Source organism: Allosediminivita pacifica, assembly GCF_003054175.1.
GTDB lineage: Bacteria > Pseudomonadota > Alphaproteobacteria > Rhodobacterales > Rhodobacteraceae > Allosediminivita > Allosediminivita pacifica.
Genome location: NZ_QBKN01000008.1, coordinates 1 through 55,321, shown reverse-complemented (window position 1 = coordinate 55,321; position 55,321 = coordinate 1). Strand labels below are relative to the sequence as shown.

Below are 55,321 nucleotides of genomic sequence, written 5' to 3'. Positions count from 1 at the left end.
GCCGTCGCGGGCGAAGATCTCGGGGATGCTCATGCTGGCGGCGCGCTCGATCTCCTGGTCCGAATCGCGGAAGCCCACGCCAAGCTGCGCGGCGAGCGTGCGGCCCACCGCGGTCTTGCCCGCCCCCATCATGCCGACCAGAACCACCGTCCGGCGAAGATTGCTGCCCTGTTGCCCTTGTCTCTCGGCCATCCGTTGCCCATTGATGTGATCATTGCGTGAATGACGTGAAGCCTCCAAAAAGGCTAGGTACAAAGCGAAAAATATCGGGGCAGGGAGTGAGCGCAACATGGGGCGCATCCTGAAGTGGTTGATCTATCTTGCGATTCTGGCGGCGATCGCGCTGGTGGCCTATGCGTATGTGGGGCCGTACTTCGGCGCCGACTTCGCCCCGCCCCAGACCGAGCGGCGCCTTCCGGTGGAGCTTGATGCGGACTAGATCCGCCGCCGCGGGGTCGCTCGTGGCCCTTCTCCTTGCCGCACCCTGCGCGATGGCGCAGCCCTTTCTCTCCGAGAGCGTCCAGAGCGGCCTGCCGCCGCAGGTCGAGGAGCGCTCGCTGGGCGATCCCGGACCCGGTGGCGTGGGCCTGCTGTCGCCGGCGGTGACAGGACTTCCCGCCGATCTCTGGGTCGGGTCGCGGGCCGATACGTTGGCCGACCTGGTGGCGGCAGTGGACCCGTCGGTGCCGGTGTTGCGGGCGCTTCTGGTGACGCTGATGCTGGCCGAGGCCGAACCGCCGCAGCCCGGGGGCGTGACCCTGCTGGCCGCGCGACTCGACCGGCTCGAGGCACAGGGCGCCGTCGAGGAGGCGCTGGCGCTCGTGGAACGGTCGGGGCATGCGGCACCGGAGCTTTTCACGCGGTGGGCCGAGTTGAGTCTGCTGATGGGGCGACCGCAGGGCCCCTGCAGGGAGATCGCCGCACGCCCCACCCTGACCGACGACCTCGGGCTGCGGATCTACTGCCTTGCGCGCGCGGGCCAGTGGGATCGCGCCGCGCTGAGCCATGGGGCGGCAGCTGCGATGGGGGCGCTGGCGCCCCGGGATGCCGCGTTGATCGCGCTCTTCCTCGATCCCGAGGCGGAACCGCAGCGCGCGCTGACGCCGCCGGTCCGGCCGACGCCGCTCGAAGTGCGGCTTTTCGAGGCCATCGGCGAGCCGCTGCCCACCGATCCGTTGCCCCTGCCCTTTGCCGTGCAGGACCTGAGCGGCGACAATGGCTGGCGGGCGCAGCTTCTGGCGGCAGAGCGGCTGGCGCGCGCGGGCAGCCTTCCGGCGAACCGGCTTTTGGGCCTCTATACGCAGCGGGAGGCCGCGGCCTCGGGCGGGGTCTGGGACCGGGTGGCGGCGCTGCAGGATTTCGAAGTGGCGCTCCGAAGCCGCAGGCCGGACCGGATCGCGCCGGCTCTGCGGGCGGTCTGGCCGCAGATGGCCAGCGCCGGGCTGCTTGTGCCGTTCTCGGAGCTCTTCGCGAGCGATCTTTCCAGGATCGACCTGACGGGGCGCGCGGCGGAGATCGCGCTGCGCGCCGCGGCGCTCTCGCCCGATTACGAGAGCCTGCTGCGTGGCGCAGAGGGGCCGGAGGGCGCCTTCCTCGCCGCGATCGCCGCGGGCGAGACATTGGCAGCGACGGAGCTGCCCGCCCTGCCCCATGCCGATGCCGTTGCGGCGGCTTTCGGGGATGCCGCCATGCCGATGCAACTTGAAGCGCAGCTTTCGGACGGGCGGCTTGGCGAGGTGATCCTGCGGGCCATCGCGCTTTTCTCGGCGGGGGCGGCCGGCAACGGTGACGACCTGACCGACGCGCTGGCCGCGATGCGGCAGATCGGGCTCGAGGATGCGGCGCGGCAGGCCGCCTTGCAGGTCATGCTGCTCGATGCGGAACGGGCGCGGCGATGAGCGGAGGCTGGGTTCCGCTCTTCCTCGAGGCGCTGGCGGCCGAGCGCGGCGCGGCGCGCAACACGCTCGAGAGCTACAGGCGGGACCTCGATCATGCCGAGGCCTGGCTCACTGATCAGGGCAAGGACCTGCAGCGCGCGCAGATGGCAGATCTAGAGGCCTATCTTGTGGACTGCGACGCGCGGGGGCTGTCGCGCGCCACGCGGGCCCGGCGGCTTTCGGCGCTGAAGCAGCTATATCGCTTTGCCTTCGAGGAAGGCCTGCGCGAGGACAATCCCGCGATCCGGATCGCGGGCCCCGGACGGGACAAGCGCCTGCCAAAGACACTCTCGCTGGAAGAGGTCGACCGGCTGCTCGAGGCGGCCGAGAGCCATGGCCGCAACGAGACAGACCGCGCGCGCGACCGATGCCTGATGCAGCTGCTCTATGCCACCGGTATGCGCGTGAGCGAACTTGTGGCGCTGCCGCTGAGCGCGGCGCGGGGTGATCCGCGGATGCTGCTGATCCGCGGAAAGGGCGGCAAGGAACGCATGGTGCCGCTCTCGCCGCCTGCCCGCGAGGCGCTCGCCACATGGGTGGCGCTGCGCGACGCACAGGAGGATGCCGCGCGGATGGCCGGCCACTCGGCCTCGGGCTTTCTCTTTCCCTCGCGCGGCAAGGCCGGGCACTTGACCCGGCACGCCTTTTACCTGCGGATCAAGGATCTTGCCGTTCGCGCGGGCGTGTCCCCCGAGAAGGTCACGCCGCACACGCTGCGCCACGCCTTCGCAACGCATCTGCTGGAAAACGGCGCCGACCTGCGGGCGATCCAGACGCTTCTGGGCCATGCCGACGTGGCAACGACCGAGATCTATACCCACGTTCTGGAAGAGCGGCTGCGCGCGCTCGTGCTGGAGCATCACCCCCTGTCGAAAGGCTAGGAACCTACTCGGCGACGCCCTGGATCCGGCGCAGTGAGTGCGGCAGGACGTCCTCGGATGGCCACCAGCCAGACAGCAGCGCGGTGTGGTAGCCTTGGGTCAGCCCCTTGGCGACCATGTGGTCATGCGCCGCCTGCGCGTCGTAGAGAAGCTCGCGCTGGTCGACATCGCCAGTGGGGTGGATGACCGCGAAGCGCGTCGCGGCCGTGCCATCGTGGGCCGGCATGCCGATGACGCCCGCGTTGATCCAGTCGACCCCTGCCACGCGCCGCCGGAAAGGCACGCCGCTGTGGCCCGCGATCACCGCGTCGATTGGGCCGCCAAGCACGTCCTCGAGCATGGCGACCTCCTGCGCGAAGGCCGAGACAGGGCTGTCGTGCCAGAGGAATTCCGCCACGGCGCTGGCACCACCGTGCAGTACAACGTACCGCCGGCCGCCCATGGTGAAGACCACCAGATCCGGGCAGGCCGCCATCCAGGTGCGCTCGACCTCGGTCAGGGTGTCGTTGGCATAGCCGTACCAGCCAGCCGAGAGGGCGTCGCAAAGCGACCCTGCCGTGAATCCGCAGCCGCAGCTGTCGGCGCCTGCCGCAAGCTGCAGCTCGCAGTTGCCGGCCACGCAGGTGATCCCCCACTTGCGCATCTCTGCGACGCATTCGCGCGGCTGACTGCCGTAGGCGACCACGTCCCCGGTGCAGATGACCGATTTCTTGTCGAAATTCTCGGCCCGGGCGAGCCCGCGCATGGCGCGCAGGGCATGAAGGTTGGAATAGGGTCCGCCAAAGGCCAGCATCGGGCCGTGGCGCGGGCCCAGATCAAAGACGCGCATTGCAACTCCCCTTGCAGGCCGCCGGGCCCCATCCCATAACCCCACTGTCCCCGACAACAAGGCCCGGATGATGGAAACCGATACGACCCTTCTCGACGCCGCATTCTGGATCACCTCCGCGGCAATTTTGTGCCTTATCATGCTGTCCGCCTTCTTCTCCGGTTCCGAGACCGCGTTGACGGCGGCCTCGCGCGGTAAGCTGCGCGCGGCCATCGACCGTGGCTCGAAGGGGGCGGAACGTGCGCTGAAGCTGACAGAGGACAGCGAGCGGCTGATCGGGTCGGTGCTGCTGGGCAACAACCTCGTCAATATCCTGGCCACGTCTCTGGCGACGGCGCTGTTCACCAACCTCTTCGGCGAAAGCGGCGTGGCGCTGGCGACCATCGTCATGACGCTGCTTGTGCTGATCTTCGCCGAGGTGCTGCCCAAGACCTATGCCATCACCAACCCCGAAAGCGCGGCCGCGGGCGTCGCGACGCCGATCTCGGTCGTGGTCAAGCTGTTCGCGCCCATGGTGTCGCTGGTGCGAATGCTGGTGCGCGGGGTTCTGCGGGTCTTCGGCGTGCGGACCGATCCCGACAGCCAGATCCTTGCCGTGCGCGAGGAAATCGCCGGCGCGCTGAACCTCGGCCATTCCGAAGGCGTGGTCGAGAAGGAAGACCGCGACCGGATTCTCGGCGCGCTCGACCTGGCCGAACGCACCGTGGAAGAGGTCATGCTGCACCGCTCGGGCATCGAGATGATCGATGCGGATTCCGAGCCTCAGGACATCCTGAACCAGTGTCTCGAGAGCCCGCACACCCGCCTGCCCGTCTTCCGCGAGGAGCAGGAGAACATCATCGGCGTGATCCACGCCAAGGACCTGCTGCGCGCCATGTACAAGTTGCTTGGCGAGGCCGGCGAAAAGGGCTTTGCCGCGCTCGAGACCTTTCGCATCGCGGACGTGGCGATGAAGCCCTACTTCGTGCCGAACACCACCTCGCTCGACGATCAGATGCGGCAGTTCCTGCGCCGCCGCACGCATTTTGCCCTCGTGGTGGACGAATACGGCAGCCTGCAGGGGATGATCACGCTCGAGGACATCCTCGAGGAGATCGTGGGCGAGATCACCGACGAGTTCGACCCCGACGGCGATTTCCCGATCCGCCGCGCCGAGGACGGGACCTACTGGGTCGAGGGCGGCATGACGATCCGCGACTTCAACCGCGCCACCGACTGGACCCTGCCGGACGAGGAAGCGAACACCGTCGCAGGCCTCGTGCTGCACGAGGCGCAGATGATCCCGACCGTTGGGCAGGTCTTCAGTTTTCATGGCTTCCGCTTCGAGGTCGTCGAACGGGAAGGCAACCGCATCACGCGGCTGAAAATTCGCCCGCTCTGACCTTCGGCTCCTCCAGATCCTCGTCGTCGCTCGTCATTTCAGGAAGATCGAGCGTCAGGCGATAGCCCTCCTCGTCCCCCCTGAGATCCAGTGCTCCGCCGATCTGCTCGGCGGCGGCCTCCATCAGCCGTGTGCCGATGCTGGCGATATCCGAATTGGCCGCCGCCGGCGCCACCGAGGTCACACCGATGCCGTCGTCGCTGCACGACAGGCGCAGCCCCTGCCCCGTCCGCCCGAGCGTGACGCGCACCTGCCCCTCGCGGCCGTCCGGAAAGGCGTGCTTAAAGGCATTGGCGACAAATTCGCTGACCACCATGGCCATGACGGCCGCGGTGCGCGAACTGCCCGTCAACTCACCCAGATCGGTCTCGACACGGACGCCGCGCGGCGCCTGATCCTGTAGTAGCCGTGCCACGCGGTCGAGGTAGGCGTGCAGCTCGACCCGGTCGAGATGGGTGCTGCGGGTGAGTTCGGCGTGAAGCTGCGCCACCGCCTGCACTCGGCGTTCCACCGCGGACATGGCGTCGCGCGCCTCTTCGCTGTTGAGCCGCCCCCCGTAGATGCGGATCACCGACAGCACGGTCTGGAGCGAGTTCTTGACCCGGTGGTCGATTTCCTTGCGCAGGACTTCCTCGTTGCGCAGGGCACGGCGCAGTTCGAGCTGACGCATAACCTGCCCGGCCAGCACCTTGAGCGTGTCGCGCTGCAGATCGGTCAGGTGGCGCGGCTTGTCGTCGAGAACGCAGAGCGTGCCGACCTTGTGGCCGTTCGATGCGACGAGCGGCGCGCCGGCGTAGAACCGCATCCGGTCGCGCGCGCCCGAACACAGCGGGTTCTCGGCGGTCCGCGTGTCCAGAGCCGTGTCCGGGATCTCGATGATGTCGTCCTCGGCGAGGATGGCATGCGAACAGATGGACTCGCCCAGGGGCGTCTCGTTGCGCTCCATCCCGACGGAGGCTTTGAACCACTGGCGGTCACGGTCGACGAAGCTGATGAGGGCCACCGGCACGTCGCAGATGCGCGCGGCGAGATCGACCACCTCGTCGAAGGCTTTCTCCCGCCCGCTGTCGAGAATCTCGAAGGACTCCAGCGTGGCAAGGCGCGCAGCGGAGCCTTCAGGTTTCCGTGCCAGCATCCCGGCATCCCCAAATCATGTGAACCACTGTCAGGTTAACCGGACAGTGCCCGACGTCAATACTTCAATGACAGCCTTTCGGCACCTTTCATTCTTTTATGAAGCTCGACGGATCAATGACTTAACCCCCGGCGGAGTGTCATTCGGCATAGCTCGCGCTGCGCGGGCAGCTACAATCAAAAGGTTAACAAGAACGGTCAGGAACTCGCTCTGAGTGCAGCATGCGTGCTCGTCGCTGCTGCCTCCCAAGTTTTGTGCAGGCGCGCCGGGCCGCGTGATCGCTTTTGGCCTTGGCGGGGTGAGCGGCCCGTCTGCGACACGGGATGTCGCTGAATGACAAGCCCGCGTCGCGCGCGCCGCGCCAGCAATGAACCAGGGGCAAGCGGAGACCAAGATGAAATCCAGCACACGGGCGGTCGTGATCGGCGGCGGGGTCGTCGGATGTTCGGTGGCCTATCACCTTACCAAGCTGGGCTGGTCCGACGTGGTCCTGCTCGAACGATCGGAGCTGACCTCGGGCTCCACGTGGCACGCGGCGGGCGGCTTCCACACGCTGAACGGCGATACCAACATGGCCGCGCTGCAGGGCTATACGATCCGGCTCTACAAGGAACTGGAGGAACTGACCGGCCTGAACTGCGGATTGCATCACGTGGGCGGGCTGACGCTGGCCGACAACGCCGACCGCTTCGACATGCTTCTCGCCGAGCGCGCCAAGCACCGCTACATGGGGCTCGACACGCATATCGTCGGCCCCGAGGAGATCGCCGAGCTTGCGCCGATCATCAACCTCGACGGCATCATCGGCGCGCTCTACGACCCGCTCGACGGGCACCTCGACCCTTCCGGCACGACACACGCCTATGCCCGTGCCGCGCGCCTCGCCGGGGCCGAGATCGAACTGCACACCAAGGTTCTCGAGACCAATCCCCGCGGCGACGGGACCTGGGAAGTCGTCACCGACAAGGGCACCATCCACGCCGAGCACGTGGTGAATGCCGCCGGGCTCTGGGCGCGCGAAGTCGGCGCCATGGCGGGCGTGTACCTGCCGCTTCACCCCATGGAGCACCAGTACATCGTCACCGACGAGACACCCGAGATCTACGAGCGCGACAGCGAGCACCCCCACGTCATGGACCCGGCAGGCGAAAGCTATCTGCGGCAGGAGGGACGCGGGCTCTGCATCGGGTTCTACGAACAGCCCTGCCGCCCCTGGGCCGTGGATGGCACGCCCTGGGATTTCGGGCACGAGCTTCTGCCCGACGATTTCGACAAGATCGAGGACAGCATCGAATTCGCCTATCGCCGCTTTCCCGTGCTGGAACGCGCCGGCGTGAAATCGGTGATCCACGGGCCCTTCACCTTTGCCCCCGACGGCAACCCGCTGGTGGGGCCGGTGCCGGGGATGCCCGGCTACTGGTCTGCCTGCGGCGTCATGGCGGGTTTCAGCCAGGGCGGCGGCGTGGGGCTCATGCTGGCGCAGTGGATGGTCGAGGGCGAATGCGAACGCGACACCGCCGCCATGGACGTGGCGCGCTACGGCGACTGGATCAGCCCGGGCTACACACGTCCCAAGGTGATCGAGAACTACCAGAAACGCTTTTCCGTGAGCTACCCGAACGAGGAACTGCCCGCCGCGCGCCCGAACCGCACCACGCCCATGTACGATCTCTTCGACACCATGGGCGCGGTCTGGGGCGCGCAATACGGGTTGGAGGTCGTGAACTACTTTGCCGAGGGCGACGAGCCGCGGCTCGAGACACCGAGCTTCCGCCGCTCCAACGCCTTCGATGCCACCGCGCGCGAGGTCGCGGCCGTCCGTAATGGCTGCGGTATCAACGAATTGCAGAACTTCGGAAAATACCGGGTGACGGGCGCGGGCGCGCGGGCCTGGCTGGACCGGATCATGGCGGGCCGGGTGCCTTTTCCGGGGCGCGTCGCGCTCACCCCGATGCTGTCCGAGGCGGGCCGGATCATCGGCGATTTCACCATTTCATGCATTGATGAAATGACCTTCCACCTCACCGCCAGCTACGGCGCGCAGGCCTATCATATGCGCTGGTTCCTCTCTCATCTCGAGGGCGACGTGCGGATCGAGAACGTGAGCGACCGCCTGACCGGCTTCCAGATCGCGGGCCCCAAGGCGCTCGAGGTGCTCGCCGCCTGCACGCGCGAGGATGTCTCGGACCTGCGGTTCATGGACGTGCGGCGGATAACGCTCGGCATGACCGACTGCCTTGTCCAGCGGCTGAGCTACACCGGCGACCTCGGCTACGAGATCTACTGCGATCCCATGGCGCAGAGGCAGCTTTGGTGGACCCTGACCGCGGCAGGCGCCGCGCATGGCATGCGGCCCTTCGGGATGCGGGCGATGATGTCGTTGCGGCTCGACCGGTTCTTCGGCGCCTGGGGCCGCGAGTACTCGCCCGACTACACCGCCGCGGAAACCGGGCTCGACCGGTTCATCGACTGGACCAAGGGTGCGCCCTTCCTCGGCCGCGAGGCCGCGGAGGCCGAACGCACCGAACCGCCCGAGCGGATGCTTGCCCCCCTCGAGGTCACGACGGAAGATGCCGACGTCCACGCCTACGAGCCGGTCTGGATCGACGGAAGCGTTCAGGGGTTCTGCACCTCGGGCGGCTATTCGCACCACGCTCGCAAATCGGTGGCGCTGGCGCTGGTCCCAAGGACGCTGGTCCGGTCCGGGCTGAAGGCCGAGATCGAAATCCTTGGCAAGATGTGTCCCGCGACCATGCTCTCCGAACCGCTTCTTGATCCCGGACGATCACGCATCTCGGATTAAGTATACGTCTTTTTGGCCCAATTTTGCGCAACGATCTTTCGCAAAACGAAATGTCGGTATAAGTTATGCGTATGGGAGCCATCGCAATACTGATTCCCGCCGCAGGTGCGAGTTCGCGCATGCGGGGGACGGACAAGCTCACCCAGCAGATCGCGGGTGAGCCCTTGCTGAGACGCCAGGCGCGCCGCGCCTGCGCCGTCGGGGCCCACGTCGTGGTGACCCTACCGGACCACCTTCATCCGCGCGCCAGGGCGCTCTCCGGTCTGCCGGTGCAGCCGGTCGCGATCCCGGATTCCGCCGAAGGCATGGCCGCCTCGTTGCGCCGCGCGGTGGGCATGATGCCCCGCGGCTTCGACGGGGTCATGATCCTGCCCGCCGACATGCCCGAGATCGACGAGGCCGACATGCAGGCATTGGTCGATTCCTTCTACCGAAGCCCGCACCCGATGGTGCAGCAGGGCACGGCCGAGGACGGCACACCGGGCCACCCGGTGCTGTTCCCGGCGGACTGCATCCCGGCGCTGCGGGGCCTGACCGGCGACGCCGGCGCGCGCGAGGTGCTGCACGCCAACAGCCATCGCCTGCGCCGCATCCCCCTGCCCGGCCGCCACGCGGTCACCGACCTCGACACGCCCGAGGCCTGGGAAGACTGGCGGCGCGAGACCGGAGAACCCTGCGCGGCAGAGTGATGCCGCGCAACCCCCCTGTCTCAGGCCTTCAGGCGCCGTTCCACCACGCTCGCGTAGATCGAGGCACCGACAGGCAGGATCGCATCGTCGAGCACGAAGCCCGGATTGTGCAACGGCACGTTGCCCGCGTGACCGACCCGGCAATAGGCGCCGGGCACGATCTTCAGCATGTCGGCAAAATCCTCTGACCCCGTCATCGGCTCGATGTTGAGCGAGGTGTTCTCCGCCCCAACCACATCGGCGGCCGCGGCGATGTACGCCTCGGAAAGGTCGGGATCGTTGCTGAGCACATCGAAAACGTTGCGCAGGTCCACGTCGATCTCCACCCCGTAGGCCTCGGCCATTCCGGCGCAGAGCTCGCGCATGCGCGCCTCGGCCGTGGCGATGACGTCATCGTGGAAGTAGCGGATCGTGCCGGTGATCGTCGCGCGGTCGGGCACCACGTTGTAGGCCGATCCCGCGTTGAAGGTGGTGACCGAGAGCACCACGGGCTTGAGCGGCGGCACGTTGCGGCTGATCACGCTTTGCAGCTGCTGGACCAGCGAGGTACCGATGACGATGGGGTCCTTAGACTGCTGTGGCATGGCCGCGTGGCTGCCGGTGCCGCGGATCGTGATGTCGAAGAAGCTCGCGCCCGCCATGCCCGGTCCGGGCGTGATGCCGACAAATCCGGGCTCGGCGGTCGGGTCGTTGTGCATCCCGTAAAGCTCGTCGCAGGGGAAACGGTCGAAGAGCCCCTCCGCGATCATCCGGCGCGCGCCGCCAAGGCCTTCCTCGGCGGGCTGGAAAATGAAGACCACCGTGCCGTCGAAAGCGCGGGTCTGCGCGAGGTAGCGCGCGGCACCGAGCAACATGGTGGTGTGGCCGTCGTGACCGCAGGCGTGCATGCGTCCCTCGTTCTGCGAGGCGTAGGGCACGCCCGAGTCCTCGGTGATCGGCAAGGCGTCCATGTCGGCGCGCAGACCGATGCAGCGGTTGCCGCCCCCGCCACCGCGCAGGACGCCGACAACGCCGGTGCCGCCGATGCCTTCGTGCACCTCGTCGATCCCGTACTCGCGCAGCTTGGACGCGACGATGCCGGCGGTGCGGGCCTCCTCGAACCCGAGCTCAGGGTTCGCGTGAAGATCGTGACGGATCTCGATGAGATCATTGGAGAATGCCTCGATGGCAGGGATAACGGTCATGCGGTCCTCTCCTTCGTGTTCATGTGCCTTGGCGGTCCAGCGCCGAGCTGCCGGTGATCTCGCGTTCGCGGACGTGGCAGGCCAGCCGGTGGCCCGGGCCCACCTCGATGGGCTGCGGGCGGATTTGGTCGCAGCCCTCTTCGCGGAGCGGACAGCGCGCGGCGAAGGGACAGCCCGGGGGCATGTCCATGGGGTTCGGCACGTCGCCCTGCAGCGGTCGCGCGGTCTTGGCGCGTTCGGCCACCGGATCTGGCAGCGGCACGGCCGCCAGCAGAGCCTCGGTGTAGGGATGCAGCGGCCGGCGGAACAGCTCGTCCGTCGGGGCCTCCTCGGCCACGGTACCGAGGTACATCACGGCGATGCGGTCGGCGATGTGGCGCACCACGCTCAGATCGTGGCTGATGAAGAGATAGGATAGCCCGAGGTCGCGCTGCAGACGAAGCAGCAGGTTCAGGACCTGGCTCTGGATCGACACGTCGAGCGCCGAAACCGCCTCGTCGCAGATCACGACCCGGGGCTCGAGCGCGAGCGCCCGGGCGATCACGACCCGCTGCCGCTGGCCGCCCGAAAGCTCGTTCGGGTAGCGGTCGCGCTGCGTGGCGCGCAGGCCCACCAGTTCCATCAGTTCGTCGACGCGGGCCTTGCGGGACGCACGGGCAACACCGTGGATCTCGAGCGGTTCGGCGATGGACTGGGCGATGGTGCGCTTGGGATCGAGCGCCGAGACCGGGTCCTGGAAAACCACCTGAAGGTCGCGCCAGAGCGCCTGCCGGTCACGTCCGGTCAGCCCGGCGACGTCGCGCCCGTCGAAAAGGATCTCGCCCTCGGTCACCGGCGCGAGGCCAAGGATGGCGTTGCCCGTGGTGGACTTGCCGCAGCCGCTTTCGCCGACGATGCCCAGCGTCTCGCCCTCGGCGAGGTCGAAATCCACGCCGTCGACGGCGCGCACCACGGGCTTTTCGGCAAAGAGGCGCCCCGTGGCGACGGGGAAATGCACCTTCAGGCCGCGGACGGAAAGAAGCGGTGCGCTCATGCCAGGTCCTCCACCTTGTCGGAATGCCAGCAGGCGGCGAGGTGGCCTTCCCCTGCGCCGGCCGCTTCCAGCGGAGGGCGGGTGGCGCAGCGATCGGTGGCCAGCGGACAGCGCGTGCGGAAGCGGCAGCCCTCGGGCCAGGATGCCACGTCGGGCACCATCCCGCTGATCGAGAAGAGCTCGGACTTCCGCTCGCCTGTCAGGCGCGGGATCGTCGCCAGCAGGAGCTTGGTATAGGGATGGCGCGGCGCACTGAATAGCTCGTGCACCTCGGCCTGCTCGACGATGCGGCCACCGTACATCACGCAGACACGGTCGGCGACCGAAGCGACCACGCCCATGTCGTGGGTAATGATGAGCACCGAGGTGTCGGTTTCGTCGCGCAGGCGGCGCATCAGATCGAGGATCTGCGCCTGGATCGTCACGTCGAGCGCAGTCGTCGGCTCGTCCGCGATCAGCAGACGCGGCTCGGCGATCAGCGCCGAGGCGATCATCACCCGCTGGCACATGCCGCCCGACAGTTCCGAGGGGAACTGACGTGCGCGCTGCTCGGGCGCGGGAATGCCGACCTCGCGCAGCATCTCGACCGCGCGGTCCCAGGCCTCGGCCCGGCTGGCGCGCCCGTGCACAACAAGGCTCTCGGAGACCTGCGCGCCGACGCTCAGGAGCGGGTTGAGCGAGGCCACGGGTTCCTGGAAGATCATCGACAGCGCAGTGCCGCGCAGCTTGCGCATCGCGTGGTCATTGTCGAGATCCAGCGCATTGCCCGCGAGCGTGGCGGTGCCGCCGGTCTGGCGCACAGAACCAGACAGCAGCCCCATGATCGACAGGGCGGTGAGGCTCTTGCCCGATCCGCTTTCGCCGACGAGGGCCACGATCTCACCCCGGCCGATGTCGAAATCGACCCCGTCGACGACGTTGTGCGGCCCGACCCCGATGCTGAGGTCGTGGATTTCCAGTGTCGGTTCAGCCATCACCGCCCCCTTCCGCCGCGCAGGCGGTCCACGGGTTGACCGGGTGCGCCATGCCGGAATTCACGCCGTCGCTGCGCGCCGCTGCCGATGGGATGGCAAAGAGCACGGGGTGCAGGCTGTTGGCGCGGATCTCGACCGGGTAGTGGCGGCTGACCGCCGCTGCCACGTCGGGCGCGGCTGCCTGGTCGACGATCACCGTGGGCGTCGAGGCGTCGAGGCGCGGCGCGTGGAAGGCCTCTTCGAGCGACATGCCGCGGTCGGTCACGTAGCTGATGAGCTGCGCGATGCAGGGAAAGATCTGCCGCCCGCCAGCCGCGCCAATGGCCATCGAAGGGCGCCCCTCGCGGCTGAGGATCGCCGGGCTCATGTTGGCGAGCGGACGGGCCGCCGGGGCGATGCCGTTGGGCACTCCCTCGCGCGGGTCAAACCACATCATGCCGTTGTTCATCAGGATCCCGGTGCCGGGCAGCGTGACCTTGGAGCCGAAGCGCGACAGAAGCGTGTTGGTGAGCGAGACCATGTTGCCCTCGGCATCCACGACCGAGACATGGCTGGTGCAGTCCCCATGCGCCCCCGCGTGACCCATGGTCTTGAGCCGCTCCTCGTAGGTGCTGCGGATGGACCGGGCGTAGATCGCCGCCGCCTCGGCCTCGGTCGCGCCGGGGTGCAGGTCCGTCTCGATCTTGCCCAGCGTCTCGAGCAGGCTCGGCCCGCCGCAGAGCCCCGGCACGACCGAGATGTCGGTGTCGCGGTAGCTGCCCTGTCGTGCCTCGGCCCAGCGGGGCGCGAAACCGGCCAGGTCCTCGGCGTCGATGACCGAGCCACCGGCCTGAAGATCCGCAAGCAGGCTTCGGGCGACCTCGCCCTCGTAGAAATCGCGCGCGCCCGCCTGCGCCAGCCTGCGCAGCATGGCCGCCTTTTCGGGCATCGGCAGATAGTCGACCTGCTGGCCGTTGGGCACGCGGCGCGGGCGCCCGTTGTCGAGGAAGAGCTTTGCCGAATGCTCGAATCGCGCCAGTCCCTGCGCGTCGACCGCCAGGCAGAGCGAGGTGAACCAGTCGATGCGCATGCCGCGCTCGGCCTTCTCGATGGCAGGCGCCAGCGCATCGGCCCAGGACAGCGTGCCGTGCTTTTCCAGCGCCGCGGCAAAGCCTGCGATCGCGCCCGGAATGCAGATCGACGAATAGCCGATCAGGTTGCGGTCGTCCTCGACCGAGGGCCAGTCGAACCAGTCGCCATCACGCCCGCCGGCCAGCGGGTACTGCGAGCGGTCCATGTTGCGGCTGGCGCGCACGTTGAAATCCAGCGTGTCGACCGTGCTGCCGTCGCCCGGTGCCCAGAGCATCAGCCCGCCACCGCCGACGCCGCTGAGCCATGGCTCGACCACTGAAAGGACAAGCGCGCTAACCACGGCGGCATCCATGGCGTTGCCGCCCTGCTCCAGCACCCGGGCGCCGGCCTCGGCGGCCTCGAAATGCTGGGTGGCGACGACGCCGCGGGTGGTTTCCACCTGCTTCTTCTGCACCGTCCAGGTTTCCCCGGTGCGCTGGGTCACTGCCTGGTCCATGCGGGGTGCTCCAGTAGGGTCGTGGGAATTTCCGGGGTGACGGCGTCGCGGTCGGCGGCATGGGCGCGATGGTGCGCGGCAAGCTCTCCGGCGGTGGCGAGCCAGACGTCCTCGGCCGCGATCACGCGTTCCATCAGGCGCTCCAGCATGACGGTGCGTGCGCCGCGTCCCGAGATCCAGTCGTGCACGGTCAGCATGAAGAGCGTGCCGTAGCGCTGGCTTGCCTCGAACTCGTCGACCCAGGCCTCCAGCACCGAGGCGGTGCTGCGCGGTGCGGGATCGCCGCCACCGAGGAACTTGAAGAAGATGGCGTCGTCCGTGGCCCAGTTCACCGGCACCTCGGTCACGCCATCGACCGAATGCGGCGTGTCGTAGCCCATGAGCGAGCTGTCGTAGAACCCGTGGCGCTTCACCTCGGCCAGCATGTGCGGCGTCATTTCCCAGGCGGGCGAGCGGAATCCGGCAGGCTTCTGGCCAAGCTGTCGCTCGAAGATCTCGATCGAGGACTCCAGCACCCGGCTGAATTCCTCATCCGACACCTGCTGCACCAGCTCGTGGAAATACCCGTGCAGGCCCACCTCGTGGCCCGCCTCGACCAGCGCGGGCAGCATCCAGGGGTGCGCCTCGGCGACCGCGCCGGGGACGTAGAAGCTGCCCTTGATGCCGAGCCGCTTCAGCATGTCGGCCACACGGCGGATCCCGATCCGCGGCCCGTAGTTGCGCTGTTCGAGATGCGACAGGAGTTGCGGCACCTCGTGCCGGTTGTTCCACATCCACGGCGAATGGGCGTCCACGTCCATGCTGAAGCAGAAGGCCGAGCTCTTGCCCTCGGGCCAGGGATAGGCGGGGGGAAGATCGAGCGCGCTCATAGCGGGGCCTTCTTGTCCTGGTAGACATCCATCGAGCCGATGGAGTTGCCGCCGTCCACGGTCAGCGTTGCGCCAGTCACGAAGGACGCGGCCTCGCTGGCGAGGTACATGGCGGCAGGCGCCACGTCGTCGGCGGTCGAGGCGCGGCCCAGCGGCATGGAGGCGGTCACGCGCTTCACGTGTTCCTCGGGCAGCGGGCTCGCCGTCGATCCCGCGGCAAAGCCGGGCTCCAGCGCGTTGACGCGGATCTTGTAGCGCGACAGCTCCAGCGCGTAGCCCTTGGTCAGCCGGTCCAGCGCCGTCTTCGACAGGCTGTAGGGCGCCGCCGTCAGGCGCATCTTGCGCGCCGCCCCGGACGAGATGTTGATGACGCTGCCGGTGCGCTCGGCCCCGATCATCTGCGTGGCGATACCGCGTGTCAGCAGGTGCACGGCCCGCAGGTTGATGTCGAGAATGCGGTCCCATTCCTCGGCGTCGGTGTCGAGCAGGAAGCCCGAGGGATAGACGCCCGCGTTGTTGATGAGCACGTCCGCCGCGCCCCAGCGCTTGCCAACCTCGGCCACCAACGCGTCGATCGAGCCCGCGTCGCGCAGGTCGCAGGCAAAGCCGAAGCTGCCCTCGGTGCCGATCTCGGCGGCCAGCGCATCCAGCGCCCCGCCCTCCATGTCGGTCACGCAGACCTTTGCGCCCGCCTTGCCGAAGGCCTCGGCCAGCCAGCGGCCGACCACGCCCAGCGCCCCGGTGACGATGACGCCCTTGCCTTGAAATTCCGTTCCGAAGTCCATGATCTACCGTGATTTTGGATTGAGATAGTCGCTCAGCCGGTCACCGATCAGGTTCACCGAGAGCACGAGAAGGAAGAGGCAGACGCCCGGGAAGGTCGCGATCCACCAGGCGTTCGAGACGTAGTTCCGTCCGACGCTCAGCATGGCGCCCCAGCTTGCCATGGGTGGCTGCACGCCGAGCCCGAGGAACGACAGCCCCGCCTCGAAAAGCACCATGAGCCCGAATTCCAGCGTGGCCACGACCGCGATGGGGGCGATGATGTTGGGCAGGATGTGCAGGAAGAGCATCCGTACCGGCCCCGCGCCCATGGCCTTGGCCAGCCGCACGTAGGGTTGTCCCGCGACCGAAAGCGTCTGGCCGTAGGCGACGCGCGCGTAGCGCGGCCAGCGCGTCAGCGCGAGCACCAGCACCACGTTCACGAAGCCCGGGCCCAGCACCGCCACCATGATGATCGCCAGCAGGATCGCGGGGATCGACAGGAAGATGTCCACGAGCCGCATCACGACGATGCCGACCCAGCCGCGGCGGTAGCCCGCCAGCATGCCCAGCGCCGTGCCGACACAGCCTGAGAGCAGCACTGACAGGATCGCCACCGAAAGCGAGATGCGCGCCCCGTAGATGACCCGGCTCAGCAGGTCGCGGCCCAGCTCGTCCGAACCCAGCAGGTAGTAGGTGCCGCGCGCCTCGGTCCCCGGCGCCTTGAGCCGGCCCAGAAGGTTCTGGGTGTTGGGATCGTAGGGTGCGATGAGCGGTGCGAAGATCGCCACGAGCACCAGCGCCGCGAAGATCGCTACGAAGATGCCCACGGGCACGCCCTTGCCCTCGCCGGGCACGAAGAGCCTGCGCCAGTTCGCCATGACCGCGCTCATGCCCCGTCTCCCTTCCGGATGCGCGGATCGACCACGCTGTAGAGGATATCGGCGATCAGGTTCACCCCGATGGTGACCAGCGCCCCCAGCAGGACGATCCCCTGCACGACGACGAAGTCGCGCGACTGCACCGACTGCACGGTGAGCTGCCCCAGCCCCGGCCAGGCAAAGACCGTCTCGACGATCACGGCGCCAGCGAGCAGCTGCGAGATTTCAAGCGCGCTGATCGAGATCACCGGGATCAGCGAGTTGCGCAGCAGGTGCTTGCCCACCAGCCGTCCGGTGCCAACGCCACGTGCACGGGCCGAGCGGACATAGTCCTTGGAAAGCTCGTCCAGGACCGAGCTGCGGGCGATGCGGGCGTAGGTCGCCATGGAAAGCAGGCCCAGCGCGATCGAGGGCATGATCAGGTGCGAGAGGCTTCCCGACCCCGAAGGCGGAAGCCAGCCAAGCCAGACGCCGAAGACCATGATCATGAGGATGCCGCTCCAGAAGGTCGGCATGCTCTGCGCGCCCAGCACGAAACCCATGAGCACGTTGGTGGAGCGGTGCTTGCGCCAGATCGCCAGCGCGAGCCCCACCGGAAGACCGATGACCAGCGCCACGAGAAGCGCGCCGCCGGCCAGTTGCAGGGTGTAAGGCAGACGCGAGGCGATAATCTCGGTCACCGCCACGTTCTGCACGAAGGACCGCCCCAGGTCGAAGCGCAGCATGTCCCCAAGGTAGTCGAGATACTGCATCAGGAGCGGCTGATCGAGGCCGAGCGTGCGCCGCATGGCCTCGATGTCCTCCTGCGTGGCGGTCTCGGGCACCAGGAGATAGGTGGGATCGCCGGTCAGGCGCTGGATGAAGAACACCAGCGTCATCACGCCGAAGATCGCCACCAGCGCCTGTCCCAGCCGTTGCAGAAGGAAAACCGACATGAGCTGTTATTCGCTCCAGGACATGCGGTTCAGGAACAGGCTCTCGTTCGCCGTCGGCGTCCACTCGAGTTCACCCGCCGCACCGTAGATCGCCACCGCCTGGTAGAGCGGCAGGATGTAGGCGTTGTCCTGCACGATGGACTGCACCTCGGTATAGGCCGCGAGGCGTTCCTCATCATCCAGCGACGACCGGCCGGTTTCGAGCAGCGCGTCCAGTTCCGGATCGTTCACGCGGCTCCAGCTCGACGAGGAATGCAGCAGCGGGAACTGTACGCCGTCCACGTCCTGGCAGGCGCAGGACCAGCGGCCGAAGCTGAAGTAGGGCCGTTCGGTCTGCTCGGGGGCGCGGGCCTTTTGCAGGTAGGTGCTCATGTCGGTCATCGAGATTTCGACGTCGAAACCCGCCTCGCTCAGCATCTGCTGGATCGCCTGAACGATGCGCTGGTCAAAGACCGGCGAGGTGGCGAACTGCATGGGCGTGTCGCCGGCGCCGGTCTCCTCGACGATCTCGGCCGCCGCCTCGGGATCGTAGGGAATGGGCTCGACGCCCTCGACATAGCCGAAGTGCGCTGGCGTCGCCATCTGGCCCACCTGTTGCTCGCCCCCGGCAAGGATGCCCGCCACGATGCCCTCGCGGTCCACCGCCATGGCCGCGGCGCGACGCACCTGCGGATCATCGAGCGGCGGGCGGGTGGTGTTCATCCCCATGAAGCCCACGCGCTCGGTCGGCGCGCGCAGCACCTGCACGCCTTGAGCGTTCTCGATCTGCATGGCGAGGTCGCTGTCGAGCGACACGATCAGGTCAGCGGTCCCTGCCCGCAGGTTCGCAACCCGGGTCGAGGCATCGGGCACGGCGAGAAACTCGGCGGTCTCGAAGGGCCCCGCCTCGCCCCAGTAGTCCTCGTTGCGCGACAGCGTCACCGCCACGCCGCGATCCCATTCCTCGAAGACATAGGGGCCAGAGCCCACGGGCGCCGCGTTGAAGGCCTCGTCGCCCACTTCCTCGACCACGTGCTGCGGCACCACCGACAGCTTCACCAGCTGCGCCAGAAGCACCGGGTAGGGCCCGTCGGTGGTCAGCGTGACCTCGTTCTCGCCGGTGACCTCGGCCCCGGTGATCGAGTTGAACTGGCCCAGCTGCGGCGAGCCGAAATCGGGGTTCGTGATCCGCTCCACCGAGAAGACGACGTCCTCGGGCGTCAGCGGCTCACCGTCGTGGAAGGTCACGTCGTCACGGATGGTCAGCACCATCTCGGTCTCCGAGACTTGCTCCCACGCCGTGGCGATCTGCGGGATGATCTCGCCCGCATCGTCGCGGGTCACCACGTTGTCGAAGACGTTGCGGTAGACGTAGTAGCTGTCGGGATTCCACTGCATGTGGGGATCGAGGCTCGAGGGCTCGTTCACCAGGTTCACGGTGAAATCCTGCGCCAGCGCACCGCCGGCGGCAAAAAGCGCGGCGAAGGCGACGCCGCATGCGAGGGTTGTTCTGGTCATTGTCCGGTCCTTGCAATTCTGGGAAAGCGGGGCCGCACCACCGGCACGACCCCGGGGCATGTCACTCGCTCCAGGACATGCGGTTCAGGAAGAGGCTCTCGTTCGAGGTCGGCTGCCATTCCAGCTCTTCGGCAGCGCCGTAGATGATCGCCGCCTGGTAGAGCGGGAGGATGTGAGCGCCCTCGAGCGCGAGGCGGTTCACCTGCGCATAGAGATCGGCACGCTTCTCCTGGTCCAGCTCGCTGCGCGCCTCGTCCAGCAGCGCGTCGATCTCGGGCACGTCCACGCGGCTCCAGTTCGAGGAGGAGTGCAGCAGCGGGTACATGATGCCGTCGGGATCCTGGCAGGCGCAGGACCAGCGCGAGAAGGTCAGCATCGGCGCCTGCTCCTGCGAGCTTTGCTGATCCTGCAGCCAGGTCGCCATGTCGGTGCTCTCGATCGACACGTTCAGCCCAACGTCGGTCAGCATCTGCTGGATCGCCTGCACGACGCGCTGATCGTAGACCGGCGCGGTGGCCAGCTCCATCTCGGTGTCCGCGCCCTCGACGCCGGCGATCAGCTCGCGGGCCTTCTCGGGATCGTAGTCGAAACCCTCGATGTCCTCGGCCCAGCCGAAGTGCGCGGGCGACAGCATCTGGTCCACCACCTGCGGGTAGCCGCCCAGAAGGCCGTCGACGATGGCCTGGCGGTCGATGGCGTAACCGATGGCCCGCCGCATGTCCGCTTGGTCGAGCGGCGGCTTGCTGGCGTTCATCGGGAAATAGGCGACGCGCTCGGTGTTCACCGTCAGCACCTTGCCCCGGCCCGAACCTTCGACTTGCATGGCAAGGTCGGTGTTCAGCGTCACGACAAGGTCGGCGTTGCCGGACTGAAGGTCCGCCACGCGGGTCGAGGCATCGGGCACGCCGCGAAAGACCACCGTCTCGAAAGGCCCTTCATCGCCCCAGTAGTCCTCGTTCTTCGACACGGTCACGGCGACGCCCCGGTCCCACTCCTCGAAGACATAGGGGCCCGACCCCACCGGTCCTTCGTTGAACTCGGCCGAAGACATGGTCGAGGCCACGTGCTCGGGCACGATCGACAGCTTCACCAGCTGCGCCAGCAGCGCCGGGTAGGCCCCGTCGGTGGTCAGCGTGACCTCGTTCTCGCCGGTCACCTCGGCATCGACGATCTTGTTGAACTGGCCCAGTTGCGGCGAGCCGAATTCCGGGTCGGTGATGCGCTCGACGGTATAGACCACGTCCTCGGGCGTCAGCGGCTCGCCATCGTGGAAGGTCACGTCGTCCCGGATGGTAAAGACCATCTCGGTGTCGCTCACGCGCTCCCACTCCGTCGCGATCTGCGGCACGATCTCGCCCGCGTCGTCGCGCGTTACCATGTTGTCGAAGATGTTGCGATAGACGTAGTAGCTGTCAGGGTTCCACTGCTGGTGCGGGTCGAGCGTCGCCGGTTCGTTCACCAGGTCGACCACCAGCTGGTCCTTCGCGGCGGCCGGAAGGGCTAAGCCGAGGGACAGTGCGATCGGCAGCACCAGTCGTGCCGCCTTCCTCTTGTTCATCATGTGTTGGCTCCTCTGTTGGACTTGACCCCTCGCAGCTCCTCACGTGGCTGGTCGGGGGATATGCCTGCGTCCGGCCTTTTGCGGCCGTTGTTGTTCGAGGCACTCGCGGCGTCGCCTTCGACGCCGAGTTCGGTTCGGTCGCGCATGAGACCCGCGACAGCGAAGTCGCGGAACTCCGCGATATCGGCCATGCGCAGCGCGACCAGTGTTTCGCCGGCCCCCGCCGCCGCGGCGGTCACGAGGGCGCGGGCATCGCAGGCCCGGCAGGACATTCCACCCTCGGGCTCGAGAAATCTCAGGATGCGGTCGGAGTGATCCCAGAGCCCGCCGAGGAAGTGCCCCATCAGGGCGTTGGTCGCGCCACCGGCGAGCGTATCCAGGAACTCGCGCTCGTAGTTGCGGCGGCTGGTCAGCGCCGCGGCATCCTCCTGACCTTCGAGCGCGTCGATCATTTCGGCCAGATCCTCGAGCCGCGCGAGGGTCCGATCGTCCGGCCGCGCCTCGGCCAAGGCGGGTTCGACCCGCTGCCGCGAGGCGATCACGTCGCCAATCAGCGCGCCCGTCACCGGAAGCGCCTTCCAGCCCGCCCGCGCGATCGGGTGCATCAGACCCATCGACGACAGCTTGGCCAGCGCCACGCGTACGGCCGCCCGCCCCAGTCCGAAACGTTCCGATATCTGCGCTTCGGTCGAGATCGACCCGGGCGCAATCTCGCAGAAGAGAACTGCAGCCTTCAGACGATCCTCCGCAAACGAGGTCTTCTGCGCCGGCTGCAGGGGGTCAGACTTGCCAAGGAAGGGAGAGGCGGGATCGAACATCTGGGCTCCGTCGTATCTTTTGAAGATGCTAGACGAGGCTTCGTGAAATCTTCAAGATTCGTTTACGAGATTTTCCACCTCTTGTTTGAAAATCTTCAAATGCCAAAATACTTGGCACTCTCCTTTGCCGGAAGGCGGGCGCCCTACGAGAGTTGTGATCACCAAGGCTTCGAGGAGACGGCCCAACATGATCGTCGGCGCCGCGCCGCGCATGGCGGCCCAGGATACCGGCGCATTCCTTCGCTTCCCGAATGGAAAGCCAAACAGTCAGAAGGCTCTTTGCCTAAAGCGGGTGTCCGCGTCGGTAACGACAGTGCCACCGAGATCGACCCACGCGCAGAGCCACCCGCGGGCGAGTCGCTACCGTTTCGTCCGTCCCGGCAGCCCTTCCTTGGCCCGCGATCAGGACACGCCCGTCAGGAAGGATTCCGGAAGCCAAGAGGACCCCGTAAAGTAGAAGGTCCACGCGGTCCGTGTCCCTGGAGTGATGTCCGGAGCCAGACCCGCGACGTGGAAGCTCTCCGAAAATGCGATGGCGTGCCCCCCAATCTCGTCCTGAAGCAGGTGGATCGCGACCCGATCGCCGGGGTGCCCGTCCGGCGGAGCAGAGAACACGATGTCCCCTTCCGCCTCTACGAAATATGAAGGGCCGTCCTGCATCGCCAGCCTGAGTTCACCGGAGGTCTTTCCGAACGTCTGATGATTGGAGCCGTTCGCGATGGACACGAGGTTCGGACCGGCTGTTGTGTCTGAAAAACCGATATTCCCGCGGTACCGCGCCGAGGCGAACAACCGCGCCCCATTGTCCGAGGTGTTTCGCAGGTGAAGGAACTTGAAGTCGGTGACGTCGCCCCTGCCCGTCGCAAGCCACTCGGGCGCATGGTTTCGGCCTAGCATGAAGCTCGACAACAGGTAGTTGGCGTAACCCTTGTTCTGGCGGTAGTCGGAATCATGGACCAGCAGACAGTTATCCATCCTTACGACCGCTCGCGGATCGACATAATCCCATTGGGCCGTACCATCGAGGATGCCCACGCCGGTGCCGGACGGGCCATATGCTGCCCCGGAGAGCCCAGACCTCGAACATTGATACACGTTGCCGTCGCGACCGCTCTGAACGAAGTCCCCCGCACGGTAAGCTGTCCATTCCGACCAGGTCTCGACCACCCATGCATTCTCGAAGTGGCACCCGAAGACGCCGCCATTCTGGGTCCCGATCTTCGGCCCGCGATACAGCTCGTTCCAGCTTTCGAGGAAAGTGGTTCCATAGAAGCGGACGTCTGCCGGCGCACGCTCGAAGACTGCATGCTGTCCGCCCCTGACCGTGCCACCAAGAACCGTGATCGAAGAAACGTTGCCGCCGGCAACCGTTCCCCTGTCCTTGCCATCCGGCGTCGGCGCGTCGAAATCGTCGTCGAACAGAATCGAATACCGCCCGGCCTGGCTGTTTTCCCCTGATAGAGCCGGGCTTGTCTGCGGGTGCAGGATCACCATTTCGAACGCGTTGTTTCTGATCCAGAGCGGGACCTTTCCTCCCGTGAGTTCCGGATGCATCAAGGTGCAGCGGTAGAGGTGCTGGCCCTCTGCGCCGGCGCCACCGTCAAGCTCCAGCAGGGTATCAACCTCGCTGCCTGCACCTTGCAGGCGGAAATAGTTGAGGTTCAGGTTCCGGACGATGGCGCGTGACGAGATGCGGAACAGAGATCCGGACGAAAGCGCCGACTTGATTTCACCGCCGCTCATGTCGATGACGCCCTGGGCGGTGATATTCTCGGTACAGTCAAGCACTAGCGGCTTTTCGACCGTATACTCTCCGATGATGCGGAGCCTGCAGGGAATCCCAGATTCCAGACGGGCCTTGAAGAGATCAAGTGCCGCCTGAAGGCCGGCGGAGGCATCGGCGCCGCCGGTCGCGGGCGCAAAGGCACGCGCGTCGATATCGAAGAGGTCAACAACCCTCATCCTGACAGGCGTCGAAGCCTGGTTCTCGATGTAACCGAGCGTTGCGGTGCTGTCCTCCACGTACCTTTGCCCATCGGCGGTCAGCCAGAGCGCACCATCGCCGCGCGTTTCCTCACGCGACGCGGCCAGCGATTTCGCATCCTCGTAGACGCGACTGACGACCTTCGAATAGTCACCGCGCGTCCAGTTTCCCCTGAAGATCGTGGTGCTGGCGCCGTCGATCAGCGGGACCAGCCAGTCACCGATGGCGAAGACCTGGCCGTCGACGGTTCCGGGAACCGTCACGAAATAGAAGCTGCCATGCAGCGCATCTTCAGGAAAGCGGCCCAGGCTCGCGTCGAAATGACCGACGGGCAGCAGGCCCGTGACGATGCCCCCGATCTCTTCGTAGAAGGAATCGATGACCGACTGCATGGCCGTTTCGAGCTCTTCCCGGATCGCTCGGCCGGCCGCTTCGTCCCCCACGGGCAGTCTGAAGCTTGGTGACGACATGACGTGCCTCTTCCTTGGAATTGAAACCGGGAACGCGGACGTGCCCTTTGACAGCGTGGGACGTCATTCGGTCAGTTTCAACGTCGCCTACGGCATCGCGATCAGCCACACGCGGGCTATTGCCGACGGCGCCGTGGGCCCCGTGTACGTGATAGGTTGGCTATTCTGGTGCGATACCTCAACTCGAGAACAGCGGTGCAGCCGTCAAGCGCCGGGCGATCAGCGATCCGCCGCCCACGGCGCTCGCCCCGCACCTTAGCAGACCGGCGCCGCGAAAAGTGGCGAGACTTGCTTCGCAAGTCCGGTCTGTTCTGGTGCCCAAGGTGGGACTCGAACCCACACGATATCGCTATCGGGGGATTTTGAATCCCCTGCGTCTACCATTCCGCCACTTGGGCCCGGACACCGATCTATCGCCGGCGCAGAGCGACGTAAAGCCCGCGCGTGCGCTTGACCATGCTGCGCCTGCATGGTCTCTGCCTCGAACCGACTGCATGGAGACCTTGGATGCTGCGCCGCCTCTACGACTGGACCATGGCCCAGGCCGAAAGCCCCTACGCCCTGTGGGTTCTCGCCGGTGTCGCCTTCATCGAAAGCTCGGTCTTCCCGATCCCGCCCGACGTGCTGATGATCCCGATGATCCTTGCCGCGCCCCGCCGCGCCTGGCTGATCGCGCTGGTGGCCACGGTGGCCTCGGTCGTGGGGGGCATGCTGGGCTACCTGATCGGTGCCTTCTTCTATGAAGGGATCGGCCAGCCGATCCTCGAGGCGCTCGGCAAGGCGGACTCCATGGCCGAATTCAACGCCCGCTTCAACGACGTGGGCTTCTGGGCGGTGCTGATCGCCGGTGTCACGCCCTTCCCCTACAAGGTCATCACCATCATGTCGGGCTGGACCGCCATGCCGCTCGGCACCTTCATCGTCACCTCGATCGTGGCGCGCTCTCTGCGCTTCTTCGTGGTAGCTGCCCTGTTACGGGCCTTCGGCGCACCGATACGTGATTTCATCGAGAAGCGGCTGGGGCTTGTCTTCACCGCCTTCGTGGCGTTGCTTCTGGGTGGTTTCCTGCTCGTGAGGTATCTCTGAGATGCGACGCACCCTGATGTTGCTTGCCGGCGCCGGCTCCGCAGCGCTCCTGCTGGCCGCCTTCGGCTTCCAGTTCCTGGGCGGCATGCCCCCCTGCAAGCTCTGCTACTGGCAACGCTACGGTCACGGGCTCGCCATCGCGGCGGGCGTGCTGGGCGCGCTCGTGCCACAGCGCTGGGTGGCGGGCTTCGGCGCGCTCGGCGCGGCGTTTTCCTCGGGGACAGGCATCTACCACACCGGCGTGGAACGCGGCTGGTGGGAAGGCCCGACAAGCTGCACCTCGGGTTCCATCAGCGGCCTCTCGACCGAAGAGCTCATGAACCAGGTCATGAACGCGCCGCTGGTCCGCTGCGACGAGGTGCCTTGGGAAATGCTCGGCCTCTCGATGGCAAGCTGGAACGCCGTGGCCTCGGCCGTGCTGGTCGCGCTCTGGATCGCGGCCATGCTCGCCCCGCGCCGCTAACCCGCCGACTTCCGCGTCGACAGCAGCAACGAAGTTTCCGAGGTCGCGACCCCGTCGAAGCGCCGCACGCGCGTCAGCACCGCATCCAGCGCCTCGAGCCCGTCTGCCCCGAGTTCCGCGATCACGTCCCAGCGCCCGTTGGTCGTGTGCAGCGCGCGCAGCTCGGGCAGGCCCTGAAGCTGGCGCAGGACCCGTTCGGTCCCCCTGCCCTCGATCCCGATCATCATGAGCGCGCGGACCGGGTCGCGCGCCACGTCGCTGCGCGTGACCACGGTGAAGCCGACGATCTCGCCCGAGGCACGCAGCTTTTCCAGCCGCGCCCGGACGGTCGCGCGCGAGAGCCCCAGCGCCAGCGCGAGATCGGACAGTGCCATGCGCGCGTCGCCGCGCAGGGTCGCGATCAACCTTCGGTCCGTTTCATCCAAGTTGCGCATCCCGATTGACCAATTCGTGCTAAACTTGCCCGGATCGCTCAATCTGTCCACTGGTTTCCGCCCCGCATCGGCGCATCCTGTCGGCAACACGCAATGACGGACAGGAGACTTGCGACATGAGCCGGAAAATCTTGCTGATCGGCGCCCCCGTGGACAGTGGCAAGCGGCGGCGCGGATGCCTGATGGGGCCCGACGCCTACCGCACCGCGCGCCTGCCCGGCGCGCTGGCCGACCTCGGCCACGAAGTGCGCGACTTGGGCAACCTTTCCCCCGTGTCGAACGACCTGAGCGACCGCGCGGGCCTGCACGAGCTGCCCGAAACCGTGGGCTGGACGCAGGCGATTTCCGACGCCGCCCGCGATGCCATGGCCGCGGGCCTGCCCATCTTCATGGGCGGCGACCATGCGTTGTCGCTGGGCTCGGTGCACGGCGTCGCAGCGCATGCGGCAAACGCCGGCCGCCCGCAATTCGTGCTCTGGCTCGACGCCCATTCCGACTTCCACTCGCTGACCACCACGACCTCGGGCAACCTCCACGGCACGCCGCTGGGCTACGTCACGGGCCGCGAGGGCTTTGACGGCTTTCCGCCCGTCGGCCACCCCGTGCCGATGGAGAACGTCTGCCTGCTGGGCCTGCGCTCGGTCGATCCCGAGGAACGCGCCGCCATGGACGGCACCGCCATCCGGCGTCACGATATGCGCGACGTGGACGAACACGGCATCAAGGCGCTGCTTCAGCCCTTCCTTGAAAAGGTGGCGCAGGCGAACGGCATGCTGCACGTCTCGCTCGACGTGGATTTCCTCGACCCTGCCGTGGCCCCCGCGGTCGGCACCACCGTCCCCGGCGGCGCCACCGTACGCGAGGCGCATCTGGTGATGGAGCTGCTCCACGACAGCGCGCTCATGACTTCGCTCGACCTCGTGGAGCTGAACCCCATGCTCGACGAACGCGGGCGCACCGCGCAGCTCATGGTCGATCTCGCCGCCTCGGCGCTTGGCCGCCAGGTCTTTGACCGCCCCACCCCCCGCATTCTCTGAGGTCCGCCATGCAACCTTCCGAAAAGGCCCTCGTCCCCTTCGTCTCGGTCGAGCACATGATGCAGCTTGTCCATCACGTGGGGCTCGACGCCATGCTCACCGGCATCGCCGAGGCCATCGAGCAGGATTTCGCCCGCTGGGATCGCTTCGACAAGACGCCCCGCGTGGCCGCCCACAGCGCGGTCGGAGTGATCGAGCTCATGCCCGCGGCGGACGATGCGCACTATGCCTTCAAGTACGTGAACGGCCATCCCAGGAACACGCGCGAGGGGCTGCAGACCGTCACCGCTTTCGGCGTGCTGGCGGACATGACCACCGGCTATCCGCTGCTGCTGTCCGAGATGACGCTGCTCACCGCCCTGCGCACCGCTGCCATGTCGGCGCTGGCCGCGAAACATCTCGCACCGAAGGGGGCCACCACCATGGCCATGATCGGCAACGGCGCGCAGTCGGAATTCCAGTGCCGCGCCATGCAGGCGCTCTGCGGCATCACCAAGGTGCGGCTTTTCGATACCGACCCGGCGGCGACCCGCAAGTGCATGGCCAACCTCAAGGACAGCGGGCTCGACATCACCGCCTGCGACAGCCCCGAGGAGGCCATCGAGGGCGCCCACATCCTGACCACCTGCACCGCCGACAAGCGCAACGCCACGATCCTGACCGACAACATGGTCGGCACCGGCGTGCACGTGAACGCCATCGGCGGTGACTGCCCCGGGAAGACCGAACTGGCCGCCGAGGTGCTGCACCGGTCGTCGGTCTTCGTGGAATACCCACCCCAGACCCGCATCGAGGGCGAGATCCAGCAGCTGCCCGAAGATCACGAAGTCACCGAGCTCTGGCAGGTCTTTGCCGGCACGGCCCCGGGTCGCACCAGCGACCGGCAGATCACGCTTTTCGACAGCGTGGGCTTCGCGATCGAGGATTTCTCGGCCCTTCGCTATGTTCATGAAAAGGTGAAAGAGACTGGCATGGCACTGCCGCTCGACCTGCTGGCCGATCCGGACGATCCCCGTGACCTTTTCGGGATGCTGACCCGTGCCGCGCCCTGAGCTCATCGCGCGCGCCTCGTGACACTCCGGCGCGGCTCTGGCATGGGAAGGGTCAACGGGGCCGCACGTCTGTCGATCTCCGGCAAAGCCCTCCGATCCCCCCGCCGGGGCCGCGCGCCCGAGACGGGGTGCAACCGGTGACGAGGCTGCTATGTTGACTTCGGAGACGTGATTTGCTCGTTAGCGATAACAGCCGCAACCCGGCGAGGAGAGGATTGTCATGACAGTTAAGGTCGCCATCAACGGATTTGGCCGCATCGGGCGCAACGTTCTGCGCGCCATCATCGAATCGGGACGCACCGACATCGAGGTCGTCGCGATCAACGATCTCGGCCCGGTCGAGACCAACGCACACCTCCTGCAGTTCGACAGCGTGCACGGCCGCTTTCCGGTCGAGGTGAAGACCGGCGAGGACAGCATCGACGTCGGCCGCGGCCCGATCCGCGTGACCGCGATGCGCAACCCGGCCGAACTGCCCTGGTCGGACGTCGACATCATCATGGAGTGTACCGGCATCTTCACCTCCAAGGAGAAGTGCCAGCCCCACCTCGAGACCGGCGCCAAGCGCGTGCTGATCTCGGCCCCGGGCTCGGACGTGGACAAGACCGTGGTCTACGGCGTCAACGACGACACGCTGACCGCCGAGGACATCATCGTGTCCAACGCGTCCTGCACCACCAACTGCCTCGCGCCCGTCGCGAAGGTCCTGCACGAGAACATCGGCATCGCGCGTGGCTTCATGACCACGATCCACTCCTACACGGGTGACCAGCCGACGCTCGATACCTTCCACAAGGACCTCTATCGCGCCCGCGCCGCGGCCACGAACATGATCCCGACCTCCACCGGCGCCGCACGTGCCGTCGGCCTCGTGCTGCCCGACCTCAACGGCAAGCTCGACGGCGTCGCGATCCGCGTCCCCACGCCCAACGTCTCGGTCGTCGACCTCACCTTCGAGGCCGCCCGCGGCACCTCCGCGGACGACGTCAACGCGGCGATCCGTTCGGCCGCCGACGCGGGCCCGCTCAAGGGCATCCTCGGCTACACCGACCGCAAGCTGGTGTCCTCGGACTTCAACCACGACGCGCACAGCTCGATCTTCGCTACCGACCAGACCAAGGTCATGGACGGCAACATGGTGCGCGTGCTGTCCTGGTACGACAACGAATGGGGCTTCTCGAACCGCATGGCCGATACGGCCGTCGCGATGGGCAAGCTGCTCTGAGCGTCTAACGCGTCGACACGGCGCCACGCGCCTTGCGATATCCTTGGGCCGCCTGCGACACCGCGGGCGGCCTTTTCTCATCTTCCCAGGCCTCGCGCAGCAGCCGTCCGCCAAGAGCCTGTGGCGGCGCCGGCGGATCGGCGGCATCGGTTTCCGTCGCCTCGCTCCGTTCCTCCACCGCGTGGGTCTGCTGCTGCTTCTTCGGGGTCCGCTTCTGCGGGCGTCCCGGCACGTTCGAGACCGGGGCCGTCTTGCCAGTCAACATGGGCATCTCCTCACGTCTGACACCGCAAGGTTAATGACGTTAGGTAAACAAAATCCTGACGCCCCTGCCCGCCATGCACACACTGCAGTCCCGCTTTCGCAAAGCATCGATTGTGCTGCGTTGCAGCATGACTATTTTCGGCAGTGAACGCAGAGCTTGAAGCAGCCGAAACACGCAGGTTTCGACCAAAGGAAAGGAGCCCGGAGATGAGCTACATGATGACCAATATCCGCGGGCGCATGGCCCGCCACGCCGCTTACCGTCGCACGCTGGCCGAACTCCGGTCGCTGCCCATGGACACGCGGCTCGATCTCGACATCGCCGGTGTCGAGGACCAGGTCGCCCGCCGCGCGATCTACGGCTGAAGGCCGAATTTCTCGTCCAGCGCCCGGTTCACGGGGGGCGTGACGAACTTCGACACGTCCCCGCCAAGCCGGGCGATCTCCTTGACGAGCTTCGAGGCGACGGCCTGGTGCCGCGCCTCGGCCATCAGGAAGACGGTCTCGACCGATGCGTCGAGCGACCGGTTCATCCCCACCATCTGGAACTCGTATTCGAAATCGGCCACGGCCCGCAGGCCGCGGATGATGAACTGCGCGCCAACGTCATGTGCGCAGTCGATCAGCAAGTTCTCGAAAGGATGCACCACGATCTCGGTGCCGGTACGCTCGCGCAGCGTGTTGATGTCCGTCTCGAGCATCGCGACCCGCTCCTCGAGGCTGAAGAGCGGCCCCTTGTCGCGATTGATCGCGACCCCGATCACGAGCCGGTCCACGAGCAGCGCGGCGCGCTCGATGATGTCGAGATGTCCGACAGTCACCGGATCGAAAGTACCGGGATAAAGGCCGATGCGCATGGCGGAGTGTCCTCCCCTGAAGCTCCACGCGCACGCAACAATATTGCTTCCCGGAATGCAAGCCCGGGTCGCAGATGTCGCAGGGCCTTGCCGGCCTAGTGGCCCATGATCATCCCTTCGAGGGCGCTGTTCTCCATGGCGAGTTCGGCCAGACGTGCCTTCACGACGTCGCCCAGCGTGATGATTCCCACCATGCGGCCGTCCTCGACCACGGGCATGTGCCGGAAACGGCCCTCGGTCATCCGGGTCAGGATGTCGTTCGCGTCGTCCTCGCGGGTGCAGGTGGACAGCCGCGAGGTCATGAATTCGTCCACCGGCAGTTCGAGGCAGGCGCCGCCGCGCACCGCCAGTTCCCTCACGATGTCACGCTCCGACAGAATACCCAGCGGTTTGACCCCGTCTTCCGAGACCACCACCGTGCCGATCCGTTTTTCCGCGAGCACCTTGGCCGCCTCGCCCACGAGGGTGCCGGGGCGCACGGTCTCGATCCCGTCGGACCCCTTGCTCTTGAGAACCTGAACAACCTGCATGCAGTACCTCCTCCAAGTCGCCGCCTGTGTCTCATCAGCGTCAGGTCGGTCCGGGTATTCTGTCAAGCGAGTCCTTCACGAACGGTTAACTCTGTGCGGATCCCGTCCATCAGGGCGGCAGCGAGGCGATTCATGCGCTCCAGGCGGCGATCGTCGGCATGGCGCACCAGGTAGAAGCTGCGCGTGAGGCTCACCTCTCCGGGCAGAACGCGACGCAAAGGCGGGTCACCGGGCAGCGCAAAATCATGCGCGATGCCGATCCCCGCACCAGTGCGCAGCCATTGCACCTGCACCGCGGCCGAGTTCGAGGCAAGCCGCACCCGCTCCACCCCGAGGTCCGACAGGTAGTCGAGCTCCTTGTCGTAGATCATGTCCGGGATGTAGCCGACCATGCGGTGCCCGCGCAGGTCGACGCCGCTGCGGATCGGCGCATGGGCATTCAGGTAGTCCTCGGTCGCCGCAAGGTGCAGGTGGTAGTCCGCCACCTTCTGCACCACCAGCCGCCCCGCCGTGGGGGCCGAAACCGCAACCGCCATGTCGGCCTCGCGCCGCGTCAGGTTCACCACGCGCGGCAACGCCAGGATCTGCAGGTCGAGGCCGGGGTTCTCGCTCGATATGCGGGCACAGACCTGCGGAAGCAGGAAGTTCGCACAGCCGTCCGGCGCGCCGATGCGCACCGTTCCCGTCAGCCCCTCGGCTCGGCCGCGCACCGCCTCGGCGCCCAGCCCCATGGCCTGTTCGGCTTCTTCGGCGTGCGCCACCAGCCGCGCGCCCGCATCGGTCAGCGCGTAGCCCTGGGGGCTCTTGGCGAAAAGCGGCGCACCCAGTGCCGCCTCGAGCCGGGCCACCCGGCGGCCCACCGTGGCGGCATCCATCCGCAACCCGCGCCCCGCCGCCGAGAGCGTTTCGCCCCGCGCGACTGCCAGAAAGATCCTCATGTCGTCCCAGTCCATGGCTCATCCTGCAATATTGCAAAGCGCTTTTGCCATATTTCCCCTTTTGCCAGCATTTTTGCAAGGCTAGACCAAGGGCAAATCCATCAGGAGGATCATCCGATGCAAGAGATCACGCATTACATCAACGGCGCCATGACCAAGGGCACCTCGGGCCGCTTCTCAGAGGTCTTCAACCCCGCCACCGGCGAGGTGCAGGCGCAGGTGCCGCTCGCCACGGTCGAGGAAGTGAACGCCGCCGTGGAAAAGGCCGCCGAGGCACAGGTCGCCTGGGGCGCCACCAACCCGCAGCGGCGCGCCCGTGTCATGATGAAGTTCGGCGCGCTCATCAACGAGCACATGGACGAACTCGCCGAGCTGGTCAGCCGCGAACACGGCAAGACCCTGCCCGATGCGCGCGGCGACGTGCAGCGCGGGCTCGAGGTGGTCGAGGTCTGCATGGGTGCGCCGCACATGCTCAAGGGCGAGTTCACCGACAACGGCGGCCCCGGCATCGACCTCTACTCCATGCGCCAGCCGCTGGGGGTCGTCGCGGGCATCACGCCTTTCAACTTCCCCGCCATGATCCCGCTGTGGAAGATGGCCCCGGCGCTCGCCTCCGGAAACGCCATGATCCTCAAGCCTTCCGAGCGCTGCCCCTCCACCGCCATGCGACTGGCCGAGCTGCTCAAGGAAGCCGGCCTGCCCGACGGTGTGCTGCAGGTCGTGCACGGCGACAAGGAAGCGGTCGACGCGATCCTCGACAACGAGACCGTGCAGGCCGTGGGCTTCGTCGGCTCCACCCCGATCGCCCAGTACATCTACGGCCGCGCCGCCAGCAACGGCAAGCGCGCGCAGTGCTTCGGCGGTGCCAAGAACCACATGATCATCATGCCCGACGCGGACCTCGACAAGGCCGCCGACGCGCTGGTGGGCGCGGGCTACGGCGCCGCGGGCGAACGCTGCATGGCGATTTCCGTGGCCGTCCCCGTGGGCGAGGAAACCGCCGACGCGCTGATCGAGAAGCTCACTCCCCGGGTCGAGAAGCTCAAGGTCGGCCCCTACACTGCGGGCGAGGACGTGGACTACGGCCCGGTCATCACCGCCGCCGCCAAGGAGCGCATCGAGCGACTGATCGCCAGCGGCGTCAGCGAGGGCGCGGACCTGCTCATCGACGGACGCGGCTTCGAGCTTCAGGGCTACGAGAACGGCTACTTCGTCGGCCCCTCGCTCTTCGACCGCGTGACGCCCGACATGGAGATCTACAAGGAGGAAATCTTCGGCCCCGTGCTCAGCACCGTGCGTGCGGGCAGCTACGAAGAAGCGCTGAAGATCACCATGGACAATCCCTACGGCAACGGCACGGCGATCTATACCGCCGACGGCGACACTGCCCGGGATTTCGCGCACCGCGTCAATGTCGGGATGGTCGGCATCAATTTCCCGATCCCGGTGCCGCTGAGCTATCACACCTTCGGCGGCTGGAAGAAATCGGCATTCGGCGATCTCAACCAGTACGGCCCCGACGCATTCCGCTTCTATACCAAGACCAAGACCGTCACGGCGCGCTGGTTCTCGGGAATCAAGGATGGCGGCGAATTCAATTTCAAGGCGATGGACTGATCGCCGTGCGACTGGGGCGTCCGAAAGGATGCCCCTTTTTCAATGACTTCTCGGCCCCTGTCGCTGCGGTACGTGAAAACGCCCTGAAGTTTACCAACCTCGCGTCACGTGCCCGTCGGGGGCTTTACCGGCCCATGAATTGATGTATTTTGCCTATATGAAGGTTCTGAGTGTTTTCTCCGGTGAGATCCTGGCCTGCGCAGCAAATGCCGATCAAATGCAAATTTTCTGATATTTGGTCCAGTATATCCACCCGGTTTCGTTGTTTTCCCATTATCCAGAAGCACTACGGAATACACCATGCCCTATGACTACCGGGTCTTTCCGGAACAGAACTTCGTCGTCGCCCGCTTCTTCGGAACCTACACGGCGAGCGAGGGGGTCGACTGGGTGCGGGACTACTTCGCCGATCCGGATTTCGCCCCCGATCAGCTGCAACTCTTCGACTGGCAGAACATTTCCGAATTCGACGCGACCTACACCTCGGTCGCGGGGCTCGTGCGCGCCATAAGCAGCGACTACGCTCGCGTGTGCGAGGGCACGCTTTGCGTGATGCACGCGCCGCATGATCTCGGTTTCGGTATGGCTCGCATGTACCAGCAGGTCGCGGACGACGTGCTGCCGACCCAGATCGAGGTTGCCCGTTCCGAGCACGAGGCCTTCGGCATCGCCGGGCTCGAAGCCCTCTCGTTCGAAGAGATCCTGCCGCTCGCCAGCTAGGGCTCAGCCCTTGCCTTGCGGATCTTCGTGCAGGTGCGCGCGGGAAGGATCGTAGTGGTCGCTCTGCCGCCCGCGCAGGTAGCCCACCCGCGCCGAAGCCTGCCCCATGACGCGCATCGCACGCGCCTTGCCGCGGCCGGCCGTGAACGGCGACTTGGCAAGGTAGAGCGCACTTCTCAGCAGCGCATAGAGGTAGACGGCATAGGCACCGAGGGCCGAGGGCTTCGCGTCCTTGCGCCCGAGCCGGGTCATTTCTTGGTCGCGGCAACGCTCATAGTAGTAGCGGTAGGTCAGCCGGGACAGCGGCCGCGTCTCGCAGACATAGGCACCCGGCGCCCAGCCGGTGCGCCCGCCCGCCTCGCGGAAATCCTTGTAAAACTTGGTGTCGGAACCGCCGGTAAAGCGCGCCGCCTCGTCGAAGCGGACGCCCAGCTCGCGCACCCGCGACAGGCGGGCGATCCAGTTGTTGGTGTAGACCGCCACGCGGTGCCCCTCGTGGGTCCGCGCGCGCTCGCTGCGTTTTGCGTGGTCCCGTCCCGACCGGCCCTGCACCACGTCCAGCACCGCCCGGTTCTCGCGGCTGAGCACGCTCCCCTGCGGCGGCTGGTAGCGCACCGGCCCGCCCACAAGATCCAGCTCCTCGCCGGAGATCGTGTCGTACAGCTGTACCAGCCAATCGCGGTCCACGGTCTCGTCATCATCGACGAAGGTCAGGAAATCGCAGCCGTCAGCCAGCGCCATGTCCAGCACGCGGTTGCGCGCCATGGGGATGCCTTGGCGCGTCTCGAGCTCGAGGTATGTCTCGGCCCCGGTCCGCTCGGCAAAACCCTCGACGATCCCGGTCATCGTGGTCTCGTCGTCGTTCTCGGCGAAAAGGTAGACCAGTTCCACGCCCTCGGGCACACGCATCCAGGCGAAACTGTCCAGAAGGTCCGAGAACATCTGCGGACGCCGCCGCGTGATGGCCCCGATTCCGATGCGCGTCTTGCCTGTCACGGCGTCCTCCGGAACTGCGATCCGTGTTCCTTGCCGCATCGCATCCCGATTTGCAACGGCGTGCATCACGGCCCTGCTCGGGCCCAGGTTGATCCACATCATATTCGGACCCTGAGATGTCAGTCTAAACTGAGTCCGGAACCAACCTTTGGGGGAAAACATGTTCGACAGGAATATGGGCCGTACCGACCGCATCATCCGCGCCATTCTCGGCCTGGCGCTTCTGATCGCCTTCCTTTCCATTGCAAGCGCATGGAAATGGCTGGCCCTCGTGGTGGCACTCGTGCTGCTCGCGACCGCGATCGCGGGCACCTGCCCGCCCTACAGCCTTCTGGGGATCCGCACCGACCGGCGGTAATCCGCCCCGGCCCGGCACCAAGCCGACTTGTGGGAACCGGCTGGCCGCTTCATCCCTTCGGTCCTGAAACCAAGGGAGAAGACCATGCAGATCGGAAAAGCCACGGCCACCATCGCGGTCGCAGCCATCACCGCATTCGCAACGCCCGCGCTGGCTCAGGGCAAGTCGGGCGGCTGCCCGCCGGGACTCGCCAAGAAGAACAACGGCTGCAACCCTCCGGGTCAGGCAGGGCGCGACACAGGCGATCGCCGTTATATCGACGGCGACTATGTGCTGATCCGCGATCCCGACCGCTACGGGCTGCGCGACGGGCGCACCTACTATCGCCTCGGGGACGACATCTACCGGGTGGATCGCGAAACGCGCGAAATCATCGATTTCGTGGGCGCCGCGGCGGCCCTTCTCGACTGAGCCGACCGAACCGCCAATACAAAAGGCCGGGGCATCGCGCCCCGGCCTTTTTTCATTCCGCCGCCACCTTGCGCGGCTTCAGCATCGGCTTGAGGTAACGCCCCGTATGGCTGCGCTCGACCTCGGCCACCTCCTCGGGGGTGCCCACGGCCACGATCTCGCCGCCGCCGTCGCCACCCTCGGGGCCGATGTCCACCAGCCAGTCGGCGGTCTTGATGACGTCGAGGTTGTGCTCGATCACCACCACCGTGTTCCCGGCATCGACCAGTTCGTGCAGCACCTCAAGCAGCTTCTTCACGTCCTCGAAATGCAGGCCCGTCGTCGGCTCGTCGAGGATATAGAGCGTGCGCCCCGTCGACCGCTTGGCCAGCTCCTTCGACAGCTTCACGCGCTGCGCCTCGCCGCCCGAAAGCGTCGTCGCCTGCTGGCCCACCTTCACGTAGCCCAGCCCCACGCGCACCAGCGCATCCATCTTCTCGCGGATCGAGGGCACCGCCTTGAAGAACTCCTGCGCGTCTTCGACCGTCATATCAAGAACGTCGGCTATGCTCTTGCCTTTGAACTGAACTTCCAGCGTCTCGCGGTTGTAGCGCGCGCCGTTGCAGGTCTCGCAGGTGACGTAGACATCGGGCAGGAAGTGCATCTCGATCTTGATGACACCATCGCCCTGGCAAGCCTCGCAGCGCCCGCCCTTCACGTTGAAGCTGAAGCGCCCGGGCTTGTAACCGCGCGCCTTGGCCTCGGGCAGCCCCGCGAACCAGTCGCGGATCGGCGTGAAGGCCCCGGTGTAGGTCGCCGGGTTCGACCGGGGCGTACGCCCGATGGGCCGCTGGTCGATGTCGATCACCTTGTCGAGGTGCTCCATCCCCTTGATCGTCTGGCAGGGCGCCGGCACCTGCCGCGCGCCGTTCAGCGCCATGGAGGCCGTCTTGAACAGCGTCTCGATGGTCAGCGTAGACTTGCCGCCCCCAGACACACCCGTCACGCAGACGAACTTGCCCAGCGGGAAATCGGCGGTCACGTTCTGCAGGTTATTCCCGCTCGCCTTCACCACGGTCAGCTTCTTGCCATTGCCCTTGCGCCGCTCGGTCGGCACCGCGATCTCGCGCGTGCCGGCAAGATACTGCCCCGTCACGCTGGCCGGGTCCGCCGCGATCTGCTCAGGCGTGCCGTGGCTGACCACCTGCCCGCCGTGAACACCGGCCCCCGGCCCGATGTCGAAGACGTAATCCGCCTCGCGGATCGCCTCCTCGTCGTGTTCGACCACGATCACCGTGTTGCCCTGGTCGCGCAGGTTCTTGAGCGTGTCGAGCAGCCGCGAGTTGTCGCGCTGGTGCAGGCCGATCGACGGTTCGTCCAGAACGTAAAGAACGCCCGTCAGACCGCTGCCGATCTGGCTTGCCAGACGGATGCGCTGGCTCTCGCCGCCGCTTAGCGTGCCGGCTGAACGCGACATCGTAAGGTATTCCAAACCAACGTTATTCAGGAAACCGAGCCGTTCTCGGATCTCCTTCAGGATGGCCCGCGCGATCTCGTTCTTCTGCTGGGTCAGGCTCTCGGGCACGCTGCCGCACCAGTCGAAGGCCTGCTTGATCGACATCTCGACGACCTCGCCGATGTGTTGCCCGCCGATCTTCACCGCCAGCGCCTCTTCCCGCAGGCGGTAGCCGCCGCAGGTGCCGCATGGCCGGTTGTTCTGGTAGCGCTCGAATTCCTCGCGGATCCAGGCGCTGTCGGTCTCGCGGTAGCGCCGCTCCATGTTGGGGATCACGCCTTCGAAAGCGCGCGTCACGTTGTAGACGCGGCCGCCCTCGTCATAGCGGAACGGGATCTCGTCGTCGCCCGACCCGAAGAGGAACACCTGCTGCACGTGTTTCGGCAGGTCCTTCCACGCGGTCTCCTGGTCGAATTCGTAATGCTTCGCAATGCTTTCGATGGTCTGCTTGAAGTACGGCGACTTGCCCTTCCGCCAGGGCGCAATCGCTCCGTTGTAAAGGCTCAGCGTCGTGTCAGGCACCATCAGGTTGGGGTCGAAGAACAGCTCCACCCCAAGCCCGTCACAATCCGGGCAGGCCCCGAAGGGCGCGTTGAACGAGAAAAGCCGCGGCTCGATCTCGGGGATCGTGAAGCCGCTGACCGGACAGGCGAAGTTCTCGGAAAACGTGATCCGCTCCGGATCGCCCTCGCGCGGCGCCGTCTCCAGCACGGCGATGCCGTCGGCCAGGTCCAGCGCCGTGCGGAAGCTGTCGGCCAGCCGGGTTTCCATGCCTTCGCGCACCACGACACGATCGACCACCACGTCGATGTCGTGCCGGAACTTCTTGTCGAGCTTCGGCGGATCGTCCAACTCGTGGAAATCACCGTTGACCTTCACGCGCTGGAAGCCCTGCTTGCGCAGCTCGAGGAATTCCTTGCGGTATTCGCCCTTCCGGTCACGCACGATGGGCGCAAGCAGGTAGGCACGCGTGCCCTCCTCCATGCCCATGACACGGTCGACCATGTCCTGCACCTGCTGCGCCTCGATGGGCAGGCCGGTGGCCGGGCTGTAAGGCGTGCCGACGCGGGCGAACAGAAGGCGGAGATAATCGTAGATCTCCGTCACCGTTCCCACGGTCGACCGCGGGTTCTTCGACGTGGTCTTCTGCTCGATGGAAATCGCCGGGCTGAGGCCCGCGATGTGATCCACGTCGGGCTTTTCCATCATGTCGAGGAACTGCCGCGCATAGGCCGACAGGCTCTCGACATAACGTCTCTGCCCCTCGGCATAGATCGTGTCGAAGGCAAGTGACGACTTCCCCGAGCCCGACAGGCCGGTGATGACCACCAGCTCATCGCGCGGGATGTCGACGTCGATGGATTTCAGATTGTGCTCACGGGCGCCACGCACCTCGATCTGCTTGAGCTCCGGCATGTCACCCCCAGGGATCGGCAGTCACCGATACATAGTCGCGCCGATCCGTCCGGCCAACGGAAAAGTGCGAACGAAACGTGAATATTCTGCGCGTCAGTCCATCGGCGCCATGAGTTCGACCGGTTCGCCCGAAATGACGGAGGTGTAGAAACAGCTCCGGCGGTTCGTATGGCAGGCGGGACCGGTCTGGCGCACCACGGCCAGCAGGCAGTCGCTGTCACAATCCACCCGCAGGTCGACAAGTTCCTGCACGTGCCCGCTGCTTTCGCCCTTCACCCAGAAACTCTGGCGCGAGCGCGACCAGTAGGTCACGCGCTTCGTATCGAGCGTGCGACGGATCGCATCGGCGTTCATCCAGGCCATCATCAGCACCTCGCCCGTGCCTTCGTCCTGTGCAATGCAGGGGATCAGACCGGCATCGGTGTAGCTCAGATCGGCGGGATCGAAGGGCATCGGCAAAAACCTTTTTGCATGATCGGGTGCGGCGCCTATCTATGGCCGGCAGGACGAAAGGAAAACCCATGAGCGCCGAGACCGACCTGATCAAGCTCTATTCCGGACGGATCCTCGCGCTCGCGGCCGAGATCCCCCGCAACGAACGGCTCGACGCGCCCGACGCCAGCGTGCGCAAGCGCTCGCCCCTCTGCGGCTCGACGATCACCGTGGACCTGAAGATGGACGGCGACACGATCACCGACTTCGGCCAGGACGTGAAGGCCTGCGCCCTGGGCCAGGCGGCGGCCTCGGTCGTCGGCAGCGTCATCGTCGGCTGCACCGCAGCCCAGGTCCGTCAGGCCCGCGACCAGCTACGGGCCATGCTCAAGGAAGGCAGCGACGCCCCCGACGCCCCTTTCGACGGGCTCGAAGTGCTGAAACCTGCCGTCGACTACAAGAACCGCCATGCCTCGATCATGCTGGCGCTCGACGCTGCGACCGAGGCCGCCGAACAGGCGCGCGAGGCCCAATCGGCCTGACTCCCCTTTCCCCGGACAGATAAAAAAACCGCCGTTCTCTGGGGGGAGAACGGCGGTCAGTGGCGTGCGAAAGGCAACCGGGCAACCTTCGGGACAGAAGGTCTTGAGACAGGCAGGCCGCGAGGATTTGGGACAGATACGCGACAGGCCCGGCGCCGCAGACACGCAGGCAGAAAAGCGTGGAAATCAGAACAGCACAGGCAGGTGCAGCGCGCCCAGGAAGATCACCACGAGGGAAATCGCACCGAGCGAGTCCTCGAGAAGCTGGGTGTCCTGGCGAGTGTAGGCGGTGCGAATGGAGTGGATCATGGCGTCCCCCGTGGGTCATGTGTTCCGTTTCGTTGCCTATTTGTTCTCATGGGATTCACGTTCTGTAAAGAACTTTTTGAGAACATCTGCGAACACGCCAGAACAGACGGGGAAATTTTCAGGAATTTCGGGGCCTTACGCGCCCCTGCGTCACCCGACGCGGATCAGCCGGATCGCCTCGTCCTGGCGCATCAGCCACAGCAGCAGCCGCGCCGCACGGCCGCGTGTGCCCTCCAGCTTGGAATCACCAGCCAGAAGGTTGCGCGCATCGGACTGCGCCAACGCCATGAGCCCCGACTGCGCCTCCAGATCCGCGACCCGAAAGCGCGGCAGCCCCGACTGCGCCGTGCCGATCAGGTCGCCCGCGCCCCGCATCTCGAGGTCCACCTCCGCGATGCGGAACCCGTCCTCGGTCTCGCGCAGGGTGGTCAGCCGCTTGTGCCCGGTCTCGTTCAGCGGCGGCCGGTACATCAGCAGGCAGGTGCTCTCGGCGCTGCCCCGCCCCACGCGGCCCCGCAACTGGTGCAGCTGCGCCAGGCCAAAGCTCTCGGCCTGCTCGATCACCATGATCGAGGCATTGGGCACGTTCACCCCCACCTCGATCACCGTGGTCGCCACCAGGACCGAGGTCTCGCCCGCCACGAACTTTGCCATGGCCGCGTCCTTCTCGGCGGGCGGAAGCTGCCCGTGCACCAACCCCACGACGCCCTCACCAAGCGCCGCGCGCAGCATCCGGAACCGCATCTCGGCCGAGGTCAGGTCCGAGCTTTCGCTTTCCTCCACCAGCGGGCAGACCCAGTAGGCCTGCCGCCCCTCGGCGACCGCCTTGCGCAGGTGATCCACCACCTCGTCCATCCGCTCGGCCGAGACCAGCGCCGTACGCACGGGCTTCCGCCCCGGCGGCTTCTCGTCCAGCACCGAGACCTCCATGTCGCCGTATTGCGCCAGCGACAGGCTGCGCGGGATCGGCGTTGCGGTCATGACCAGCACGTCCGCCCCCTGCCCCTTGCGCCCCAGCTCCAACCGCTGGCGCACGCCGAAACGGTGCTGCTCGTCCACAATCGCCAGCCGCAGGTCGCGAAAGGCCACGTCCTTCTGGAACACCGCATGCGTACCCACGAGGATCTGGATATCGCCGCGTTCCAGCGCCGCCACCTTGGCCGCCCGCTCGCTTGCCTTGTCGCGCCCGGTCAGGATTTCCAGCACCACACCCGCGCTCTCGGCCAGAGGCTGCAACCCCTCCAGGTGCTGGCGCGCCAGGATCTCGGTCGGCGCCATCATCACGCCCTGCCCGCCGGCCTCAACCGCGACCAGCAGCGCCATGAAGGCCACCAGCGTCTTGCCCGCGCCCACGTCGCCCTGCAGCAGCCGGTTCATCCGTTCCGGCGCCGCCATGTCGGCGGCGATCTCGTCCATGGACCGCAGCTGCGCCCCCGTCGGTGCATAGGGCAGCGCCTTGAGCACCCGCGACCGCAGCCGCCCGTCGCCCTCGCTCACGATGCCCCGCTGCGCCCGCCGGTCGGCGCGCGCCAGCGCCAGCGTCAACTGGTGCGCCAGCAGCTCGTCATAGGCCAGCCGCGCTCGCGCCGGCGCCGTGGGCAGCAGGTCCGCGCCCCTCTCGGGCCGGTGCGCCGCGCGCAGAGCCTCGGCCCAGCCTGGCCAGCCCTCGCGCGTCACAAGCGCCGGGTCCGCCCATTCCGGAAGGTCCGGCAATTGCGCCAGCGCATCGCTCACGCCCTTGAACATGGTCTTCTGCGTGACCCCGCCCGCCAGCGGATAGACCGGCTCGTAGGCCGGCATGTCCTCGACCTCGTCGGGCAGCAACACGTGGTCGGGGTGCACCATCTGCGCCACGCCGTCGAAGAACTCGACCCGCCCCGACACCACCCGCGCCTGCCCCGTGGGCAGGATGCGGCCCAAGTAATCGCTGCGCCCGTGGAAAAACACGATCTGGAACCGCGTCTGCGCGTCGTCGACCTCGATCCTGTAGGGCCGCCCCTTGCGCACCGGCGGCAAATGCCGCCCCACGGTCACCCGCACCGTCAGCACATCGGGCAGTTCGGCCCCCATCACCGTGTCGCGCAGCCGCCGGTCGATGCCAGACTGCGGCAGCGTGTAAAGCAGATCGCGCGGCGCGACGATGCCCGCGGGCTCCAGCGCCTGCGCCGTCTTGGGCCCGATCCCGTCGAGCGTCTTGAGGTCCGCGAACAGCGGCCAGAGCGGTTCGGGACGTCCGCTCATCCGCCGATCAGCGCCAGCCAGCCGTCTTCGTCCATGACCTCGACCCCCAGCTCGCGCGCCTTCTTCTCCTTGCTGCCCGCGCCCGGGCCCGCCACCACGATGTCGGTCTTGCCCGAGACCGAGCCCGAGACCTTGGCGCCAAGGCTCTCGGCCCGCGCCTTGGCCTCGGCCCGCGTCATGCGTTCGAGTGACCCGGTGAAGACCACGGTCTTGCCCGCCACGGGCGATCCCTCGGCGGCGACCCGCTCGGCCTCCTCGACCGTCAGCTTCTCCACCAGCCGGTCGACCGAGGCACGCTCGGTCTCCTGCGTCAGCGTCGCCACCAGCGACATGGCCACCGTGGCGCCGATCCCGTCGATGCCGACAAGGTCATCCCAGGCGGCGCGCGCCTCCGCCGCGACGGGATCTTCTTCCCAGACCTTGTTGCGCGTGGCGGTAAGCGACGCGCGACGGCCCTCCTCGGCGGCGGCCCTGCGTTCCTCGACCACCGCATCCTCAGCCTCGCGGTAGCGCCGCTCGGCCGGGCGCGCCGTGTCGACCGCCGTGGTCAGCGCCTCCCAGGTGCCGAAATGGCGGGCCAGGTCCTTGGCCGCCACCTCGCCCACGTGACGGATGCCAAGCGCGAAGATCAGCCGTTCGAGCGGGATGGTCCGCCGTTCCTCGATCGCGGCAAAGAGGTTCTCGGCCGATTTCTCGCCCCAGCCTTCGCGGTTCTTCACCTGCTGCATCCCGCTGCCGTAGCGCTCCTGCAGGGCGAAGATGTCGGCGGGCTCCTTGATCCAGCCGTCGCGGTAGAACTGCTCCACCTGCTTCGCCCCCAGCCCCTCGATGTCGAAGGCGGCGCGCGAGACGAAATGCTTGAGCTTCTCGACCGCCTGCGCCGGGCAGACGAGGCCCCCGGTGCAGCGCCGCACCGCGTCGCCTTCCTCGCGGATCGCCTCAGACTCGCACTCGGGGCAGTTTTGAGGAAACGCGTAAGGCTCTGAATCGTCAGGGCGTTTCGACAGGTCCACGTCCGCGATCTTAGGGATCACGTCGCCCGCGCGGTAGACCTGCACCCAGTCTCCCTCGCGGATGTCGCGGCCTTCGCGGATGGGATTGCCGCTGGCGTCACGCCCGGCGATGTAGTCCTCGTTGTGCAGCGTGGCGTTGCTCACCACCACGCCGCCCACGGTCACCGGCGTCAGCCGCGCCACCGGCGACAGCGCCCCGGTGCGGCCCACCTGGATCTCGATCTTCTCGAGCCGCGTCCAGGCCAGTTCGGCGGGGAACTTGTGAGCGATGGCCCAGCGGGGCGTGGTCGACCGGAAGCCCAGCCGTTCCTGCAGGCCAAGGTCGTCGACCTTGTAGACCACGCCGTCGATGTCATAGCCCAGCGTTGCGCGCTGCGCCTCGATCTTCGCGTAGTGGTCCAGCATCTCCTGCGGACCCTCGCAGCGGACGGTGAGCGGGTTGGTCGAAAACCCCATATCGTCCAGCCGCGCGATGGCCTTCATCTGCGTCTCGGCCAGCGGCTCCGACAGCTCGCCCCAGCTGTAGGCAAAGAATTTCAGCGGTCGCGAGGCGGTGATCTTGCTGTCGAGTTGACGCAGGCTACCGGCGGCGGCGTTGCGCGGGTTGGCAAAGGTCTTGCCGCCGCGCGCCTCCTGCCGTTCGTTCAGCGCCTCGAAGTCCGCGTGGCTCATGTAGACCTCGCCGCGGACCTCCATAACCTCCGGCGCGCCCTCGACCCGTTCGGGAATGTCGCTGATCGTGCGCGCATTCTGGGTGACGTTCTCGCCCACCGCGCCGTCGCCGCGCGTCGCGGCCTGCACCAGCACGCCGCCCTCGTAGCGCAAGCTGAGCGACAGCCCGTCGATCTTGGGTTCCGCCGTGTAGGCCAGCGCCTTTTCCGCCCCAAGGCCAAGGTACCGCCGCAGCGAGGCGTCGAAGTCGCGCACGTCGTCATCGCCGAAGGCATTGGACAGCGACATCATCCGTACCCGGTGCCGCACCTTGGAAAAGCCTTCCGCGGGCTCGGCGCCCACCTGCTCCGAGGGACTGTCGTCGCGCTTCAGCTCCGGGAATCGCGCCTCGATCTCGGCATTGCGCCGCTTGAGCGCATCGTATTCCGCGTCCGAAATCTCGGGCGCGTCCTTGGTGTGGTAGGCCCGGTTCGCCGCCCCCAGCCGTTCCGCCAGTGCAGCGAGTTCCTCGCGCGCCTCCGCCTCGGTCAGATCGGCGACCGGCTTGCCGGATGTCTCTGGGTTGGTCTCGGACATGACTGCGCCCCCGTCTCACTGCCTTGCGGCAAGTGATAGGGGGCGCATCCGTCAGGGTCCAGTGTTCGGGTAAGGATAAGCGGCGTCAGGCGCTGGCGGCCAGCGCCGGCGCGTCATCGGGCTGCGGCTGCGGATCGCGCAGCACGTAGCCACGGCCCCAGACCGTCTCGATGTAATTCTCGTCGCCGGTGGCCTCCGAGAGCTTCTTGCGGAGTTTGCAGATGAAGACGTCGATGATCTTCAATTCCGGCTCGTCCATTCCGCCATAAAGGTGGTTCAGGAACATCTCTTTTGTCAGAGTCGTGCCCTTCCTGAGAGAAAGAAGCTCGAGCATCTGGTATTCCTTGCCGGTCAGGTGAACCGGCTTTCCGGAAACCTCGACCGTCTTGGCGTCGAGATTCACCGAAATCTTTCCGGTATTGATGACCGACTGGGAATGGCCTTTGGACCGGCGAATGATTGCGTGAATACGCGCAATAAGCTCGTCCCGGTGAAATGGTTTTGTCAGGTAATCGTCGGCACCAAAGCCGAACCCTTTGATCTTGTTCTCCGTATCGTCGGCGCCCGACAGGATCAGGATCGGGGTGTCGATGCGGGCAACCCGCAGCTGTCGCAGCACTTCGTGGCCGTCGATGTCGGGCAGATGCAGATCCAGAAGGATCAGGTCGTAATCGTAGAGCTTGGCCAGATCCACGCCCTCTTCGCCCATGTCGGTGGCGTAGACGTTCAGGTTGGCGTGACTCAGCATCAGCTCGATGCTTTTCGACGTGGTCGGGTCATCTTCCACCAGAAGAATGCGCATGGATTGTCTCCGGTTCTAATTCCCTAAGGCCCCACCAACTTGGTTGAAAAAGGTTAACGCATGATTACGGGTAATACCACAGTTGTCTGATCAACCGGGGTGCCGATACCGCTTTATCAATGTCGCCTTCAATGCGTCTTCCCCATGCCGCTCGACCGCCGCAATCCAGGCATCGAGTTCCTCTTCGCTCAATTGGTAACGATCCAGCGCCTGCTCCCGGGACAAGAGCCCGAAAGCCACGGCCTTGACCACGGCCCCCTTGCGCGAGGCCACCCAGCGTCGCGTCTCCGGCGGCGGGAGGTCGGCGCGGGTCATGATGGACCCGTCCGGAAGCGTCACCGCGCGCGGGCCGTCAACTTTCTTGAGGTACATCTTCTGCTTCCCCGGAATGGCTGACCCCATTGAAACGCAAGGGATTTAACGCTGTCTGAAACCGGGGCTTGAGAGTGCGAAGGATTTTCCTATATTCCGCCGGTTACCCAAGGAGGTCGCCCATGCCCCGCGATATGCCCGCGCTCAATTCCCTGGGGCTTCCGAAAGCCCCCGCAGACACCCGTGTCGTCGTCGCCATGTCCGGCGGTGTCGACAGCTCCGTCGTGGCCGCGATGCTCAAGGAAGAGGGTTACGATGTTGTTGGCGTCACGCTGCAGCTCTACGACCACGGTGCCGCGCTCGCGAAGAAGGGCGCCTGCTGCGCCGGGCTCGACATCCACGATGCCCGCCGCGTGGCCGAGGAAATGGGCTTTCCCCACTACGTGCTCGACTACGAGAACATCTTCCGCGAGGCGGTCATCGACGAATTCGCCGACAGCTACCTCGGCGGCGCCACGCCCGTGCCCTGCATCCGCTGCAACGAGCGGGTGAAGTTCAAGGACCTGCTGGAGACCGCGCGCGATCTCGAGGCCGACTGCATGGCCACCGGCCACTACATCCAGCGCAAGGATGGCGAACGCGGCCCGGAACTGCATTCGGCCGCAGATTCGAACCGCGACCAGAGCTACTTCCTGTTCTCCACCACCGCCGAACAGCTCGACTACCTGCGCTTCCCGCTGGGCCACCTGCCCTCCAAGGACGCCACGCGCGAACTGGCCGCCCGCTACGGGCTGGCCGTGGCCGACAAGCCCGACAGCCAGGACATCTGCTTCGTGCCGAACGGCAACTATGCCAGCGTGATCGAGAAGCTGCGCCCCGGCGCCGCCGAACCCGGCCAGATCGTGCACGTGGACGGCCGTGTGCTGGGCGACCACAAGGGCGTCATCCACTACACAATCGGCCAGCGTCGCGGCCTCGGCATCGGCGGGCTGGACGAGCCGCTCTACGTGGTGAAGCTCGACGTCGACACCAAACAGGTCGTCGTCGGCCCCAAGGAAATGCTGGCCACCCGCAAAGTGCCCGTGCGCGAGATCAACTGGCTCGGGGACGAGCCCTTCACCTCGCGCGACGAATGGCACCTCTCGGTCAAGGTCCGCTCCACCCGCCCGCCGCGCGACGCGGTCATCCGCCCGATCTCGGAAACCGAGGCCGAGGTGGAACTGGTCACGCCCGAGGAAGGCGTGAGCCCCGGACAGGCCTGCGTCTTCTACGCGCCCGAGGGTAGCCGCATCTTCGGCGGCGGCTGGATCCACAAGGGCTGACCGGGCGCTCCCATCAGTCGAAAAGACCCGGCCGGGTCGGGAATTCCCGCATCGACGGAACCCGACCCGCCTGCCATGACTTTTACCCACAGTTTCACGCCGCACAACCGCGGCACCCGGCCCGCTGCCCCCGGCAGAAGGGCCCGTTGACGTTGCGACCTTTAACATAACGTTACAAAATCGCAGCATCGGCGTCACGGATCGCCGCTATCGCCCCCTCACACACGAAAAACCCAAGTGAGGGACACGATGTACAAGCTTGCTCTGACCGCGACGTTCGCGCTCACCGCCTCCACCGCAATGGCTCAGACCGAGATCACTTGGTGGCACGGCATGGGCGGCCATCTGGGCGACGTGGTCAACCAGATCGCTGCCGGCTTCAACGAAAGCCAGGACGACTACACCATCACACCCGTCTTCCGCGGCTCCTACGAGGAAACGCTGACCGGCGCCATCGCCGCCTTCCGCGCCGGCGAGCAGCCCAACATCGTGCAGGTCTTCGACGCCGGCGCCGCCACCGTGATCGGCGCGCAGGGCGCCACCATCCCGGTGCAGACCCTGCTCGAGGACAACGGCGTCGATTTCGACATCGAGGACTACATCTCGGGCGTGCGCTACTTCTACGCCGACAGCGACGGCACCATGATCGGCATGCCGTTCAACTCCTCCTCGCCGGTGATGTACTACAACGCCGACGCGCTCGAAGAGGCCGGCGTCGAAGCCCCCGAGACCTACGAGGACTTCGAGGAAATCGCCCCCGCCCTGAAAGAGGCCGGCTACATCCCCATGGTGCAGACGCACCTGCCCTGGGAATTCGTCGAGAACTTCCACTCGCGCCACAACCTGCCGTTTGCCACCAACGACAACGGCTATGACGGCGCCGAGGGCACCGAGATCCTGATCAACTCCGACGAGATGGCCATGCACTTCACCAAGGTGAAGGAATGGCTCGACAACGATCTCTTCGGCTTCTTCGGCACCGGCTGGGACGACAACCAGGCGCAGTTCATCAACGGCAACGCCGCGATGTACATTGGCTCCTCGGGCGACTTCGGCGGCCTGACCGCGCAGGACCTGCCGTTCGAGTGGGCCAACACCTACCTGCCCTACTGGGAATCGATCACCGGCGGCGAGGGCTATCAGACCTTCATCGGCGGCGCATCGCTCTTCGCCATGTCCGGCCATTCCGACGAGGAAAACGCCGCCACGGCCGCTTTCTTCGAATACCTGACCTCGCCCGAAGTCCAGTACATGTGGCATCGTGAAACCGGCTACGTGCCGATCACCAACGCCGCCTACGAAATGGCGCAGGAAGACGGCCACTACGACCGTTTCCCCGCGGCAGAAACCGGCATCAAGCAGCTTCAGCTTCAGTCCGGCGAGAACACCCACGGCTACCGCATGGGCTTCTACGTCCAGATCCGCGATATCGAGAACCGTGAAATCGCCCGCTTCCTCAACGGCGACACCTCGATCGAGGACGCCCTCGCGACCATCGAGACGGAAGGCAACGAGCTTCTGGGCCGCTTCGCCCAGACCGTCCAGTAAACCTTCCCCCGACATCGCCCGGCGGCCGCAGTCCCCTGCGGCCGCCGGCTCCTTTTCGCGAGGCTTCCCCTTGAAACGCGCTGGTTTCGACTCCCGCTGGCTGCCGGTCTTCCTGCTGATGCCGCAGCTCGCGATCATCCTGGTCTTCTTCTACTGGCCGGCCTGGCAGGCGCTGCAGTCCTCCTTCTACCTCGAGGACCCCTTCGGCTTCGGCTCGACCTTCGTGGGCTTCGAGAACTACCTGAGGCTCTTCCGCAGTTCCGAGTACCTGCGCACCGCCGGCTTCACCGTGGTCTTCACCGTGCTCGTCACCTTCTTCGCGCTCTCCATCGCCCTGCTGCTGGCGGTCAAGGCCGACAAGGTGCTTCACGGCGCGCGCACCTACCGCACCCTGCTGATGTGGGTCTACGCCGTCGCGCCCCCGGTGGCGGGCTTCATCACGCTCATCGTCTTCAACCAGCGCTGGGGTCCCCTGACGGAATTCTTCGCCCTCTTCGGCTGGGACTTCCGCGTGCGGCTCGACTACACCGACACCGCCATCGCCATGGTCATCGCCTCGGTCTGGAAGCAGATCCCGGTGAACTTCATCTTCTTCCTCTCCGGTCTCCAGTCGATCCCGCGCGCCGTGCGCGAGGCGGCCCTCATCGACAACCGCTCTGCCTCGGCCCGGTTCTGGACGGTGACCTTCCCGCTGCTGGCGCCCACGGGCTTCTTCCTGCTCATCATCAACACGACCTACGCGCTCTTCGATACCTTCGGCCTGATCGACACCATCCTGCGCAACAACCCCGGCGATAACCCGATCACCCTTGTCTACAAGGTCTACGTCGACGGCTTCCGCGGGCAGGACATCGGCGGCTCCTCCGCGCAGTCCGTGGTGCTGATGGTCCTCGTCTTGGCTCTGACCATCTTCCAGTTCCGGATGGTCGACCGGCGCATCCACTACACCTGAGGGGACCGACAATGGCAGACATCACCCATACCGCCCCGACCGAGGACAGGCAGGCGCGCCGCATCAACTGGGGCGCCGTCAGCGACCACGCCGTGCTGATCGCAGGTGCTCTCTTCATGATGGCCCCGCTGGTCATGCTCATCCAGATGAGCACGATCCCCGACGCCGAGATCATGCAGACCGGCCCCTCGCTCGAGATCGGCAACCAGTTCTGGCCCAACGTGAAGAAGGCGCTGCTCGGCGCCATGAGCTTCTCGGGCGAGGACACCGGCCTCAGCATGTTCCGCAGCTCGATGATCCTCGGCCTCGGCTTCGCCGTGGGCAAGATCGTCATCTCGATGCTGGCGGCCTACGCCATCGTCTACTTCCGGCTGCGCTTCGCCACCTTCGCCTTCTGGCTGATCTTCACCACGCTGCTGCTGCCCCTCGAGGTGCGCATCGTGCCCTCCTACGAGGTCACCCAGAAGCTCGGCCTGCTGAACACCTACGGCGGGCTCATCATCCCGCTGATCGCCTCGGCCACGGCGACCTTCTTCTTCCGGCAGTTCTTCCTCTCGGTGCCGGACGAACTGGTCGAGGCCGCCCGCATCGACGGCGCGGGGCCGGTCAAGTTCTTCATCGACATCCTCGTGCCGCTCTCGCAGACCATGATCGCGGCGATCTTCATCATCATGTTCGTCTTCGGCTGGAACCAGTACCTCTGGCCCACGATGATCACCACCGACGAGAGCAAGTACACCCTCGTCCAGGGCATCAAGCAGATCACCCAATCCCTCGAAGGCACCCACATCCCGGAATTCGGCCGCTCCAACCTGCTGGCCGTGCTCGCGGTGCTGCCGCCCGTGGCGGTCGTGATCTTCTTCCAGCGCTGGTTCGTGAAGGGCCTGACAGAAAGTGACAAGTAAATGGCGAAACTGACCCTCTCCCAGGTCGGCAAGACCTATGCCGCCGGCAGCCAGGCCGCCGTGTCCGGCGTCGACATCGACATCGCGGACGGCGAATTCATCGTGCTCGTCGGCCCGTCGGGCTGCGGCAAGTCCACGCTCCTGCGCATGGTCGCGGGGCTGGAAACCGTGACCGAGGGCGAGATCCGCATCGGCGACCGGCTGGTGAACCACGTGGACCCCGCCGACCGTGACATCGCGATGGTGTTCCAGAACTACGCACTCTACCCGCACATGACCGTGCGCGGGAACATGGCCTACGGGCTCAAGAACCGCGGCGAAAGCAGGCAGGCCATCAACGACCGCGTCGAACAGGCGGCCCGCATGCTGGAACTCACCCCCTACCTCGACCGCAAGCCGCGCGCCCTGTCGGGCGGCCAGCGCCAGCGCGTCGCCATGGGCCGCGCCATCGTGCGCGAACCGGCGGCCTTCCTCTTCGACGAGCCGCTCTCGAACCTAGACGCCAAGCTCCGCGTCACCATGCGCGGCGAGATCCGCAAGCTGCAACGCAGGCTCGGGACCACCTCGCTCTACGTGACTCACGACCAGCTCGAGGCCATGACGCTGGCCGACCGCCTCGTGGTGCTGAACGGCGGCAAGGTGGAGCAGATCGGCGCCCCGCTCGAGGTCTACAACAACCCCGCCTCTACCTTCGTGGCGGCCTTCATCGGCTCGCCCGCCATGAACCTGCTCGACGCCCAGGTCGAAGGCGGCACGCTCATGGTCGAGGGCCACCGCCTCGCACAGGTTGCCCGCGATGCCGGGCCCGTCACCGTGGGCCTGCGCCCCGAGGATCTCGTGCTGTCGACCTCGGGCCTGCCGCTGCGGATCGACTACGTCGAGGAGCTGGGCGCGCAGCGCATCATCCACGGCTTCATCGGCGACCAGCCCGCCGCCGTCGCCGACGGCAGCCCCGACGCGCCGCTCTCGGACATCGTCCATGTCACCGCCGCGCGCGCGGACATCCACCTCTTCGATACCACCACGGGCAAGCGCATGGACCTCCCCGCCGAGACACAGATCGCGGAGGCCACCGCATGATCCGCGACACCGTGGCGGCCCTGCCCGCGCCGGGCCCGCTGGAGCTCGACGATCTGCCGCGCACGCTCAAGGCGCATGACGCCGAACTGGCCCGCGTCCCCGCCATGAACCTCATCGAGGTCGGCGGCGACGGCGGCACGGCGCCCCTGCCCCTGCCGCTCAAGGTCGGCGCCTGGAACCTCGAACGTTGCCTCGACCCCGAGGGCTCGGCCGCGCATGTGGCCGACTGCGATCTGCTGCTGCTGTCGGAGATGGACAGCGGCATGGCCCGCAGCGCGCAGCGCAACACCACGGCCGATGTCGCCCGCCTGCGCGGCATGTCCTACGCCTACGCGGTCGAGTTCCTCGAACTCGGCCTCGGTAACGGGGTGGAACGGGACTACTGCACCGACGACTTCAACGCCCGCGGTTTCCACGGTAACGCGCTTTTGGCGCGCGGCGCCTTGAAGGACCCCTTCGCGCTGCGGCTCTACGGCCAGCGCCAGTGGTTCACCAGTGCCGAGGAGCCGCGCCTCGGCGAACGCCTCGCCATCGGCGCGGTGGTGGAAACGGAGGCCGGCCCCTTCCTCGCCGTCTCGACCCACCTCGAAAGCGCCTGCGGCCCGGACCACCGCCACGAACAGATGCGCGGGCTGATCGAGATGATCGACGCGGCCTTTCCGGGCCTGCCGGTGCTGATCGGCGGCGATCTGAACACGGGCAACCACAACGATGCCGACTGGCGCGCCGAGGGGCTGTTCGACCTCGCCCGCCGCGCGGGCTTTGCCGTGCACGGCGGCGGCGACGAGGTTCAGACCACCCGCCCGAGCCGGCTCACCCGCTTTCCCGAACGCGCGATGAAGCTCGACTGGCTCTTCACGCGCGGGATGGTGTTGGAGGAGGTGGAAATCCGATCCTCCCTCGGCCCCGACGGCGTGGCGCTCTCAGATCACGACGCCATCCTCGGGCGGATCACGGGTCTGCAGGGCTGAACGGGAGGGGGCTCTGCCCCCTCTTGGCCTGCGGCCAATTCACCCCCGAGGTATTTGAAGCGAGAAGAAACGGGGGCGGCGCGCAATTGACGCGTCCCGAGCGGCTGCTAAGCAGAGTGTCATGCTGGACATCTTCCTGAAGACGCTGCCCTTCTTCGCCCTGATCGGGACCGGCTACGGCGCCGGGCGCAGCGGCTTCTTTCCCGAAGAGGCGACCGGCTGGCTGACGAAGTTCGTCTTCTACTTCGCCCTCTCGGCCATGCTCTTCCGCTTTTCGGCCAACCTCTCGATCTCCGAGATCTTCGACGGGCCGCTGGCGCTGGCTTACCTCTCGGGCACCGGCGTGACCTACCTGGTGGCCATGGGCGTGGCCTATGCCCGCCGGCTCGACACGCCCACGGCCGCGATCGAGGCGCAATGCGCGGCCATCGGCAACACCGGATTCCTCGGCGTGCCCATGCTCGCCCTGCTGCTCGGCCCCGAGGCCGTGGGCCCCATCATCCTGGTGCTCGCGGTGGACCTGATCGTGTTCTCGTCGCTGCTGGTGATCCTCGTGACCGGCGCCCGCGACGGCCGCATGTCGCCGCGCGTGGTGGCCACCGTCACCCGCGGCCTCCTCGCCAATCCGATGATCGTCTCGATCTGCCTCGGGCTCGCCGTCTCGGCGCTCGCCCTGCCCGTGCCGCAGGTCGCCAACGACTTCCTCACCCTGCTTGGCAATGCCGCCACGCCCGGCGCGCTTTTCGCCATCGGCGCCTCGCTCGCCGCCCGCTCGGCCGAGCGCATCGAGATCGCCCTCTGGCTCAGCGCCTGCAAGCTGCTGCTGCACCCCGCCTGCGTCGCCCTTGCCGCGCTCGTGGTGTTCCGGGTGGAGGACTTTGGCGCCTCGGTGATCATTGCCGCCGCCTCCCTGCCCGTGGCCGGCAACGTCTACATCCTCGCGCGCCATTACGGCACCGCGCCTCAGCGCGTCTCCGCCGCGATCCTGATCTCCACCGCCGCCAGCATCCTCACCGTCAGCGCGGTGATCGCCGCGCTGTCCTAGCGCCGCCGGCGGCGCCGCTGCACCGCGGGTTCGGGCCAGACATCCTCGGGCCGCAGCACCGGACGCGTCTGCCGGTGACGCGTCGCCACCTCCGCCATCACCCGGTCCACCAGCGCGCGCAGCACCTCCGACCGGTCCGGACGCTCGGGCCGGGCCTCGGGGGCTTGGTCGCTTCGGGTCGGCAGGGTCATCGCAACTCCGATTCGGACGTCGCCGATCATCGCACGGATCGCCGCCGCCCGCAGCCTCAGTCCACGCGCCGCACCAGCAGCTGGTTGCCCGCGCTGCGCTTCGTCTCGAAGACCTTCAGCTCGGTGATCAACTCGCTCAGCTTGCGCTTGCCGTAGGTTCGCGTGTCGAAATCCGGGTCCGCCGCGGTCAGGAACTGCCCGATCTCGCCCAGCGTGTACCAGTCGTCGTCCTGCTCGATCGCGTCCATCGCCTTGAAGATCATGTCCCGCGCCTCCTGCAGATCGCGCCGGGTCTGCGGCTTGGGCCCCGCTTCCTTTTCCGGCGCCGCGTCCAGGTTCTCGAGGAAGATGAACCGCTTGCAGGCCTTGCGGAAGGCGTCCGGCGTCTTCTGCATGCCCATCCCGTAGACATCCAGCCCCTGTTCCCGCAGCCGCGAGGCCAGCCGCGTGAAATCGCTGTCCGAGCTCACCAGCACGAAGCCGTCGAAGCGGCCCGAGTGCATCAGGTCCATGGCGTCGATCACCAGCGCGATGTCGGAGGCATTCTTGCCCACCGTGTTGGCCGGCTGGTGATGCGGCACGATGCCGAACTCCGCCTGCACCTTGGACCAGCCGTGCATCTGCTGGGAGGAGAAATCCCCGTAGCAGCGCCGCACCGAGGCCTCGCCGAGACTGGCGATCTCGTCGAAGATCGCCTTGGCATACTTGGGCGAGGTATTGTCGGCGTCGATCAGGACGGCGAGCAAGCGGGTGTCGTCGGGCATTCGAGGGCGTCTCCGGTCAAAGGGGTCGGATGCACCCTACAGGGGTGGGGAGGGAGTTGCGAGGGGCCTCAGGCACGGCAACTCGAGAGGTCTCAGGCCACCACGTGCCGGGCGCCCCAGCGAAATACAAAGGCCGATTGAAAGCTCCGGCACCTTAAAAGGCGAATTCCTTTTCTTTTCCGGCGTCGCGTACCAGCTTTCCTCTCAAAACATCCGAAATATCGATTCCGATGAACTGACCATCAAGAACAAATGCAGTATAATTAAGACGACGGTGATCACCGCCCGGTTTGAGCCAATGGGCGACGCAGAATTGCTCCCAGTGCTCCAGGAAGCGAAGTGCCGCGACAGTCGGCTGAAAAGCGATACATAGCGAAGCGATAGGGTTCTTGGAGTTAATTCGATTGTTCTGTACCGTCCCGACGTCCCAATCTCCACCGGGCAGAACAATCGGTGCATTCGGCTTTGATGCTGTAACCGCCCCCCGACGGCATCGCTGTGCCAAGGTGGGATCGCAACAATCCTTAATGGGAGGCGGTCATGTCAAAGATTACC

Annotated in this window: 54 protein-coding genes and 1 tRNA gene (1 of these 55 cut by a window edge); 24 read left to right on the top strand and 31 right to left on the bottom strand. The window is 66.5% G+C overall.

The features are described from left to right. Positions 1–192: the 5' portion of a shikimate kinase gene (locus tag C8N44_RS07890; protein WP_107975647.1), read on the bottom strand. Its footprint begins 378 nt before the window's first position; 192 of the gene's 570 nt are visible here — the first part of the coding sequence; it begins with the start codon at positions 190–192; the stop codon falls past the left edge of the window. 97 nt (positions 193–289) lie between these two features. On the opposite strand from C8N44_RS07890, the gene C8N44_RS23565 reads away from it, so the two are divergent. From C8N44_RS23565 to C8N44_RS07880, 3 genes are read left to right on the top strand one after another with little or no spacing between them, the layout of a single operon-like run. Next, positions 290–439 (top strand): hypothetical protein, encoded by a 150-nt coding sequence (locus tag C8N44_RS23565; protein ID WP_170121071.1) that lies wholly within the window; start codon positions 290–292, stop codon positions 437–439. Then, positions 429–1,898, top strand: a complete 1,470-nt coding sequence (locus C8N44_RS07885; protein WP_146178826.1) for a hypothetical protein — start codon at positions 429–431, stop codon at positions 1,896–1,898. The genes C8N44_RS23565 and C8N44_RS07885 overlap by 11 nt, the downstream gene beginning before the upstream one ends. Beyond that, positions 1,895–2,818, top strand: a complete 924-nt coding sequence (locus C8N44_RS07880; protein ID WP_107975645.1) for a site-specific tyrosine recombinase XerD — start codon at positions 1,895–1,897, stop codon at positions 2,816–2,818. The genes C8N44_RS07885 and C8N44_RS07880 overlap by 4 nt, the downstream gene beginning before the upstream one ends. Before the next feature lie 4 nt (positions 2,819–2,822). Here the strand turns inward: C8N44_RS07880 and C8N44_RS07875 are convergent, their stop codons facing one another. Continuing rightward, positions 2,823–3,647, bottom strand: coding sequence for a metallophosphoesterase family protein (locus C8N44_RS07875; RefSeq protein ID WP_107975644.1), 825 nt, complete (start codon positions 3,645–3,647; stop codon positions 2,823–2,825). 70 nt (positions 3,648–3,717) lie between these two features. On the opposite strand from C8N44_RS07875, the gene C8N44_RS07870 reads away from it, so the two are divergent. After that, complete coding sequence (locus tag C8N44_RS07870) at positions 3,718–5,028, top strand: HlyC/CorC family transporter (RefSeq protein WP_107975643.1); 1,311 nt, start codon at positions 3,718–3,720, stop codon at positions 5,026–5,028. Here the strand turns inward: C8N44_RS07870 and C8N44_RS07865 are convergent. Continuing rightward, positions 5,000–6,163 carry a sensor histidine kinase gene (locus C8N44_RS07865; protein WP_107975642.1) on the bottom strand — a complete coding sequence of 388 codons (1,164 nt, stop codon included), beginning with the start codon at positions 6,161–6,163 and terminating at the stop codon, positions 5,000–5,002. The two genes, C8N44_RS07870 and C8N44_RS07865, sit on opposite strands and share 29 nt — an antisense overlap. A 394-nt stretch (positions 6,164–6,557) precedes the next feature. On the opposite strand from C8N44_RS07865, the gene C8N44_RS07860 reads away from it, so the two are divergent. Both C8N44_RS07860 and C8N44_RS07855 read left to right on the top strand, forming a co-directional pair. After that, complete coding sequence (locus C8N44_RS07860; protein WP_107975748.1) at positions 6,558–8,966, top strand: GcvT family protein; 2,409 nt, start codon at positions 6,558–6,560, stop codon at positions 8,964–8,966. A 65-nt stretch (positions 8,967–9,031) separates the two neighbouring features. Continuing rightward, on the top strand, positions 9,032–9,655 hold the full coding sequence (locus C8N44_RS07855) for a nucleotidyltransferase family protein (RefSeq protein WP_308421218.1): 624 nt from the start codon (positions 9,032–9,034) through the stop codon (positions 9,653–9,655). 20 nt (positions 9,656–9,675) lie between these two features. Here the strand turns inward: C8N44_RS07855 and C8N44_RS07850 are convergent, their stop codons facing one another. From C8N44_RS07850 to C8N44_RS07790, 13 genes are all read right to left on the bottom strand, one after another. Next, on the bottom strand, positions 9,676–10,839 hold the full coding sequence (locus C8N44_RS07850) for a M20 aminoacylase family protein (protein WP_107975640.1): 1,164 nt from the start codon (positions 10,837–10,839) through the stop codon (positions 9,676–9,678). 19 nt (positions 10,840–10,858) lie between these two features. Then, entirely contained in the window at positions 10,859–11,872 is a 1,014-nt protein-coding gene (locus C8N44_RS07845; protein ID WP_107975639.1) for an ABC transporter ATP-binding protein, read from the bottom strand. Further along, positions 11,869–12,846, bottom strand: coding sequence for an ABC transporter ATP-binding protein (locus C8N44_RS07840; protein ID WP_107975638.1), 978 nt, complete (start codon positions 12,844–12,846; stop codon positions 11,869–11,871). The genes C8N44_RS07845 and C8N44_RS07840 overlap by 4 nt, the downstream gene beginning before the upstream one ends. Then, positions 12,839–14,413: a gamma-glutamyltransferase gene (locus tag C8N44_RS07835; RefSeq protein WP_107975637.1), complete on the bottom strand. Its 1,575-nt coding sequence runs from the start codon at positions 14,411–14,413 to the stop codon at positions 12,839–12,841. Before C8N44_RS07835 ends, C8N44_RS07840 begins: the two co-directional genes overlap by 8 nt. Beyond that, positions 14,398–15,282, bottom strand: a complete 885-nt coding sequence (locus C8N44_RS07830; protein WP_107975636.1) for a polysaccharide deacetylase family protein — start codon at positions 15,280–15,282, stop codon at positions 14,398–14,400. Before C8N44_RS07830 ends, C8N44_RS07835 begins: the two co-directional genes overlap by 16 nt. Then, positions 15,279–16,067, bottom strand: a complete 789-nt coding sequence (locus tag C8N44_RS07825) for an SDR family NAD(P)-dependent oxidoreductase (RefSeq protein ID WP_188758671.1) — start codon at positions 16,065–16,067, stop codon at positions 15,279–15,281. The genes C8N44_RS07830 and C8N44_RS07825 overlap by 4 nt, the downstream gene beginning before the upstream one ends. A gap of 3 nt (positions 16,068–16,070) precedes the next feature. Further along, on the bottom strand, positions 16,071–16,937 hold the full coding sequence (locus C8N44_RS07820) for an ABC transporter permease (RefSeq protein WP_107975634.1): 867 nt from the start codon (positions 16,935–16,937) through the stop codon (positions 16,071–16,073). Beyond that, positions 16,934–17,860: an ABC transporter permease gene (locus C8N44_RS07815; protein WP_107975633.1), complete on the bottom strand. Its 927-nt coding sequence runs from the start codon at positions 17,858–17,860 to the stop codon at positions 16,934–16,936. The genes C8N44_RS07820 and C8N44_RS07815 overlap by 4 nt, the downstream gene beginning before the upstream one ends. Before the next feature lie 6 nt (positions 17,861–17,866). Then, complete coding sequence (locus tag C8N44_RS07810) at positions 17,867–19,357, bottom strand: ABC transporter substrate-binding protein (protein ID WP_107975632.1); 1,491 nt, start codon at positions 19,355–19,357, stop codon at positions 17,867–17,869. A 61-nt stretch (positions 19,358–19,418) separates the two neighbouring features. Continuing rightward, complete coding sequence (locus tag C8N44_RS07805; RefSeq protein ID WP_107975631.1) at positions 19,419–20,918, bottom strand: ABC transporter substrate-binding protein; 1,500 nt, start codon at positions 20,916–20,918, stop codon at positions 19,419–19,421. Next, positions 20,915–21,736 carry a GntR family transcriptional regulator gene (locus C8N44_RS07800; RefSeq protein WP_107975630.1) on the bottom strand — a complete coding sequence of 274 codons (822 nt, stop codon included), beginning with the start codon at positions 21,734–21,736 and terminating at the stop codon, positions 20,915–20,917. Before C8N44_RS07800 ends, C8N44_RS07805 begins: the two co-directional genes overlap by 4 nt. A gap of 402 nt (positions 21,737–22,138) precedes the next feature. Then, positions 22,139–24,190, bottom strand: coding sequence for a hypothetical protein (locus tag C8N44_RS07795; RefSeq protein WP_107975629.1), 2,052 nt, complete (start codon positions 24,188–24,190; stop codon positions 22,139–22,141). A 312-nt stretch (positions 24,191–24,502) separates the two neighbouring features. Next, a tRNA-Leu gene (locus C8N44_RS07790) sits at positions 24,503–24,588 on the bottom strand. Positions 24,589–24,697: 109 nt separating this feature from the next. Here C8N44_RS07790 and C8N44_RS07785 point away from each other — a divergent pair. Both C8N44_RS07785 and C8N44_RS07780 read left to right on the top strand, forming a co-directional pair. Next, entirely contained in the window at positions 24,698–25,276 is a 579-nt protein-coding gene (locus tag C8N44_RS07785; protein ID WP_107975628.1) for a YqaA family protein, read from the top strand. Between the two features lies 1 nt (position 25,277). After that, a complete protein-coding gene (locus C8N44_RS07780) occupies positions 25,278–25,739 on the top strand; it encodes a disulfide bond formation protein B (RefSeq protein WP_107975627.1) in 462 nt (153 codons plus the stop codon). Here the strand turns inward: C8N44_RS07780 and C8N44_RS07775 are convergent. Further along, a complete protein-coding gene (locus tag C8N44_RS07775; RefSeq protein ID WP_107975747.1) occupies positions 25,736–26,164 on the bottom strand; it encodes an Lrp/AsnC family transcriptional regulator in 429 nt (142 codons plus the stop codon). The two genes, C8N44_RS07780 and C8N44_RS07775, sit on opposite strands and share 4 nt — an antisense overlap. 125 nt (positions 26,165–26,289) lie before the next feature. Here C8N44_RS07775 and rocF point away from each other — a divergent pair, with 125 nt between their 5' ends. The 3 genes from rocF (at position 26,290) to gap (ending at position 29,487) form a co-directional block, all read left to right on the top strand. Next, positions 26,290–27,210, top strand: a complete 921-nt coding sequence (rocF, locus tag C8N44_RS07770) for an arginase (protein ID WP_107975626.1) — start codon at positions 26,290–26,292, stop codon at positions 27,208–27,210. 8 nt (positions 27,211–27,218) lie between these two features. Next, complete coding sequence (locus C8N44_RS07765; protein WP_107975625.1) at positions 27,219–28,262, top strand: ornithine cyclodeaminase; 1,044 nt, start codon at positions 27,219–27,221, stop codon at positions 28,260–28,262. A gap of 220 nt (positions 28,263–28,482) precedes the next feature. After that, the gene (gap, locus tag C8N44_RS07760; protein WP_107975624.1) at positions 28,483–29,487 is read left to right on the top strand and encodes a type I glyceraldehyde-3-phosphate dehydrogenase; all 1,005 of its coding nucleotides are present in this window, start codon (positions 28,483–28,485) and stop codon (positions 29,485–29,487) included. A 4-nt stretch (positions 29,488–29,491) separates the two neighbouring features. On the opposite strand, the gene C8N44_RS07755 is transcribed toward gap, so the two are convergent. Next, positions 29,492–29,752 (bottom strand): hypothetical protein, encoded by a 261-nt coding sequence (locus C8N44_RS07755; protein WP_107975623.1) that lies wholly within the window; start codon positions 29,750–29,752, stop codon positions 29,492–29,494. A gap of 206 nt (positions 29,753–29,958) precedes the next feature. Between C8N44_RS07755 and C8N44_RS23560 the strand changes: the two genes are divergently transcribed. Continuing rightward, positions 29,959–30,117: a hypothetical protein gene (locus C8N44_RS23560; RefSeq protein ID WP_170121070.1), complete on the top strand. Its 159-nt coding sequence runs from the start codon at positions 29,959–29,961 to the stop codon at positions 30,115–30,117. On the opposite strand, the gene coaD is transcribed toward C8N44_RS23560, so the two are convergent. The 3 genes from coaD to C8N44_RS07740 all read right to left on the bottom strand — a co-directional run bounded on the left by coaD (position 30,108) and on the right by C8N44_RS07740 (position 32,091). Further along, a complete protein-coding gene (gene coaD / locus C8N44_RS07750) occupies positions 30,108–30,608 on the bottom strand; it encodes a pantetheine-phosphate adenylyltransferase (protein WP_107975622.1) in 501 nt (166 codons plus the stop codon). The genes C8N44_RS23560 and coaD overlap by 10 nt on opposite strands. Before the next feature lie 95 nt (positions 30,609–30,703). Next, positions 30,704–31,138 carry a CBS domain-containing protein gene (locus tag C8N44_RS07745; protein WP_107975621.1) on the bottom strand — a complete coding sequence of 145 codons (435 nt, stop codon included), beginning with the start codon at positions 31,136–31,138 and terminating at the stop codon, positions 30,704–30,706. Between the two features lie 62 nt (positions 31,139–31,200). Further along, the gene (locus tag C8N44_RS07740) at positions 31,201–32,091 is read right to left on the bottom strand and encodes a LysR family transcriptional regulator (RefSeq protein WP_107975620.1); all 891 of its coding nucleotides are present in this window, start codon (positions 32,089–32,091) and stop codon (positions 31,201–31,203) included. A gap of 102 nt (positions 32,092–32,193) precedes the next feature. Here C8N44_RS07740 and C8N44_RS07735 point away from each other — a divergent pair, with 102 nt between their 5' ends. Together C8N44_RS07735 and C8N44_RS07730 are read left to right on the top strand one after the other, a co-directional pair. After that, entirely contained in the window at positions 32,194–33,693 is a 1,500-nt protein-coding gene (locus C8N44_RS07735) for a CoA-acylating methylmalonate-semialdehyde dehydrogenase (protein ID WP_107975619.1), read from the top strand. Positions 33,694–33,993: 300 nt separating this feature from the next. Further along, entirely contained in the window at positions 33,994–34,413 is a 420-nt protein-coding gene (locus tag C8N44_RS07730) for a hypothetical protein (protein WP_107975618.1), read from the top strand. A gap of 3 nt (positions 34,414–34,416) precedes the next feature. Here the strand turns inward: C8N44_RS07730 and C8N44_RS07725 are convergent, their stop codons facing one another. Further along, positions 34,417–35,409: a glycosyltransferase family 2 protein gene (locus C8N44_RS07725; RefSeq protein ID WP_158274021.1), complete on the bottom strand. Its 993-nt coding sequence runs from the start codon at positions 35,407–35,409 to the stop codon at positions 34,417–34,419. A gap of 160 nt (positions 35,410–35,569) precedes the next feature. Between C8N44_RS07725 and C8N44_RS07720 the strand changes: the two genes are divergently transcribed. Together C8N44_RS07720 and C8N44_RS07715 are read left to right on the top strand one after the other, a co-directional pair. Continuing rightward, on the top strand, positions 35,570–35,767 hold the full coding sequence (locus C8N44_RS07720) for a YgaP family membrane protein (RefSeq protein ID WP_107975746.1): 198 nt from the start codon (positions 35,570–35,572) through the stop codon (positions 35,765–35,767). Positions 35,768–35,851: 84 nt separating this feature from the next. Further along, the gene (locus tag C8N44_RS07715; RefSeq protein WP_107975616.1) at positions 35,852–36,178 is read left to right on the top strand and encodes an excinuclease ABC subunit A; all 327 of its coding nucleotides are present in this window, start codon (positions 35,852–35,854) and stop codon (positions 36,176–36,178) included. Between the two features lie 52 nt (positions 36,179–36,230). On the opposite strand, the gene uvrA is transcribed toward C8N44_RS07715, so the two are convergent. Both uvrA and hisI read right to left on the bottom strand, forming a co-directional pair. Further along, complete coding sequence (gene uvrA, locus C8N44_RS07710) at positions 36,231–39,089, bottom strand: excinuclease ABC subunit UvrA (RefSeq protein WP_107975615.1); 2,859 nt, start codon at positions 39,087–39,089, stop codon at positions 36,231–36,233. 93 nt (positions 39,090–39,182) lie between these two features. Beyond that, a complete protein-coding gene (hisI, locus tag C8N44_RS07705) occupies positions 39,183–39,542 on the bottom strand; it encodes a phosphoribosyl-AMP cyclohydrolase (protein WP_107975614.1) in 360 nt (119 codons plus the stop codon). A 68-nt stretch (positions 39,543–39,610) separates the two neighbouring features. On the opposite strand from hisI, the gene C8N44_RS07700 reads away from it, so the two are divergent. Then, complete coding sequence (locus C8N44_RS07700; RefSeq protein WP_107975613.1) at positions 39,611–40,063, top strand: iron-sulfur cluster assembly scaffold protein; 453 nt, start codon at positions 39,611–39,613, stop codon at positions 40,061–40,063. 186 nt (positions 40,064–40,249) lie between these two features. Here C8N44_RS07700 and C8N44_RS24035 read toward each other — a convergent pair whose 3' ends face one another. From C8N44_RS24035 to sciP, 5 genes are all read right to left on the bottom strand, one after another. After that, entirely contained in the window at positions 40,250–40,372 is a 123-nt protein-coding gene (locus C8N44_RS24035; RefSeq protein ID WP_280514079.1) for a hypothetical protein, read from the bottom strand. Between the two features lie 150 nt (positions 40,373–40,522). Continuing rightward, a complete protein-coding gene (gene recG / locus C8N44_RS07695; RefSeq protein ID WP_107975612.1) occupies positions 40,523–42,613 on the bottom strand; it encodes an ATP-dependent DNA helicase RecG in 2,091 nt (696 codons plus the stop codon). Next, positions 42,610–44,874: an NAD-dependent DNA ligase LigA gene (ligA, locus tag C8N44_RS07690; RefSeq protein WP_107975611.1), complete on the bottom strand. Its 2,265-nt coding sequence runs from the start codon at positions 44,872–44,874 to the stop codon at positions 42,610–42,612. The genes recG and ligA overlap by 4 nt, the downstream gene beginning before the upstream one ends. A gap of 85 nt (positions 44,875–44,959) precedes the next feature. Continuing rightward, positions 44,960–45,676: a response regulator transcription factor CtrA gene (gene ctrA, locus C8N44_RS07685; RefSeq protein WP_107975610.1), complete on the bottom strand. Its 717-nt coding sequence runs from the start codon at positions 45,674–45,676 to the stop codon at positions 44,960–44,962. Between the two features lie 90 nt (positions 45,677–45,766). Next, positions 45,767–46,048, bottom strand: coding sequence for a CtrA inhibitor SciP (sciP, locus tag C8N44_RS07680; protein ID WP_107975609.1), 282 nt, complete (start codon positions 46,046–46,048; stop codon positions 45,767–45,769). Between the two features lie 122 nt (positions 46,049–46,170). Between sciP and mnmA the strand changes: the two genes are divergently transcribed. From mnmA to C8N44_RS07645, 7 genes are all read left to right on the top strand, one after another. Further along, positions 46,171–47,310: a tRNA 2-thiouridine(34) synthase MnmA gene (gene mnmA, locus C8N44_RS07675; RefSeq protein WP_107975608.1), complete on the top strand. Its 1,140-nt coding sequence runs from the start codon at positions 46,171–46,173 to the stop codon at positions 47,308–47,310. A 249-nt stretch (positions 47,311–47,559) separates the two neighbouring features. Then, positions 47,560–48,858 (top strand): extracellular solute-binding protein, encoded by a 1,299-nt coding sequence (locus C8N44_RS07670; RefSeq protein WP_107975607.1) that lies wholly within the window; start codon positions 47,560–47,562, stop codon positions 48,856–48,858. Positions 48,859–48,928: 70 nt separating this feature from the next. Then, complete coding sequence (locus C8N44_RS07665; RefSeq protein ID WP_107975606.1) at positions 48,929–49,810, top strand: ABC transporter permease; 882 nt, start codon at positions 48,929–48,931, stop codon at positions 49,808–49,810. A gap of 11 nt (positions 49,811–49,821) precedes the next feature. Further along, positions 49,822–50,715 carry an ABC transporter permease subunit gene (locus tag C8N44_RS07660; RefSeq protein WP_107975605.1) on the top strand — a complete coding sequence of 298 codons (894 nt, stop codon included), beginning with the start codon at positions 49,822–49,824 and terminating at the stop codon, positions 50,713–50,715. Continuing rightward, positions 50,716–51,795: a sn-glycerol-3-phosphate ABC transporter ATP-binding protein UgpC gene (gene ugpC, locus C8N44_RS07655; protein WP_107975604.1), complete on the top strand. Its 1,080-nt coding sequence runs from the start codon at positions 50,716–50,718 to the stop codon at positions 51,793–51,795. It abuts the gene before it with no gap. Then, on the top strand, positions 51,792–52,766 hold the full coding sequence (locus C8N44_RS07650; RefSeq protein ID WP_107975603.1) for an endonuclease: 975 nt from the start codon (positions 51,792–51,794) through the stop codon (positions 52,764–52,766). Before ugpC ends, C8N44_RS07650 begins: the two co-directional genes overlap by 4 nt. A 121-nt stretch (positions 52,767–52,887) precedes the next feature. After that, on the top strand, positions 52,888–53,811 hold the full coding sequence (locus C8N44_RS07645) for an AEC family transporter (RefSeq protein ID WP_107975602.1): 924 nt from the start codon (positions 52,888–52,890) through the stop codon (positions 53,809–53,811). Here the strand turns inward: C8N44_RS07645 and C8N44_RS07640 are convergent. Together C8N44_RS07640 and C8N44_RS07635 are read right to left on the bottom strand one after the other, a co-directional pair. After that, entirely contained in the window at positions 53,808–54,002 is a 195-nt protein-coding gene (locus C8N44_RS07640) for a hypothetical protein (protein ID WP_146178824.1), read from the bottom strand. The genes C8N44_RS07645 and C8N44_RS07640 overlap by 4 nt on opposite strands. A 56-nt stretch (positions 54,003–54,058) precedes the next feature. After that, positions 54,059–54,766, bottom strand: a complete 708-nt coding sequence (locus C8N44_RS07635) for an NYN domain-containing protein (protein ID WP_107975600.1) — start codon at positions 54,764–54,766, stop codon at positions 54,059–54,061. Between the last annotated feature and the right edge of the window lie 555 nt (positions 54,767–55,321).

What these genes read in the sequence shown, in the direction of transcription:
- C8N44_RS23565 (WP_170121071.1), top strand. Translation starts at nt 290, where the DNA reads ATGGGGCGCATCCTGAAGTGGTTGATCTATCTTGCGATTCTGGCGGCG.
- C8N44_RS07885 (WP_146178826.1), top strand. Translation starts at nt 429, where the DNA reads ATGCGGACTAGATCCGCCGCCGCGGGGTCGCTCGTGGCCCTTCTCCTT.
- C8N44_RS07880 (WP_107975645.1), top strand. Translation starts at nt 1,895, where the DNA reads ATGAGCGGAGGCTGGGTTCCGCTCTTCCTCGAGGCGCTGGCGGCCGAG.
- C8N44_RS07875 (WP_107975644.1), bottom strand. Translation starts at nt 3,647, where the DNA reads ATGCGCGTCTTTGATCTGGGCCCGCGCCACGGCCCGATGCTGGCCTTT.
- C8N44_RS07870 (WP_107975643.1), top strand. Translation starts at nt 3,718, where the DNA reads ATGGAAACCGATACGACCCTTCTCGACGCCGCATTCTGGATCACCTCC.
- C8N44_RS07865 (WP_107975642.1), bottom strand. Translation starts at nt 6,163, where the DNA reads ATGCTGGCACGGAAACCTGAAGGCTCCGCTGCGCGCCTTGCCACGCTG.
- C8N44_RS07860 (WP_107975748.1), top strand. Translation starts at nt 6,558, where the DNA reads ATGAAATCCAGCACACGGGCGGTCGTGATCGGCGGCGGGGTCGTCGGA.
- C8N44_RS07855 (WP_308421218.1), top strand. Translation starts at nt 9,032, where the DNA reads ATGCGTATGGGAGCCATCGCAATACTGATTCCCGCCGCAGGTGCGAGT.
- C8N44_RS07850 (WP_107975640.1), bottom strand. Translation starts at nt 10,839, where the DNA reads ATGACCGTTATCCCTGCCATCGAGGCATTCTCCAATGATCTCATCGAG.
- C8N44_RS07845 (WP_107975639.1), bottom strand. Translation starts at nt 11,872, where the DNA reads ATGAGCGCACCGCTTCTTTCCGTCCGCGGCCTGAAGGTGCATTTCCCC.
- C8N44_RS07840 (WP_107975638.1), bottom strand. Translation starts at nt 12,846, where the DNA reads ATGGCTGAACCGACACTGGAAATCCACGACCTCAGCATCGGGGTCGGG.
- C8N44_RS07835 (WP_107975637.1), bottom strand. Translation starts at nt 14,413, where the DNA reads ATGGACCAGGCAGTGACCCAGCGCACCGGGGAAACCTGGACGGTGCAG.
- C8N44_RS07830 (WP_107975636.1), bottom strand. Translation starts at nt 15,282, where the DNA reads ATGAGCGCGCTCGATCTTCCCCCCGCCTATCCCTGGCCCGAGGGCAAG.
- C8N44_RS07825 (WP_188758671.1), bottom strand. Translation starts at nt 16,067, where the DNA reads ATGGACTTCGGAACGGAATTTCAAGGCAAGGGCGTCATCGTCACCGGG.
- C8N44_RS07820 (WP_107975634.1), bottom strand. Translation starts at nt 16,937, where the DNA reads ATGAGCGCGGTCATGGCGAACTGGCGCAGGCTCTTCGTGCCCGGCGAG.
- C8N44_RS07815 (WP_107975633.1), bottom strand. Translation starts at nt 17,860, where the DNA reads ATGTCGGTTTTCCTTCTGCAACGGCTGGGACAGGCGCTGGTGGCGATC.
- C8N44_RS07810 (WP_107975632.1), bottom strand. Translation starts at nt 19,357, where the DNA reads ATGACCAGAACAACCCTCGCATGCGGCGTCGCCTTCGCCGCGCTTTTT.
- C8N44_RS07805 (WP_107975631.1), bottom strand. Translation starts at nt 20,918, where the DNA reads ATGATGAACAAGAGGAAGGCGGCACGACTGGTGCTGCCGATCGCACTG.
- C8N44_RS07800 (WP_107975630.1), bottom strand. Translation starts at nt 21,736, where the DNA reads ATGTTCGATCCCGCCTCTCCCTTCCTTGGCAAGTCTGACCCCCTGCAG.
- C8N44_RS07795 (WP_107975629.1), bottom strand. Translation starts at nt 24,190, where the DNA reads ATGTCGTCACCAAGCTTCAGACTGCCCGTGGGGGACGAAGCGGCCGGC.
- C8N44_RS07785 (WP_107975628.1), top strand. Translation starts at nt 24,698, where the DNA reads ATGCTGCGCCGCCTCTACGACTGGACCATGGCCCAGGCCGAAAGCCCC.
- C8N44_RS07780 (WP_107975627.1), top strand. Translation starts at nt 25,278, where the DNA reads ATGCGACGCACCCTGATGTTGCTTGCCGGCGCCGGCTCCGCAGCGCTC.
- rocF (WP_107975626.1), top strand. Translation starts at nt 26,290, where the DNA reads ATGAGCCGGAAAATCTTGCTGATCGGCGCCCCCGTGGACAGTGGCAAG.
- C8N44_RS07765 (WP_107975625.1), top strand. Translation starts at nt 27,219, where the DNA reads ATGCAACCTTCCGAAAAGGCCCTCGTCCCCTTCGTCTCGGTCGAGCAC.
- gap (WP_107975624.1), top strand. Translation starts at nt 28,483, where the DNA reads ATGACAGTTAAGGTCGCCATCAACGGATTTGGCCGCATCGGGCGCAAC.
- C8N44_RS07755 (WP_107975623.1), bottom strand. Translation starts at nt 29,752, where the DNA reads ATGTTGACTGGCAAGACGGCCCCGGTCTCGAACGTGCCGGGACGCCCG.
- C8N44_RS23560 (WP_170121070.1), top strand. Translation starts at nt 29,959, where the DNA reads ATGAGCTACATGATGACCAATATCCGCGGGCGCATGGCCCGCCACGCC.
- coaD (WP_107975622.1), bottom strand. Translation starts at nt 30,608, where the DNA reads ATGCGCATCGGCCTTTATCCCGGTACTTTCGATCCGGTGACTGTCGGA.
- C8N44_RS07745 (WP_107975621.1), bottom strand. Translation starts at nt 31,138, where the DNA reads ATGCAGGTTGTTCAGGTTCTCAAGAGCAAGGGGTCCGACGGGATCGAG.
- C8N44_RS07740 (WP_107975620.1), bottom strand. Translation starts at nt 32,091, where the DNA reads ATGGACTGGGACGACATGAGGATCTTTCTGGCAGTCGCGCGGGGCGAA.
- C8N44_RS07735 (WP_107975619.1), top strand. Translation starts at nt 32,194, where the DNA reads ATGCAAGAGATCACGCATTACATCAACGGCGCCATGACCAAGGGCACC.
- C8N44_RS07730 (WP_107975618.1), top strand. Translation starts at nt 33,994, where the DNA reads ATGCCCTATGACTACCGGGTCTTTCCGGAACAGAACTTCGTCGTCGCC.
- C8N44_RS07720 (WP_107975746.1), top strand. Translation starts at nt 35,570, where the DNA reads ATGTTCGACAGGAATATGGGCCGTACCGACCGCATCATCCGCGCCATT.
- C8N44_RS07715 (WP_107975616.1), top strand. Translation starts at nt 35,852, where the DNA reads ATGCAGATCGGAAAAGCCACGGCCACCATCGCGGTCGCAGCCATCACC.
- uvrA (WP_107975615.1), bottom strand. Translation starts at nt 39,089, where the DNA reads ATGCCGGAGCTCAAGCAGATCGAGGTGCGTGGCGCCCGTGAGCACAAT.
- hisI (WP_107975614.1), bottom strand. Translation starts at nt 39,542, where the DNA reads ATGCCCTTCGATCCCGCCGATCTGAGCTACACCGATGCCGGTCTGATC.
- C8N44_RS07700 (WP_107975613.1), top strand. Translation starts at nt 39,611, where the DNA reads ATGAGCGCCGAGACCGACCTGATCAAGCTCTATTCCGGACGGATCCTC.
- C8N44_RS24035 (WP_280514079.1), bottom strand. Translation starts at nt 40,372, where the DNA reads ATGATCCACTCCATTCGCACCGCCTACACTCGCCAGGACACCCAGCTT.
- recG (WP_107975612.1), bottom strand. Translation starts at nt 42,613, where the DNA reads ATGAGCGGACGTCCCGAACCGCTCTGGCCGCTGTTCGCGGACCTCAAG.
- ligA (WP_107975611.1), bottom strand. Translation starts at nt 44,874, where the DNA reads ATGTCCGAGACCAACCCAGAGACATCCGGCAAGCCGGTCGCCGATCTG.
- ctrA (WP_107975610.1), bottom strand. Translation starts at nt 45,676, where the DNA reads ATGCGCATTCTTCTGGTGGAAGATGACCCGACCACGTCGAAAAGCATC.
- sciP (WP_107975609.1), bottom strand. Translation starts at nt 46,048, where the DNA reads ATGTACCTCAAGAAAGTTGACGGCCCGCGCGCGGTGACGCTTCCGGAC.
- mnmA (WP_107975608.1), top strand. Translation starts at nt 46,171, where the DNA reads ATGCCCCGCGATATGCCCGCGCTCAATTCCCTGGGGCTTCCGAAAGCC.
- C8N44_RS07670 (WP_107975607.1), top strand. Translation starts at nt 47,560, where the DNA reads ATGTACAAGCTTGCTCTGACCGCGACGTTCGCGCTCACCGCCTCCACC.
- C8N44_RS07660 (WP_107975605.1), top strand. Translation starts at nt 49,822, where the DNA reads ATGGCAGACATCACCCATACCGCCCCGACCGAGGACAGGCAGGCGCGC.
- ugpC (WP_107975604.1), top strand. Translation starts at nt 50,716, where the DNA reads ATGGCGAAACTGACCCTCTCCCAGGTCGGCAAGACCTATGCCGCCGGC.
- C8N44_RS07650 (WP_107975603.1), top strand. Translation starts at nt 51,792, where the DNA reads ATGATCCGCGACACCGTGGCGGCCCTGCCCGCGCCGGGCCCGCTGGAG.
- C8N44_RS07645 (WP_107975602.1), top strand. Translation starts at nt 52,888, where the DNA reads ATGCTGGACATCTTCCTGAAGACGCTGCCCTTCTTCGCCCTGATCGGG.
- C8N44_RS07640 (WP_146178824.1), bottom strand. Translation starts at nt 54,002, where the DNA reads ATGACCCTGCCGACCCGAAGCGACCAAGCCCCCGAGGCCCGGCCCGAG.
- C8N44_RS07635 (WP_107975600.1), bottom strand. Translation starts at nt 54,766, where the DNA reads ATGCCCGACGACACCCGCTTGCTCGCCGTCCTGATCGACGCCGACAAT.